This window comes from Pseudomonas sp. PB120 (genome assembly GCF_009761815.1).
Classification (GTDB): Bacteria; Pseudomonadota; Gammaproteobacteria; order Pseudomonadales; family Pseudomonadaceae; genus Aquipseudomonas.
In genome coordinates this window covers 1-45,210 of the sequence record NZ_RWIN01000021.1, presented here as the reverse complement: position 1 = coordinate 45,210, position 45,210 = coordinate 1, and the positions used below count along the sequence as shown (strand labels likewise).

Below are 45,210 nucleotides of genomic sequence, written 5' to 3'. Positions count from 1 at the left end.
CGGCCCCAAAAAGAGGGCCTGCTACGCAGTCCAGCGGGAGCAAGCTCCCTCGCCACAGGTAAGCCTCTCTTCTCTGTTTCATCTTTCTGAAATTTATTTGCCCGGTTTCTTTCCGGTTTTCCACCCCTGCCACGTCTAATAATCATTCTCATTAACAAAAACTCTGCACACCACTTTTCAGGAGCTCAGGTAAGTAATGCGACCTCAAACCCGCCGCACACCTCTCGCGCTGGCCGTACAGCGTCCGACTTTGCACCGTACCCTGTTCACCAGCGTCCTGCTGACCGCCACCTTGCTGGGGAGCTCGATGGCCAATGCGGCGCCGGTAAAAGTGAGTATTGCGGTCCAGCCGCTGTCCAGCGCGCTGACGGAACTGGGCATGCAGACCAACCTGCAAATCCTCTACAGCCCGGACCAGGTGGCCGGGATCAAGTCCCGTGCGGTGTCCGGTTCGCTGGAGCCCTCCCAGGCCCTGTCGGAATTGCTCAAGGGCACCGGGATTTCGTTCCAGATCAACGGCAACACCGTGACGCTGGTGTCCGGCGGCGGTTCCAGCCTGCAACTGGGCGCCACCACCATTTCCGGCCAGGCCCTGGGCCTGACCACTGAAGACACCGGTTCCTACACTACTGGCGCCACCACCACCGCGACCAAGCTGCCGCTGACCATTCGCGAAACCCCGCAATCGGTGACCGTGGTCACCCGTCAGCAAATGGACGATCGCGGCGTCACCAGCGTTGCCGACGCACTGCGCAACACCCCGGGCGTCACCACGCAAAAGTACGACAGTGACCGCACCGAGTTTTCCGCGCGAGGCTTCGCCATCACCAACTTTCAATACGATGGCGTCAACATTCCCTACGACGGTGTCTACGGTGAAAACCCCAACAACAGCGACGACGCCGCCAGCCTCGACCGCATCGAAGTCATCAAGGGCGCGACCGGCCTGATGACCGGCGCGGGTGACCCCTCCGCCACCGTCAACCTGGTGCGTAAAAAGCCGACCAAGGAATTCAAGGCCTCGATCAGTGCCACCGCCGGCTCCTGGGACAATTACCGCACCGTCGGCGACCTCTCCGGGTCGCTGAACGATACCGGCAGCGTGCGCGGCCGTTTCGTCGGTGCCTACCAGGACAAAGATTCCTACATCGACCATTACAGCCAGAAGAAAGACCTGTTCTACGGCATCCTCGAAGCCGATCTGACGGACGACACCCTGCTGACCCTGGGCGTCGACAAGTCCAGCGCCACCCCGCGCGGCAGTTCCTGGACCGGCAACGCCCCATACTTCAGCGATGGCGGCCGTACCGATTTCTCTCGCAGCTTCAACCCGGGTGCCGACTGGAGCCGCCGTGATTTCGACAGCGTCACCTACTTCTCATCGCTGGAGCAGGCCCTGGGCAATGACTGGAAGTTCAAGGCCAGCTTCGACCAGAAAACCACGGATCACGACACCCGCCTGGCCTCGGCCAGCGGCGGCAGCCCGGACCGCGCCACGGGCGAAGGCATGTTCCTTTACTGGGGTCGCTGGGAAGGTCATCGCGTGCAGAACACGGCTGACGTGAACGTCTCCGGGCCGTTCACCCTGGGCGGCCGCGAGCATGAAGTGGTGGCCGGCTTCATGACGTCCCACTCCCGTCAGACCGGTGCGACCTTCGACACCAGCGCCTTCGGCGAAGTACCGGGCAGCATCTATGACTGGAACGGCGATCTGCCGAAACAGGACTTCCCGAAAAACGGCAAGTACGAACGCACCCAGAGCCAGAACGGTATTTACCTGGCCACGCGCCTGCGTCCGACCGACGACCTGTCGTTCATTCTTGGCGGCCGCCTGAGCACCTACAAGTACAACGAGGATTACAGCTACTACCCGGGCGCCGGCCTGGCCGACACCCACGCCAGCTACAAGGAACATGGCGTTGTCACGCCTTACGCCGGCGTGGTCTATGACCTGAACGATACCTACTCGGTCTACGGCAGCTACACCAGCATCTACCAGCCACAGATCTACCAGGACGCCAGCGGCAAAACCCTGGACCCGGTTGAAGGCGACAGCTACGAGACCGGCCTGAAGGCGGCTTACTTCGAAGGCAAGCTGAACGCCAGCCTGGCCTTCTTCCGCATCGAGCAGGACAACGTCGCCGAATACGTCACCACCACCGTTGACACGGGTCGCGACGTTTACAAAGCCATCTCCGGCGCCACCACCAACGGTGTGGAACTGGAACTGGCCGGTGAACTGGCCGAAGGCTGGAACCTGTCGGCTGGCTACACCTACGCCCGGACCCGCGACAAGGACGAACAACGCATCTTCGGTTTCCCGCTGGCCTCCAGCAAACCGGAACACGTGGTGCGCACGTTCACCACCTATCGCCTGCCGGGTGCACTGGACCAGGTCACCGTCGGTGGCGGCGTCAGCTGGCAGAGCGCGTTTTACGGCCAAAGCTACAGCCCGAACCTGGGCGGCGGCGAAGGCGGCAACACCATGCTCAAGCAAGGTGGCTACACCCTCGTGGACTTGATGACCCGTTTTCAGTACGACGAACACCTGAGCTTCACCGCCAATGCCAACAACGTCTTCGACAAGAAGTACCTGACCGGCCTGGGCAACTTCGGCACCACGTTCTACGGCGAGCCGCGCAACCTGCAGCTCACGGCGAAGTATGATTTCTGAGCGGTAGGCTGAAATGAAAAAATGCCCGCTTCGTGAGAAGCGGGCTTTTTTTTGCCGGATGGTTTGTGTTGTCTGTGATACCGCTATCGCGAGCAGGCTCGCTCCCACAGGGGATCTTCAGTGGCCACAAAAATTGTGTTCCCACAGGTCTAATGTGGGAGTGAACCGGCTCCGGGCGGCGTTCCGACGATGAGGCCTGTGCAGTCAACATAAAACCATTTCCCGGGCACAAAAAAACCGCCACCCCTGCCCCAGGAATGGCGGTTGCCTTTACCTCACCTCCAAACCCGCAAACGAACCCACTCCGCCACGTGCGCATGAATCCCCTCCACCTCACTCAACAACCCGCCCATGCGCATAAAGTCATGGGTCATGCCCGGTTGCTCCAGCAGCGTCACGTCGTTGCCGGCGGCGCGCAACAGGTCGGCATACGCCAAACCTTCGTCGTGCAGCGGATCATGCCCGGCCAGGTACACCAGCGCCGGTGCCACGCCCGACAGGTCCTGCGCCAGCAACGGCGAGCAGCGCCAGTCCGCCAGGTCCTGGGGCGTGCGGGCGTAATGGGCATAGAACCAATCCAGCGTCGGTGTTTCCAGCAAGAACCCTTCGGCGAAATCCCGGTGCGAGGCGCGTTTGCTCGTAGCATCCGTCACCGGGTACACCAGCACTTGCACCTTGGGCTTCAGCGCCAGTTCTGCAGGTTCACGCACCGCCATGATCGACAACACCGTGGCCAGCGTCGCGCCCACGCTGTCCCCGGCCAGCGCCACCCGGGTCGCGTCCAGGCCATGTGCCGCGCCCTCTCGCGCCAGCCAGTTGCCCGCGTCACAGGCGTCTTGCACCGGCGTCGGGAAACGCCATTCAGGCGCCAGTCGATAATCCACGGTCAGCAACGCAAACCCGCCTTGTGAGGCCAGCCGCCGGCACAACGCGTCATGGGAATCCAGGCTGCCGACCACGTACCCGCCGCCATGGAAATACAGCATCACCGGCTGCAATCCGTCGACTGTCTGCCCATCACGGTACAGCCGCGCCGACAGGCTGTGGCCATCCCGTGCGGCAATCGTGAAGTCCTCGCAGGACACGCTGTCCAGCGGCACATCGAGAAACCCCGACGCCGCTTCAAAATCGATCCGCGCCTGTTGCGGCGACTGTTCATGCATCGCACGGCTTTTGCCGGTCAGGCGACCGAACTCGGCGAGTTCGAGAAAAGCTTCAAGTTCTGGCAACACGGCCATGGGGGGAATCCTTTACATAAAGTGGGAATGTCGAGTGATGAGCTTTTGTGGCGAGGGAATTTATCCCCGATGGGGCGCGCAGCGGCCCTAAAAAATGGGACTGGTGCGCAGTCCATCGGGGATAAATCCCCTCGCCACAAAAGCCCATCACCACGGGTCATGTGTTGTGCCTTCTAAAGTGTGGTTGTCATGCAATCGCCACGCGTTGCTCCAGCAAGTCCTCCAACTCATCAAGCAACTCATCCCCACGCAGCAACTCGTAATGCCCACCCGCCAACAAACGATCAACACCATGGCTACCAACCTGAGCCTCAAACACGCGACGCTCATCGTCGCGCCCGGCCACCCACCAGCGATGGGCCGTGGCCTGGATCGCGGGCAATTGCCGATGCGCCAGCGCCAGTTGCTTGAGGCGTGAGCCGGTGGCGAAGATCTGCGTGAGCTCCCCCGCCCCCAGCGCTGCATGCCCATTGGAGCCATGCATGGCCGCCTCGATCACCGCCACGGCGCCTTCGCGTTCGTTCAGGTCGGCGGCTTTCAAGGCAATCAGTGCCTGGGCTTCATCGTCCGGCAAACCGAGCACAAACGTCAGGAAGTCACCCAGATCCTCGCGCCAGTCCCCCGCCTCGGCGGTGCCCGCCACGTAGCTGTCGACCAGCCCGGCAAACGCGACCGTTTCACCTTGGGATTCCAGTTCGTGAGCCACCAGTTGCGTCAACGCGCCACCCAGCGACCAGCCCAGCACGTAATACGGCCCGTGGGCCTGCTGACAGCGAATGCGTTGCGCGTAGGCCTGGGCCATCGCCAGCAGCGACGCTTCCTGCCAGTGCGGATCGAGCAACATCCGGCATTGCACGCCGTAGACCGTGCGCCGGCCTTCGAGGCGTCGTGCCAGCGGCTCATAGTCGAACACCGTGCCGAAACCGGCGTGCAGGCAGAACAGCGCCGGCACGTCGGGAATTCGTGCGTTCAGCGCCAGCAACGGGTCCGGCGCCGTGGCAACCGTCTCGGCCGCCTGATAGCCGCTGAGCTCGGCGATGCACGGTTTCTGCATCAAATCCCGCAGCTTCAATTCGAAACCCAGTTGCGGCTGGCTGCGCACCCGCGAGATGACCTTCAGCACCTGCAACGAGTCGCCGCCCAGCTCGAAGAAGTTGTCGTCGATGCCCACTTGCGGCACGCCCAGCACCTCTTGCCAGATCGCAACCAGCGCCGACTCCAGCTCATTGCGCGGCGCACGATAACCGCCGAGCGCCCATTCAGGCGTCGGCAGTGCGCGACGATCAAGCTTGCCGTTCGCCGACAGCGGGAAGCGCTCCAGCACCAGGATTCGCGCCGGCACCATGTAATCCGGCAGTTGTGCTTGTAGCTCGGTTTTCAAACGACGGTCCAGCCCGACCACTCCAGCCGCCACTACATAACCGACCAATTGCTTGCCGGTCGGCGTGTCATGCACCACCACGGCGGCATCCTGCACGCCTGCGCACTCACGCAGACGCGCCTCGATTTCGCCCGGTTCGATGCGGAAACCGCGGATCTTCACTTGCTGATCCAGTCGCCCCAGGTAATCGATCAACCCGCATTCACGCTGGCGCACCAGATCACCCGTGCGATACATGCGGCCACCGGCCTCGAACGGATCAGGCATAAAGCGCTCGGCACTCATGCCGGGACGCTGGTGGTAACCGCGCGCCAGGCATTCGCCGCCCAGGTACAGCTCGCCACTGACACCGACCGGCAACGGATTGAGGTCGGCATCCAGCACGTACAAGCCACGCCCGGCCACCCCACGCCCAATCGGCGCATACGCCGCCTCACAGGTTTCGCGGGCCTCGGCACGCCATAACAACGGCGTGACCACCGTTTCAGTCGGCCCATAACCATTGACCAGACGCTGCGGACGCAAGGCGCGTTTGACCTGCTCGAAACTGGCCTCCGGCACCGCGTCACCGCCAAAGCAATACACCTCGACCGCCGGCGGATTGCCCACACGCTCGGCCACTTCGGCCATCTGTTGCAGGTAGGCCGGCGGGAAGCAGGCGACGGTCACGGCATGCCGATGCAACACGTCCAGGGTCTGTTCCGGTGTCCACAAGCTGTCATCGCGGATCACCAGGCTGCCCCCGGCCAACATCACACTCAGCCAGCGCTCTTGCGCACCGTCGAACGCGAACGACATGAAGTGCAGCTCGCGACTGCGCGGTGCCAGCTCATAGAGGTCGATGATGCCGCGGCAATGCCGGGCAATCGGCCCGCGTGCCACCGCCACGCCCTTGGGCTGACCAGTGGAACCGGAGGTGTAGATCAGGTACGCGAGGTGCCCCGGCAACGGTCGTTTCACCGGGCACCCCGCGCTGTCGGTGAAGATCAACTGATCGAGCAACACACGTGGCGGGCTGTCGGGCAACGTCAAGCGATCACCGAGATTGCTGTCGCAGAGCAGCAGGCTGGCCGCCGAATCGCTGAGCATGTAAGCCAGACGCTCGGCCGGGTACGCCAGGTCCAGAGGCAAATACGCCGCCCCGGCCTTGAGCACCGCGAGGAACGCGACAATCGTCCGTTCCGAACGGGGCAATGCCACGGCCACCAGGCTTTCCGGACCAATGCCGCGAGCGATCAACCGCTGCGCCAGCCCGTTGGCCTGTGCATCCAGCGCCGCATAAGTGACGTCCCGATCTTCACAGATCAAGGCGATTTTCTGCGGTTGCGTGCGCACATGCTGATCGAACGCGTGCAGCAAATCGCTGTTGTCGGCAGACGCCTGCGGCAGGCTCAACCGCGCCTCAGGCAAGCCAATGTTGCCGAGCAGGCACGTGGCGTCCTCCGGCAACGCCCGCAACAACCCTTCGAGTTGCGCACGAATCCGCTCGACTTCCAGGTCGCTGAAGCGATCCCGCAGGAACAGGTATTCGACTTCCAGGCCTTCTTCGTTGGCGCTGACCATCAAGTCCATCGGGAAGTTGGTGACACCGCCGCTGCCGACTTCGGCGAAGCGCAGCTCACCTTCCTCGCCGCCGCGCAACGCACGGTCCACCGGGTGGTTTTCGAAGACGATGATGCTGTCGAACAAGCCTTGCCCACCCTGCCCGGCCCAACGCTGAATGTCCGACAACGGCGTGTGCTCGTAGTCGCGGACCATCAGGTTGTAATCCTGCAAGTCGCGCAGCCACTCGCCCAACGGCTGTTGCGGGTCGAGGGTCTGGATCACCGGCAAGGTATTGATGAACAGGCCGAGCATGTCCTGCGCCCCGACCAGCCCGGTCGGACGCCCCGCCACCGTGGCGCCGAACGCGACGCTGCGCTGGCCGCTGTGGCGTTGCAGCAACAACAGCCACGCGCCTTGCACCAGCGTATTCAACGTCACGCGCTGACGCTTGGCGAAGCGGTGCAGTTTGCCCGTCGCCTCGGCGTCGAGGTTGCTGTACATCACGCCGTGACCGGAACCTGCGGCACCGGAAGCCTTGGCCAGAATGGTCGGTGCTTCGAGCAACGCCAGTCGCTCGCGCCAGAAGCTTTCGGCCTGCGCGCCGTCCTGGCGTTGCAGCCAGGCGATGTAGTCGGCGTAACGGCCGGTCAGGGTCGGCAGGCTGTCGTGGTGATACAGGCGCAGCATGTCGCCCAGCAGACGCGACGCACTCCAGCCGTCCAGTAGCAAGTGGTGATAAATCCAGATCATCTGGTAACGGTCTTCACCCAGGCGCACCAGCACAAAGCGCATCAGCGGCGGGCAACTCAGGTCGAAGCCCTTGGCCTGTTCGGCGGCGGCCAGTTCGCTCAACGCCTGCTCGGTGTCGTTGCGGTCGCGCCAGTCGAGCTCTTCAATCGGCAACTCGACGTCGGTGAACACCGCTTGCAGCGGATCGGCCAAGCCGTCACGCCAGCGGAACGCCGCGCGCAGCACCTCGTGACGCGCCACCAGTGCCTGCCAGGCCGCACGGAAACGCGGCACCTGCAAACCGTCCACCGCCACGCTCAACTGATTGACGTAGGGGTTGAGCTCCGGCGAATCGAGGCAATGGAACAACATGCCTTGCTGCATCGGCGACAGCGGATACAAGTCTTGCAGCCCTTCACGGGCAGCCACGTCGAGGTGCGACACCAGCGAGAACGCCTCGACGGTCGGCGATTCGACCGGCGTCGCTTCGCGGCTGACGGCCACGGCGGCCAGTGCACGGATGGTCTGCTGCTCGAAAAGCTGCTTCGGGCTGAATACCAGCCCACGCTGCCCGGCCCGACTCACCGCTTGCAGCGAGATGATCGAATCACCGCCCAGTTCAAAGAAGTTCTCGGTGACGCCCACCGACTCCAGCCCCAGCAATTCTTGCCAGATTTCCACCAGCAACGCTTCGGCCGGCGACGCGGCGGGCACTTGATCCTGGTGCTGCCGAATGGCCTCCGGCGCGGGCAGGCCCTGACGGTCGAGCTTGCCGTTCGGTGTCAGCGGCAACGCCGCCAGGCACATCAGATGCGCCGGCAGCATGTGCGCCGGCAAACGGCTGCGCAGGTGAGTCGTCAGCGCTTCACGCAAACCCTGCTCGTCGGCAAGCGGATCGCGAGGCACCACGTAGCCGACCAGTTGGCGGCTGACCGGGCCTTCGCGATCGATGACGAACGCTTCACGCACCCCCTCGTGTTCGAGCAGGCAGGCTTCAATTTCGCCGAGCTCGATTCGGAACCCGCGAATCTTCACTTGCTGGTCGATCCGGCCAAGGTATTCAACGACGCCATCGGCACGGAACCGCGCGAGGTCGCCGCTGCGGTACAAACGCGCGCCTGGCACGAAGGGGTCCGGCACGAAACGTTCAGCCGTGAGGTCCGGCCGTTGATGGTAACCCCGGGCCACGCCCTCGCCACCCAGGTACAACTCGCCCGCGACGCCTACCGGCAAAGGCTGCAAGCCACCGTCGAGGATATAGGCGCTGCGATTGCCGACCGGCCGGCCAATGGGCATGAACGCCGAATCAAATTCGGTCTCGGGATACGCCAGCCAGATCAGCGGCGTGATCACGGTTTCGGTCGGGCCGTAGCCGTTGATCAGGCGCTTGGGTTGCAGCACTTGCTGGACCTCATCGAACGCATGCTTGGCCATGCCTTCACCGCACGGCGTATAGGAACGGATCGGCAGATCACGCCCCGCTTCGCCCATGAAGTCGGCGATCTGCCCCAGATAGGTCGGGGTGAAACAGGCGATGGTGATGCCGTGCTTTTCAATCTCGGCGCAGGTGCGCTCCACGCTCCACAACTCGTCATCGCGAGGCATCACCGCCGAACCGAACACCAATGGTGTCAGCCAGCGCTCGTGGGCGCCGTCGAAGCTGATCGAGGCGAACTGCAACTCGCGGTCGTCCGGGGTCATGCCATACAACTCGCCAATGGCCAGGCAATGCATGGCCAGCGGACCGTGGGCCACGCTGACGCCTTTCGGCCGGCCGGTGGAGCCGGAGGTGTAAATCAGGTACGCGAGGTTTTCGCCGCACGTCAGGTTGACCGGATTGCTTTGCGGCATCAGGTCCAACGGTTCGCAGTCGATGTCCAGCACCGGCAAGCCATCCGGCAATGGCAGTTTTTCCCGCAACCACGACTGGCTGAGCAGCAGTGAAATGCCGCTGTCCTGCATCAGGTAGCGCAGGCGCTCGGCCGGGTACGCCGGGTCCAGCGGTACGTAGGCGCCGCCGGCCTTGAGGATCGCCAGCAGGCCAATGATCATTTCCGGCGAACGCTGCATCGCCAGGCCGACCCGCACTTCCGGGCCGATGCCCAGTGCACGAAGGCGATGGGCCAATGGGTTGGCACGACGGTTGAGCTGGTCGAAAGTCAATTCCAGGTCGTTGAAGATCAGCGCCGTGGCGCCCGGCCGAATGTCGGCCTGGGCTTCGATCAACTGGTGCACGCACAGCGGGTTTTCCGCCGCAGTGAACGCCGGGTTCCAGTCGAGCAATTGCTGCTCGCGTTCCGGCGCGGTCAGCAGGTCCAGTTCACTCAACGCCGCCTGTGGCGCGGCGACCATCGCCGTCAGCAACGCGGCCAGGTGCTCACTCATCCGCGCAATCGCCGCGCTGTTGAAATGCGCGCACTGGTAGCTCCAGTGCAGGCTGAACTGGTGTTCAGCGGTCGCCGCCAGGGTCAGCGGGAAATTGGTGCGTTCGTGGTTCTGCGGGATAGAGAAACTCAAACCGGCAGGCGCGCCCTGTTGCAGCGCCTCGGCGACCGGGAAGTTCTCGAACACCAGCAGGCTGTCGAACAGCGGTTCACCGGCACGCCCTGCCCAGCGCTGAATGTCGCCCAACGCGGTGAATTCGTGCTCGCGCAATTCCAGGTTCTGCGCCTGCAAACGGGTCAGCCACTGGCCGACGCTCTCAACCGCGTCCGGCGTGCTGATCACCGGCAAGGTGTTGATGAACAGGCCGAGCTGGCTTTCCGCCCCCGGCACATCCACCGGACGCCCGGCCACGGTCGCGCCAAACGCGACGCTGCGCTGGCCGCTGTAGCGTTGCAGCAACAGCGCCCACGCGCCCTGGACCAAGGTGTTGAGGGTGACTTTTTGCTGCCGCGCAAACTCGCTGAAGCGCTGGCTGGTGGCGACATCGAAGGTCTGGCGATGGTCGGCGAATGCTGTTGTCGAGTTGTCGCCATGGGCGAGGCTTTGCGCCAACAACGTCGGGTTGTCGAGGGTCGCCAATTGCTCGCGCCAGAACAGCTCGTCGGCGTGCGCATCCTGACGTTGCAGCCAGCCGATGTAATCGGCGAAACGTCCGGTCGGTGCCTCCACGGCTTGCCCGGCATAACGCTGCAGGACTTCGCTCAGCAGCAGCGAATTGCTCCAGCCATCGAGCAACAAATGATGGTGGGTGTAGATCAGCTGCTGACGCTCATCGTCGAGTCGCACCAGGGTCAGGCGCATCAGCGGCGCCCGGGCCGGATCGAGTTGCAAGCGTTCGCTGTCGAGCAGTTGCGCCAGCGCGTGGGCCTGATCGCTGCGGCCGCGCCAGTCGAGGCACGTCACCGGCAACTGCAGATGACGATGGACCAGTTGCACCGGCGCCTCGAAACCGTCAGGGAAATGGAAACTGCTGCGCAGGATCGGGTGGCTGTCGAGCACCGCTTGCCACGCACCGCCCAAGCGCTCGGCATCCAGGCCACCGGCCTCGACGCTGAGCTGGTTGACGTACGCGCCGCCCTCCGATTCGTAGCGGCTGTGGAACAGCAAACCGGCCTGCATCGGCGACAGCGGATACACGTCCTCGATCTGCGCCGGCGGCACCGGCAGCCCATCAAGTTGCGCCTGGGTCAAGCGCGCCAGCGGGAAGTCCGCCGGGGTCACGCCGCCCGCTCCGTCGCTCAGGCAATGGGCGATCAGCGCCAGCAATTCGCGCTGGTAATCGGCGGCCAGCGCTTCGATCTCGTGCAGGTCGAAGCATTCGCGGCTGAAGGTCCAGTCGAGTTTCAGTTCACCGCCGTAGACCTGGCCGTCCACCGACAGCCAGTTCGGCAACGGAGCGTCCGCCGATTGCGCAGCACCGCTGGATTCGCGCGCCGGGGCGAACAGCGCGTCTTCGGCGAAGCTCTGGTCGAACTGGCCGAGGTAGTTGAAGGTCACCCGCGCTGGCGGCAAGGCGGCCAACGCCGCTTGCGCCGAGGCATCGCCCAGATAGCGCAACAGGCCGTAGCCCATGCCTTTGCCGGGGATGTCGCGCAGTTGCTGCTTGATCGCCTTGATCGAGCCGGCGAGGTCGGCGGTCGGCGTCAGGCGCACCGGGAACAGGCTGGAGAACCAGCCGACCGTGCGGGTCAGGTCGATGTCATCGAACAGGTCTTCGCGGCCATGGCCTTCGAGCTGGATCAGCGCCGAGGCGTGCCCGGTCCAGCGGCTGAGGGTGCGGGCCAGCGCCGTCAGCAGCAGATCGTTGACCTGCGTGCGGTAGATCGCCGGCGCCTGTTGCAGCAATTGACGGGTCTGTTCGCGGTCCAGGCCGATGCTGACGCCCTGGCGCAAATGCCCGGCCTGGCTCGCTTCGGCATGGGCGGCGGGCAGCGATGCCTCGGCGCAACCCAACTGTGCTTGCCACCAGTCGAGTTCGCTGGTGGCGGCTTCGGAGCGTGCATACACCTCGAGTTTGTCGGCCCAGGCCTGGAACGCACTGGTCTTGGGCGGCAGCTCTTGCCCCTGGTACGCGGCCTGCAAATCTTCCAGCAATACTCGCCACGAAACGCCGTCCACCGCCAAATGGTGGATCACCAACAGCAAGCGCTGCGAGCCATCAGCCTGGGCGATCAATGCCACGCGCAGCAACGGACCGTCTTGCAGGCTGAGGCTGCGTTGCGCTTCGTCGCACACCGATTCCAGCGAGGCATCGCTGGCCACGCGGGCGGTCCAGAGCATGTCAATCACGTCGGCGCTGTCCGCCCCGACATAACGCGCCGACCATCGGCCATCGACCTGACTGAAGCGCAAACGCAAGGCATCGTGCTGCTTGAGCAGCCGTTGCAGCGCGGCTTGCAGGCGCGGCAGTTCGAGGGTTTCACGCGGCACCAGCAGCACCGCCTGGTTCCAGTGCGCGCGTTGCGCAATGGGTTCGTCGAAGAACCAGCGTTGAATCGGCGTAAGTGTTTGCACACCGTCCACCGGCCCTTGCGGCGCGAGCGGTGCGGCCTGTTCTTTGACCACGGCAGCCAGGGCCTGCAAGGTTGGCTGCTGGAACAGGTCGCGCGGTTGCAGGCTGAGGCCGGCACGACGGGCACGGCTGACCACCTGGATCGAAATGATCGAGTCACCGCCCAGTTCGAAGAAGTTGTCCAGACGCCCGACCTGCTCCACGCCCAGCACGTCCTGCCAGATCTGCGCCAGCACCTGTTCGTGTTCGCTGCGCGGCGCTTCGAACGCACGCTGACTGACCGGCGCGGTGGGCGCGGGCAAGCGCTTGCGGTCGAGTTTGCCGTTGGGGCTCAGGGGCATGTGTTCGATCAGCACGGTCTGCGCCGGCACCATGTAATCCGGCAGGCTGGCGAGCAAATGGCTTTTCAGGGCTTCACGCCAAGCGCCTTGTTGCTCGGCAGTGGCGCCAAGCAATGCCGGGGACTGCGGCACGACGTACGCCACCAGTTGCTTGCCGCTCGGGCCGTCGAGGGCCAGGACCACGGCATCCTGAACGTCGACATGTTCTTGCAGGCGCGCCTCGATTTCGCCCAGCTCAATACGCAAGCCGCGAATTTTCACCTGGTGGTCGATACGTCCGCAGTAATAGATGGCGCCGTCCGCGCGATAACGCGCCAGGTCCCCGGTGCGGTACAGACGCTCGCCGCTGCCGAACGGGTCGACCACAAACCGCTCGGCGGTCAGCGCACCGCGTCGGTGGTAACCGCGCGCCAGGCCGACGCCGCCCAGGTACAACTCGCCCACCGCGCCCAGCGGCAATGGTTGCAGTTCACTGTCGAGGATGCAGGTGCGCAGGTTGGCAATCGGACGGCCAATCGGCACGCTGTCGCGACCTTCCTCCACGCACGTCCAGTGGGTGACGTCGATGGCCGCTTCGGTCGGGCCGTAGAGGTTGTAGAGGCTGGCTTGCGGCAGGCTGCGCAAGGTCTGGCGTTGCAGCTCCATCGGCAGCGCTTCACCGCTGCAAATGATCCGTTGCAGCGAGGTGCAGGCCAATGATTCGTCGGCACTGATGAAGGCCGAGAGCATCGACGGCACGAAGTGCAGCGTGGTGATCGCCTGCTCGACGATCAATGCGGCGAGACGTTGCGGGTCGCGATGCTCACCCGGCGCGGCAATCACCAGGGTGGCGCCCTTCATCAGCGGCCAGAAAAACTCCCACACCGACACGTCGAAACTGAACGGGGTCTTTTGCAGTACGCGGTCGCTCGGCAGCAGTGTGTAGGCCTGCTGCATCCATTCCAGGCGGTTGTGCAACGCGACATGGCGGTTGCCCGCGCCTTTGGGTTTGCCGGTGGAGCCGGAGGTGTAAATCACGTAGGCGAGGTTTTCGGCGACGGCCAGGTTGGTCGGATTGGTGTCCGGCAGATCGCTCAGCCAATCGACCTCGGCTTGCAGGCACACGGTGCGCACGCTGTCCGGCGTCGGCAATTGCGCCAGTAAATGGGCCTGGGTCAGCAACAGCGAAATGCCGCTGTCCTCGATCATATAGCTCAGGCGATCCAGCGGGTATTCCGGGTCCAGCGGCACATAGGCGCCACCCGCCTTGAGGATCGCCAGCAGGCCGACGACCATTTCAAACGAGCGGTCGCAGGCAATCCCCACCAGCACTTCCGGGCCGACACCCTGGGCGCGCAAATGATGGGCGAGGCGGTTGGCGCGCCGGTTCAGTTCGCCGTAACTCAAGCGTTGGCCCTGGAACACCAGCGCCGTGGCGTCAGCGTTTTCAACGACCCGTTGCTCGAAATGGCGCTGCACGCAGACGTCGCCCGGGTACGCCTGAGCGGTGTCGTTGAGCCCGTCCAGAATGCGCAGGCGCTCGTCGGCGTCCGCCAGCGGCAGTTCCGCCAGCGGACAGTGCGGGTTCGCCAGCACGCCGGCCAACAGGTTGCGCCAATGCCGAGCAAGGTGTTCGATGCGCTCGGCGTCAAACAAATCGGTGGCGTAGGTCAGGCTGGCGAACAGTTTGTCGCCCTCTTCCTGGGTGTCCAGTTGCAGGTCGAACTGAGTGGTGTGGGCCGTGGCGTTCAGCGCTTCGACGCGCAGGCCCGCGAGCAGCCCGCTGACCGCTGCCGGTTTGGCTTGCTGGTGATTGAACATCACCTGGAACAACGGGCTGTGGCTGAGGCTGCGTTCACCTTGCAACGCTTGCACCAGCCGCTCGAACGGCAGGTCCTGATACGCCTGGGCATCCAGCGATGCGGTGCGGGTCTGGTCAAGCAACTGGCTGAAGGGCAGGCGCCCGTCCAGCTCGGCGCGCATCACCTGGGTGTTGACGAAGAAACCGATCAGGCCCCGGGTTTCGGCGCGATTGCGGTTGGCAATCGGCACGCCGACTCGCAGGTCGGACTGGCCGCTGTAGCGATAGAGCAACGCTTGAAAACTCGCCAGCAACAGCATGAACGGCGTGACGCCGCGCTGTTTGGCCAGGCTCATCAGACCGCTGGCCAATGCGCCATCGAGGGCGAAATCCAGACGGGCACCGCGCTGGCTCGGTTGCGCCGGGCGCGGGCGATCAGTCGGCAATTCGAGTAGCGGTTGTTCGCTGCCCAGCGTGGCACGCCACCAGTCGAGCTGACGCTCCAGCTCGCCCGCTTCCATCCAGCGCCGTTGCCACAGGGCGTAGTCGGAATACTGAATCGGCAACGCGTCCAGTACAGCGTTCTGCCCTTGGCAATGGGCGGCGTAGAGCCGGGAAAACTCTTCCACCAACACGCCCATCGACCAGCCATCGGTGACGATGTGGTGCAAGGTCAGCAATAGCACATGGTCTTCGGCATCGAGTTGCAGCAGGCTGACCCGCAACAGCGGGCCGTGCTGCAGATCGAACGAGCGGGCGATGTCCTGCTCGACGCTTTTCAGGGCGAGATCGAAGCGCGTTTCCTGAGGTTCGCCGCGCAGATCGATCTGTTCAATCGGCAACGAAGTGAACGCCGCCAGCGTCTGCGCCACCTGACCGTCGTCCTCGACAAACCGGCTGCGCAGGCTCTGATGCCGCTCCAGCAGCACGTCGAAACTCTGTTGCAACGCCTCGATATTCAGCGGCCCATGCAAGCGCAACGCGGCAGGAATGTTGTACGCCGGGCTCTGCGGGTCGAGCTGCCAGAGGAACCACTGGCGCTGCTGCGCATACGACAGTTCGAAGCTCGATTGCGGTTCGGCCGCCGGCGGAATCGGCAGTTGGCCGAAGCTCACGCCCTGCGCTTGCATGCGTGTCAGAAACTCGCGACGTTTGTCGGCAGGCAGGCCGGCGAAGCGGGTGGCGATACGCTGGGCAGTGCTGTGTTCCATCAGTTGATCTCCATCTCGTCGAGAAGCGACTCAAGCGCATCAAGACGTGCATCGTTGTCAGCCGGGGCATGTTGCCCGGCCAGGGCGGCATAAGCCTGAAGGTCGGCGGATTCGAACAGCGCACGCAGCGGCAGCTCGATGCCCAGTTCCAGTTCCACGCGGGCACTGGCCTGGGCGGCGAGCAGCGAATGCCCGCCCAATTCGAAGAAGTTGTCGTGCCGGCCGATCTGCGCCACGCCCAACACGTCGGCCCAGATCGCGGCCAGTTGCTGTTCAAGTTCGCCTTCGGGGGCGACGAACGCTCGTTGCCAGGCCTGCGCGTCGGGCAGCGGCAAGGCCTTGCGGTCGAGCTTTCCGTTGCCGGTCAGCGGCAAGCTGTCCAGCAGCAGCCAGTGGCTCGGCACCATGTAGTCAGGCAGATCGACCTTGAGCGCGGCGCGCAAAGTGTCGCGCCAGGCCATCGGGTCGTGCGGGGTTTGTTCGGCAACGACATAGGCGCAGAGCTGCGGCCCGCCCTCGCCGACGTGCACGCTCAACACCGCCTGACGCACGCCCGGTTGGGCCAGCAGCGCGGCTTCGATTTCGCCGAGCTCGATGCGGAAACCGCGAATCTTCACTTGCTGGTCGATCCGGCCGAGGTAATCGATGCTGCCGTCGGCACGCTGACGCGCCAGGTCGCCACTGCGATAGAGCCGTTGCGAGGCCTCGAACGGGCTCGGCACAAAGCGCTCGGCGGTCAGGCCGAAACGCCCGTGATACCCCCGCGCCAGGCCGGCGCCGGCGATGTACAACTCGCCCGCCACGCCCACCGGCACCGGCTGCAACTGGCTGTCGAGCAAGTACCAGCGCAGGTCGCGGACCGGCAGGCCAATCGGGCTCTGCGCCTTGCCGTCGAGGTCGGCCAGACGAATCGCGCGGTAGGTGACGTGCACCGTGGTTTCGGTGATGCCGTACATGTTGACCAGGGTGGGCTGCTGGTCGCCGAAGCGGTCGAACCAAGGGCGCAGGCTCGCGACTTCCAGTGCTTCGCCACCGAAAATCACCTGACGCAGCGCCAGGCTCCGTGGGCTGGCACAGGCGATCGGCAACAACTGGCGGAACGCGGTCGGCGTCTGGTTCAACACCGTCACGCCCTCGTCGCACAGCAACTGGTGAAACGCCTGCGGTTCGCGGCTGATGTAATACGGCACGATCACCAGGCGCCCGCCGGTGCACAGCGCGCCAAACAGCTCCCACACCGAGAAGTCGAAGGCGTAGGAATGAAACAGCGTCCAGACGTCGTCCGGCCCGAAGTTGAACTCGCCAGCGGTGGCCGAGAGCAGGCGCCCGACGTTGCCGTGGCTGAGCAACGCGCCTTTCGGCCGGCCCGTGGAACCGGAGGTGTAAATCACATAGGCCAGGTTGTCCGGGGACGACCGCGCTGTCAGGTTGTCGGCACTTAAGGCGTCCAGCGGCAACGACTCCAGGCTGAGCACCTGCACGCCGTCGCAGGCCGGCAACGCGTCGATCAAGTGCTGTTGCGTCAGCAACAGGGTGATGCCGCTGTCCTCGATCATGTAGCTCAAACGCTCAGCCGGGTATTGCGGATCGAGCGGCACGTAAGCGCCACCGGCCTTGAGAATCGCCAGCAAGCCGACCACCAGCGGCATCGCACGCTCGGTAGCAAGGCCGACCCGCACTTCGGGGCCGACGCCTTGCTCGCGCAGTTTTCGCGCCAGGCGGTTGGACTGGGCGTTGAGCGCGGCGTAGGTCAGGCGTTCGCCTTCGTAGACCAGTGCGACGGCGTTCGGTCGTTGCGCGGCTTGCGCTTCAAACAGCTGATGCAAGGTGGGCGACGGCGGTTGCGTTTCGAAGGACGGATTCCAGTGCTCGATCAGTGCAGCGCTCTGCGGCGCTTGCAACAGCGGCAATTCGGCAACCCGCTGCTGCGGATCGTCGACCACTGCACGCAACAGGTTCAGCCACTGCTCGGCGAAGCGCGTCATCGACGCTTCGTCGTACAGATCCGTGGCGTACGTCAGGCTGGCGTCCAGCGTGTCGCCCTGCTCCTGGGTGTCGAGCACCAGGTCGAATTGCGTGGTGTGTTGCTGCCAGTGCAGACGCTCGACCTGCAAACCGGCGACGCGGCGTTCGACACTCGCGCCCAGTTGCTGCTGGTGGTTGTAGAGCACCTGGAACAACGGGCTGTGATTGAGGCTGCGGTCCGGCTGAAGTGCCTCCACCAACTGCTCAAAGGGCACGTCCTGATTCGCTTGCGCGCCCAGTGCCGTGCGTTTCACCTGTTGCAACAAGGTGCTGAACGGCTGCTGCCCGTCGATCTCGGCGCGCAGCACCTGGGTGTTGATGAAGAAGCCGATCAGGCCTTCGGTTTCAATGCGTGAACGCCCGGCACTCGGTACGCCGACGCTGATGCCCGACTGGCCGCTCTGGCGATGCAGCAAGGTCTGGAAACTCGCCAGCAACAGCATGAACAACGTCACCTGTTGTTCCTGGGCCCGTTGACGCAAACCGGCGAGCAAGTCGCGATCGACGTTCAACACCAGACTCGCGCCACGCTCGGTACGCCGGGCCGGGCGGGTCAGTTCGCTGGGCAATTCGAGCGGCGTTTGGCTGCCGGCCAGTTGCTCGCGCCACCAGTTCAGTTGCCGCGCGCCCTCGCCGGCCTCCAGCCAGTCGCGCTGCCAACGGGCATAGTCGCTGTAGTTCACCGGCAGGCTGTTCAGGTTCGCGGCATGGCCTTCTACGGCTGCCTGATACAGCGTGCTGAACTCATCGACCATGACCTGCATCGACCAGCCATCGGCGGCGATGTGGTGCACGGTCAGCACCAGCACGTGTTCATCCGTGTTCACTTGCAGCAGCAACACCCGCCACAACGGGCCGTTGCGCAGGTCGAACGGGCGGGCGATTTCTGCGGCTACGGCCTGGTCGACCGACGCCTGATCGAGTGCGCGTTGTTCCAGTTGCAGCGCCAGATGCTCGTGCAAAATCGGACTGGCCTGCTGGCCATCCTGTTCAAACGTGGTGCGCAACGTCTGGTGGCGGGCCTGCAACTGAGCGAAGGCTTCGCGCAGTGCATCGCCATTCAGCGAGCCCTTGAGGCGCAGCGCGGCCGGGATGTTGTAGGCCGGGCTCTGGGGGTCCAGCTGCCAGAGAATCCATTGACGTTGCTGGGCGTAGGACAGCAGCGGCGGCTGATCGGCAGGGGCCGGCAGCAATTGCGGTTGGCCATTGCTGCTCGCCAGCGCCGCACGCTCGGCAAACGCCGCCAGGTTCGCCGCCGAGAACAGGCTGCTCACCGACAGTTCCAGCTGCAACTGCTGACGCACCCGCGAGATGACCTGCAGCACCAGCAACGAGTGCCCGCCCAGTTCGAAGAAGTTATCGGTGCGCCCCACCTGCTCGACCTGCAACACGTCTTGCCAGATCAGCGCCAGTTGCGTTTCCAGGCCTTGGCCCGGGGCCACGAACTCACGCTGTGCAGCGCTGGCCTCAACGCGCGGTAACGCTCGGCGATCCAGTTTGCCGTTGTTGTTGAGCGGCAATTTGGCCAGCAGGATCAGGTGACCCGGCACCATGTATTCAGGCAGCGACTGGCGCAAAACGGCCTTGAGGTGTTCAAGGTATTGCGACGGCAAATCGACCGCGTCGGCGGCCACCACATACGCCACCAGTTGCGTACCGTCCTGCGCGATGACCGCCGCTTCGTGCACGTCCTCGCGGGCTTGCAGGCAGGCTTCGATCTCGCCCATTTCGATGCGGAAACCACGGATTTTCACCTGATGGTCGATACGCCCGACGTATTCCAGATGTCCTTCAGCGTTGTAGCGTGCCAAGTCGCCGCTGCGGTACAGCCGCGCCCCCGGCTCACGGGCGAACGGGTCAGGCAGGAAACGTTCAGCGGTCAGCGCCGGGCGATCAAAGTAGCTTTGCGCGAGGCTGGCGGCTGCGCCGATGCACAGTTCGCCCACGCCGCCGGGCGGCAGCAATTGACCGGCCGGGTCCAGCACGTACAGCGAGCGGCCGGCGATGGCACGACCAATCGGAATGCCAAAGGCGTCGCTGGCGTCTTCAAGCCGGCATTCGTGAACACTGGAAACCACGGTCGCCTCGGTCGGGCCGTAGGTGTTGAGCAGTCGCACGTGGCTCAAGCCGGCCTGATGCCACAGGCGCAACCCTTCGACCGACATCGCTTCGCCGCCGACATGCACCTGACGCAAATCGCCAAGATCACGCACCACGTCGCTTGCGCATTCCCGGGCCAGCAAGTACCAATACGCGGCTGGCAGGTCGGCCACGGTCACGCGCTGTTCGACGATTTCGGCGGCGAGACGGCCGGCGTCCCACATGTCATCGCCGCGCATGATCAACGCCGCACCAACGCACAGCGCCGGGAAACATTGCTCGACGAAGCCGTCGAAGCTGAAAGTCGCAAACTGCAACACGCGGTCCGACGCCGACAGCCGCGAATAATCGGCAGCGGTCTGGCAGAACTCGCGCAGCGCGGCGTGGGCGATGGCTACGCCTTTGGGCTGACCGGTGGAGCCGGAGGTGTAGATGATGTAGGCCAGGTTTTCAGCGACCGCGTTGTTTTGCGGATTGCTGTCGGGGTAGCCGGCGCTGTCGTCGAGGGTAAGACGAAGGACGCCGGGGGCATCTTCCAGCAGACCAGCCTCAGACAGCAGCAGGTCGAGGCGGCTGTCGGCGATCATGTAGGCCAGGCGTTCAGCCGGGTATTTCGGGTCCAGCGGCACATAGGCCGCGCCGCTTTTCAGCACGGCCAGCTGGCTGACGATCAAGTGCGGGCCACGGTGCAGGGCCAGTCCGACGCGCTTGCCGGGGCCGGCACCGTTTTCAATCAGGCGATGGGCCAGGCGATTGGCCTGGGTGTTCAATTGCAAGTAGCTCAGGGACTGACCCTCGACCCGCAACGCCAGCGCGTCCGGGGTGTTGGCAGCCTGGGCGGCGATTTGTTCGTGTACCAGAAGGGTTGTGGATAACTCGACCGGCAGCGCCTGGCTGATACCGAGCAACTCGTCTTTGCCATCGACTTCGAGCAGTTCCAGCGCGCCGAGTGCCGCGTCCGGCAGCGCCACCAGTTGCGTCAGCAGGTGCTGCAGATTGGCCGACAATTGCGCGATTTGAGCCGCATTGAACCGCGCCCTGTCATAGCTGAAATCCAGGCTCAGGCTCGCGCCGAGTTCGATGCCCAGCGTCAACGGATAATGCGTGCGCTCGTGATTATGCAGGTTGCCGAACGACAGCCCGGCCGGCGCGCCTTGCTTCAGCGCTTCGGCCACCGGGAAGTTTTCGAACACCAGCAGGCTGTCGAACAACGCCGAGCCCTGCTGCCCGGCCCAGCCCTGAATGTCGTACAGCGGCACATGCTCGAACTCACGCATGGCCAGGTTCAAACCTTGCGGCTCGCTCAACCATTGGCTGACAGTGCAATCCGGTTTCATCACGCACACCAGCGGCAGCGTGTTGATGAACAAACCGAGCTGCTCTTCGATCCCCGGCAGCGGCGCCGAACGCCCGGCGACCGTGGCGCCGAACACCACGCAATCCTGGCCGGTGTAGCGATGCAGCAACAGGCTCCACGCCGCTTGCAGCACGGTATTGAGGGTGACTTTCTGCTGACGGGCGAACTCGGCCAGGCGCTGGGTGGCGCGACTGTCCAGCGCCACGCGGTATTCCGCGCTGCCCTCGTTACCTACCGGCGGACGCAGGGCTTCGGCCAACAGCGTAGGCGCTTCAAGCGGCACCAGCGCGTTTTTCCAGAACTGCTCGCCAGCGACAGCCGATTGCTGCTGCAACCAGCCCAGGTAGTCGCGGTATTGCCCGGTCGGTGCCGGCAGCGATTGCCCGACGGCATAGTGTTGAATCACTTCGGCCAGCAACTGCGCGTTGCTCCAGCCGTCCATCAGGATGTGGTGGCTGGTGTAAATCAGGTGCCAGTCCGTGGCACCCGTGCGTACCAGTTTCAAGCGAAACAGCGGCGCATTGTCCAGTTCGAAACCCAGGGCGCGCTCGGCGTCGGCCAGGGTATCGGTGTCGGCGCTTTCAAGCATTTCGAGGGGCAACGTGACCTGACGGGCAATCGCCTGGTGCGCCACGTCGAGGCCTTGCCAGTGGAAGCGGCTGCGCAGAATGTCGTGACGTGTCAGCGCGGCCTGCCACGCCTGGGCGAAGCGCTGCGGATCGAGGCCCTGGATGTCCAGGCGCAGTTGACTGATGTAGGCGCCGACCTCCGGTTCATGGAGGGTGTGGAACAACATGCCCTGTTGCATCGGCGACAGCGGGTACAGGTCTTCAAAGGTGGCGACCGACAAATCATCGAGCTGCGCCTGACTGATGCGTGCCAGTGGGAAGTCCGACGGTGTGGCGTGTGCGGTCTCCAGCACGCAGCAATGATCGATCAGCGCGTTGAGTTCCTGCGCGTAATCATCCACCAGGCGCTGGAGGGTCGCGGTGTCGAACATCTCGCGGCTGAAACCCCAGCTCAGGGACAGCTCACCGCCGTAGACCTGGCCTTCGACCGTCAGCCAGTTGCCCAGCGGTGCCGAAGGGTCCTGCGCCACGCCGTTGCCCTCGGTGGACGGCACGAACAGCGCGGCTTCGTTGAACTGACGGTCGAACTGCCCCAGGTAGTTGAAGGTGATGCGCGGTTGCGGCAAGGCCGCCAGTTCAGCGCGCATCGCCGGGGTACCGAGGTAACGCAGCGCGCCGTAGCTCAGGCCCTTGTCCGGCACGGCGCGCAGTTGTTCCTTGATGGTTTTGATCGAAGCGCCGAGATCGCTGCACGGTTGCAGATTGACCGGGAACAGGCTGGTGAACCAACCCACCGTGCGGGTCAGGTCGATGTCGTCGAACAGGTCTTCGCGGCCATGGCCTTCGAGTTGAATCAGCGCACTGCCCTGCCCGCTCCAGCGGCACACCGCTCGTGCCAGAGCGGTCAGCAGCAGATCGTTGACCTGCGTGCGATAGGCCGCCGGAGCCTGTTGCAGCAACTTGCGCGTTTGCTCGGCGTCGAGTTTAAGTTCGAGTTTTTGCTCGTAGCGATTTTCCAGCGCGCCGTTCGGGCGGTCGCACGGCAGTTCGTTGCGTGCGTCGCGCAGCTGGGTTTGCCAATGACCGAGGCTGTTTTCAAACACCGGCAGATGATCCTGCAGGTGTGCAACCCAACGCTGGTAGGTGCTGGTTTTCGCCATCGTCAGGTTGCCGCCGCGGTAGAACTGCTGGAAGTCTTCCAGCAGTACGCGCCAGGAAACACCGTCCACCGCGAGGTGATGAATCACCAGCAGCAAGCGTTGAGTGCCATCCGCCATCGCCACCAGCATCGCACGCAGCAGAGGACCGTTTTGCAGATCGAGACTGCGTTGGGCCTCGTCGCAGAGGTCGTTCATTTCTGCAACCGACTGCGCCTGACGTTGCCACAACACCGACGCCGTGGTCGGCGCGGCGTAGGCTTGCTGCCAGCCGTTTTCCGTCTGTTGGTAACGCAGGCGCAGGCTGTCGTGATGGGTCAGCAGTTTTTCCAGGGCTTGATCCAGTGCCTCGACGTTCAACGCCTCGCGCGGCACCAGCAACAGCGACTGGTTCCAATGCTGACGCTCTGGAATGGCTTGCTCGAAGAACCACTGCTGCACCGGCGCCAGGGCCACCGCGCCACTGGCCGGACCTTGGTCGATCAGGGGCTGCTCGCCGCTGCGGGCCGCCTGGGCCAGGCTGCGAATGGTCTGGTGCTGGAAAAGGTCCTTGGGGCTCAACACGATCCCGGCCTGACGCGCACGGCTGACCACTTGCATGGACACGATGGAGTCGCCGCCCAGTTCGAAGAAATTGTCTTCAAGGCCGACGTTGTCGATGGTAAGTACGTCTTGCCAGATCGCGGCCAGTGCTTTTTCAAGCGTGCTGCGCGGCGCGATGTGTTCCCGCTGTGCCTGCGAACCGTCGACGGCCGGCAGGGCCTTGCGGTCGAGTTTGCCATTGGGTGTCAGTGGCAAGTGCTCGAGGAACAACAGGAACGCCGGGACCATGTAATCCGGCAAGTGCTGCCGCAGGGCTGCTTTCAGAGTTTCCCGCAGGGTCACTTGAGCATCGGCATCGGCCAATAACGCCGGCTCGGTCGGCACGATGTAGGCGACCAGTTGCTGGCCGCTGACGCCTTCCTGCGCCAGCACCGCCAATTCGCGCACGGCTTCTTGCTGCAACAGCCGCGCTTCGATTTCACCCAGCTCGATGCGAAAGCCACGGACCTTGACCTGATGATCGATGCGTCCGACGTATTGCAGCGTGCCGTCGGCCCCGTAACGGGTCAGGTCGCCGGTGCGGTACAGGCGCTCGCCGTTGCGGGCGAACGGGTTGGGCACGTACTTTTCGGCGGTCATGCCCGGACGCGCCAGGTAGCCACGGGTGATGCCCGCGCCGCTCAGATACAGTTCGGCCGACACGCCTTGCGGCACCGGTTGCAGCTCGGCGTCCAACAAATAGCTGGCGGTGTGTTTGAGCGGTCGACCAATGTTCGCGCTACCGCCAGCGTCGCGTCGGGTCCAGGTCGAATACGTGGTGTCTTCCGACGGACCGTACAGGTCATAGACGTGCTGGATGGTCGACTGCTCGTACAGCGCGTCCACCAGGCTTTGCTTCAGCGGCTCGCCGGCCAGGTTGATGATGCGCACGCTCGGCGGGATCTGCCCGTCGCGCTGCAACGCATTGATCGCCGACGGCACGGTGTTGATCAGGCGCACCTGATCACGGGCCGGCAATTGCGGCAACTCCAGGGCATTGCGGGCGATGATCACCGACCCGCCGTTGGCCAGGGTGACGAACAGCTCCCACACCGACAGGTCGAAGCACACCGACGTCGAGGCCAATACCCCCTGGATGTCCTCGCGGCTGTAGACCGTTTTCGACCAGTCGATCAGCGCCAGCACGTTGCGATGGGCGATGGCCACGCCTTTGGGTTTGCCGGTGGAGCCGGAGGTGTAGATCACGTAGGCCAGATTATCGGGCGTGACACGGGTGACCGGAGCGCTGGCCGGGTACGCGGTCAGCAGCGGTTCGATCTCGTCCAGCAACAGCACTTGTGTGCCGGCAGATACGGTCAAGGTCGCGGCCACCGCGTGTTCGGTCAACAGCACCAGGGCGCGGCTGTCTTCGAGCATGTACGCGACGCGTTCGGCCGGGTAATCCGGATCCAGCGGCACATAGGCGCCGCCGGCCTTGAGCACTGCGAGCAACGCGACCAGCAAGTTTTCCGAACGCTGCATCGCCACGCCGACGCGGACTTCCGGGCCGACGCCCAGCTCGATCAGTTTGTGGGCCAGGCAATTGGCCTGAACGTCTAGTTCGGCGTAGGTCAGGTGCCGGGTGGCGAAGGTCACTGCCCGTGCCGTTGGGCTGGCGGCGGCTTGCTGGCTGATCAGTTCATGGATGCACAGGTCTTGCGGGAACGGGTCATCGGCGCGATTCCAGTCATGCACGATGCGCTGGTATTCCGCGTGTTCAAGCAGCGGCAAATCGCTGATGCGCTGTTGCGAATCCGCGACCATGCCTTGCAGCAGGTGCGTCCAGTGCTGGGCCATACGCGTGATGGTGTCGGCGTCGAACAGGTCATTGGCGTAGGTCAGCGCCGCGTGGAGCTTGCCGCCTTTTTCATAGGTGTCGAGAGTCAGGTCGAACTGCGTGGTGCGCCCTTCCCACTCGATCGCACCCAACGTCAGGCCGGACGCGGTGCTGATGCTGGACATGTCCGCGACCTGCGGCTGGTGGTTGTACATCACCTGGAACAGCGGCGTGTGGCTGAGGCTGCGTTCCAGCTTCAGCGCCTCGACCAGGCGCTCGAACGGCAGGTCCTGATGGGCCTGGGCGCCGAGGGCAGTTTCCTTGATTGTACGCAGCAGGTCGGCGACGCGGGTCTGGCCGTCGAGCGTGGTACGCAGCACCTGGGTGTTGACGAAGAAGCCGATCAGCCCTTCGATTTCCGCGCGGTTACGGTTGGCAATCGGCACGCCGACGCGGAGGTCGGTCTGCCCGGTGTAACGGTGCAGCAGCACATTGAACGCACCGAGCAACAGCATGAACAGGGTGATGTTGTGCTGCTGAGCGGTGGTGCGCAGTTGCTCGGCCAGTTGCCCGTCGACGGCGAATTCGTAACGGGTACCGCGATGGCTCGGCATCGCCGGGCGTGGGTGGTCGGTGGGCAACTCCAGCACCGGATGCTCGTCGCCCAGTTGTGCTTGCCAATAGTCGAGTTGACGCGCTTGCTCACCGGCCTCCAGCCAGCGCCGCTGCCACAACGCGTAGTCGCTGTACTGGATCGGCAAGGGCGCGAGGTGCGGTTGTGTGCCCGCCGCAAACGCGTCGTAGCAGCGGATGAATTCGTCGATCAGCACGTTCATCGACCAGCCATCGGAAACGATGTGGTGCAAGGTCAGCAGGAGCACGTGTTCCTGCTCGGCGAGCTTGAGCAAGGTGACGCGCAGCAATGGGCCGGTGGCTAGATCGAACGGCAACACAGATTGCTGCGCGGCGGCCTGGGCGACGGCCTGTTCGCGCTCCGCGACCGGCAATGCGCTGAAATCCACCTGCTCGATGACCAGCGGTGCGTTGGCCGGTACTTGCAGCAACGTCTCGTCGGTCTGACGCTGGAACACCGTACGCAGGGTTTCGTGACGGTCTACGAGGGTGACGAACGCTTGTTCAAGCGCCGGCAGGTTCAAGCGCCCGGTCAGGCGCACCGCGCCCGGCAAGTTGTAGGCACCGCTTTGCGGGTCCAGTTGCCAGAGAAACCACATGCGCTGCTGAGCGTACGACAGCGCCTGGCGATCCTCGGCCTCGACGCCGGCAGGAATCGGAAACCGGGCGAAATCAACGCCTTCCTTGTGCAAGGCCGCAAGGAACATCTGGCGCTTTTCCAGGGGCAACCCGATAAACCGGCGAGCAAGTTTCAAGGCGTCATCAGCATTCATTTCTAAGCATCCGGATCAGTGGCGGGAAGCACAAAGGCACGTCGTCCCTATAAAACGAATGCAGACCGGAAAAATTAGCGAATGAGAATAAGTATCAGGAAGAAGGTTGAGTGGGGAGCGGCTGGGTGATGCAAATTTGTAGGAGCGAACCCTGTGGTGAGGGGATTTATCCCCGATGGACTGCGCAGCAGTCCCATTTTTTGGGGCCGCTGCGCGACCCAACGGGGATAAATCCCCTCGCCACAAAAGCTCCTCAGGGGGTGTAAGTGATCTTGAGATTGAATCAGGCCACAACATGCCGTCGACGATGCACATCCAGCTGATCCTTGATCACTCGCAGCACCTTGGCCTCGTGCTCATGGATGAAGAAGTGCCCGCCACCCAGCATGTCCACGGAAAAGCTGCCGTGGGTTTCCTTGCTCCAGCCGATCAGCTGTTCAGTCGTGGCGCGATCAGCCTTGCCGCCGAGCACATGCACCGGGCATTTGAGCAAGGGTCGCTGGACAGGCTCGAAGCGGCCGCACAGCAGGAAGTCCGCACGCAGGACCGGCAACGTCAGGCTCATCAGCTCTTCGTTGGCCAGCACTTCCTCGCTGGTGCCGTTGAGGGTGCGCAATTGCTCGATCAGTTCGGCATCGGTCTTCGGTTCGGCGAAATCCCGGTCGTAGTCGGCGCGAAGGGTTGGCGCGGCGGTGCCCGAGGCGAACAGCGCGACCGGCTCCGGGCAGCCCAGCGACCGCAGCGCATGGGCCAGTTCACAGGCCAGCAAGGCACCAAGGCTGTGGCCGAACAGCGCGTACGGCGTCTTGAGCGTGGCTTTTATTTCCTGGGCGAGTTGCAGCGCCAGGCGCCGCATGTCGGTGTGCAATGGCTCGCCAAATCGCGCACCGCGCCCCGGCAGTTCCACCGGCCGCAACGTGAGCCACTCCGGCAGTTTGCGCCGCCAGCGGCTGTAGACCATCGCGCTCGCGCCTGAATAGGGCAGGCACAGCATTGTCAGCTGAGTCACCGGGCGTACCTCGAGAAGTTGTCTGTAAAGAGAACGAATGAGCGACGCCGGGAATTAGATCGACGATGAATTGTGGCGAGGGAGCTTGCTCCCGCTGGGCTGCGAAGCGGCCTCAAAACCAACCAACGCTGTGTGTCAGGTGGAACATGGTCGCAGGGTTTACGACGGCTGCGCCGCCGAGCGGGAGCAAGCTCCCTCGCCACAGGTTGGTGGGGTTGAAAATTACTTGAGGTGGCGGAAGCTTTGCACGGCAGACCCCAGCACCACGGCCCCCGCCGCGATCGCCACCCAAAACCCGCTGCGCGCACCGAACGCATCCACCAGCCAACCCGAACTGGCCGCGCCAATCGCCACGCCGATGCTCAGGCCGGTGACCAGCCAGGTCAGGCCTTCTGTCAACTTGGCCGGCGGTACGATGCGTTCCACCAGCGCCATCGCCACAATCAAGCTCGGGGCAAAGAACAGCCCGGCGACGAACACCGCAAGCGACAAGCCCAGAATGTCGGTCGCCCACAGCAACGGCAGCGTCGTCACCGCCGTCGCCACGCCGCCGTACAGAAACAGGCGCGGCAGCGGGGGCATACGCGGTTTGCAGTTGCGGCTGGCCGCGATAGAGCTCGGTCCAGCGCGCGCGCACCATCGCCGACATGCTCGGCATGCAGCCGGCCAGCGCAGCAAACACAAACAACGTCCAGTGCGGCGCCTGCAAGCGGGTGCAAAGCAACACCATCAACCGGCCAGCCCGTAGCCACCTTGCAGCTGCGAGAGCATGGTGATCAGGCCGATACCGGTCATGGAAATCGGCATGCGCGCGATCATGCCGGCCAGCACAAAAGCTCGGGCGCTGGGGGCGTTGAACAGTTCGCGGTAGGGGTTGGCCATGGTTCGGGGTCTCGACAAGGGTCTGCAAGTTGCCATAGGGCTGGTTACGGGGGAAAGGGGCGAATTGTTGGTCGTATGTGAAGGCCTCATCGCGAGCAGGCTCGCTCCCACAGTAGATCTACTGTGAATACATTATTCGTGTGCACTGGAGATCAAATGTGGGAGCGAGCCTGCTCGCGATGAGGCCGGCACAGTCACCACAACTCTTCCACCAAATGAACTCTCCATCACTCAAACCAGTCAGCTATTCAGGGCCTCACTTCAAGACACTATCCTTCATGCAGATGGCCACCTCGTCGGCGGCATGAGCCTCTATCCGGAGTTCCGTGGCAATGGCTGATCATCATCCCGAACGACAAAGCGCCATCGACGCCCACGGCATCATCGGCGACATGCGCAGCGCGGCGCTGGTCAACGACAAGGGCAGCGTGGATTTTTTCTGTTGGCCGGAATTCGACAGCCCGTCAATCTTCTGCTCGTTGCTGGACACTCCCGAGGCCGGTATTTTCCAATTATCACCGGACTTGCCCGACGCCCGGCGCGAACAGATTTACCTGCCCGACACCAACGTGCTGCAAACCCGCTGGTTGAGTGATCGCGCGGTGGTCGAGGTGACCGACCTCCTGCCCATCGGCGACAGCGAGGATGACTTGCCCGTGCTGATGCGCAGGGTTCGGGTGGTCAGCGGCGAGGCGACGTTTCACATGCGTTGCGCGGTGCGCCATGACTACGCTCGCGCCAACACTCGCGCGCGGATGGAGGCCAGAGACGTGGCCTTCGACGCCGATGATCAGCCGTCGCTGCGGCTCTCTTCGGATCAGGCTATGCACGTCGACGGCGCTGCAGCGGTGGCCGAATTTACGTTGAAGCAGGACCAGAGTGCGCAGTTTCTGCTTGGTGGTTTCGATGACCCGCGCTTCAAGGAAGGTGCCGCGCAATTGTGCCTGGAGCGCACGCTGAAATTCTGGCGAGACTGGAGCGCCCAGTCCACCTACCGCGGTCGCTGGCGGGAGATGGTCAACCGCTCGGCCCTCGCGTTGAAACTGCTGACTTCGCGCAAGCACGGCGCCATTCTCGCCGCCGCCACCTTCGGCCTGCCGGAAACGCCGGGGGGTGAACGCAACTGGGACTACCGCTACACCTGGATCCGCGACGCCTCGTTTACCGTTTATGCCTTCATGCGCCTGGGCTTTGTCCAGGAGGCCAACGATTACATGCGCTGGCTACGCGGGCGCGTCAGCGATTCCCATGGCCAATCGATGAAACTCAACATCCTCTATGCCATAGATGGTCGCCAGGAACTGCCGGAAACCGAACTCTCGCACCTGGCCGGGCATGGCGGCGCCACGCCGGTTCGCATCGGCAACGCTGCGTACGATCAGGTCCAGCTCGACATCTTCGGCGAGCTGATGGACGCGGTGTACCTGGTCAATAAATATGGCGACGCCATCTCACATGAAGGCTGGAAGCACGTGGTGGAAGTGGTCGATCAGGTCTGCGAAACGTGGCAGCAAGAGGATGTGGGCATTTGGGAGATGCGTGGCGAGCAGCATCATTTCCTGCACTCGCGGCTGATGTGCTGGGTGGCGCTGGACCGGGCGATCCGACTCGCCTCAAAACGCTCGCTGCCCGCCCCGTTTGCCCGTTGGGATCAGACGCGCCAGGCGATCTACGTCGACATCTGGGAAAACTTCTGGAACCAGGAACGCGGGCATTTCGTGCAGTACCGTGGCGGAACGGCGCTGGATGGCTCAATGCTGTTGATGCCGCTGGTGCGCTTTGTCAGCGCCAAGGACCCGCGCTGGCTCGCGACCCTCGAAGCCATCCAGAAAACCCTTGTGCGCGACGGCATGGTCTATCGATATCGCAACGAAGACGAAGGAATCGATGGGCTCGACGGCACCGAAGGCGCGTTTGCCGCGTGTTCGTTCTGGTACGTCGAATGCCTGGCCCGTGCCGGCCAGCTGGAAAAGGCGCATCTGGAATTTGAACAGTTGCTGCGGTACGCCAACCCGCTGGGGTTGTACGCCGAGGAGCTCGACAGCCATGCGCGGCATCTGGGCAACACGCCCCAGGCACTGACGCATCTGGCGTTGATCAGTGCGGCGTGTTTTCTGGACCGGAAGTTGAGTGGCGAGAAGAGTGTGTGGCAGCCTTGAGACCGAGTTGTCCTTTTCGCCAGCGAGCTGGCTCCCACAGTGGATCTTCAGTGTGGTCACTTTGTGTGAACACCCTGGAACCTGTGGGAGCGAGCCTGCTCGCGATGAGGGCATCAGCCAAATACAAGGCTGAATGGTTCAACTCAGAACTATCGGGCAGCCTGGGCCCGAGCCCTACAAACTCTAAACAAAACCCGATAGCCGAAGCGCAAAAAGTCATGCCAGCCCTTGAAAAATCCTTTGTTGCCAGCCGTTACATCGCCACCTACCATCCAGCGTCAACGGGTACAGCGGAGCTGTCCAACACAACCCGAATTCAAGGAACCAGAATGACCCAACGCATCCACCGCAGCATTGACACCCCACCCCGGTCAGGCCTGAACCGCGATGAACTGTGGGAAGGCCCGGACAAAGGACTGATCAAATGCTGGGAAGTCGGCCGCCAACGCGCCGCCCGTTTCCCCGACCTCGCCCGACAATGCCTTGCCGGCGAACTGCCGGTGCTGGGCTGGAAAGGTGGCATCAGCCGTAGCCTGAAGAAACTCGAAAAATATGGATCCCTCAAATACCTCGCGCAATGGCAAGGGTTACGAGGGGAAGATCTGGATGTCGATCTGGGGCACGAGCGGGCGTTGACCTGCTCCAGGACCCGGATGGTCGTGACGTTTACGCCGGATCGGGCCAAGTACTTTAATCAGATGGCGGAATTGGACGGTTAGGAAAAAGGACTGTGCGCAGTTTGAATCAGTGGTTGAGCAATCAACTCGCAGGAGAGTCGTATGAGCCATAAAGCGCTGATCCAATATGCTCGCAGCCCAATCATGAAGCTTGCCTACGAAGAACATGGCCCCGCCACCGGCGACCCCGTCATCCTGCTTCATGGCTTCCCCTACTCGCCCCGCGCATTCGATGAAGTCGCCCCGGTTCTCGCCGCCAAGGGCTACCGCGTCATCGTTCCCTACCTGCGCGGCTACGGCCCGACCCGTTTCAACAGCCCGGACACTTTACGCTCCGGCCAGCAAGCCGCCCTCGCCCAGGATTTGCTGGACCTGATGGATGCGCTGGGCATCCGTCAACCCGCGCTTTGCGGTTATGACTGGGGCGGTCGCGCCGCGTGCATCGTCGCGGCGCTGTGGCCGGAGCGCGTGCGCTGCCTCGTCACCGGCGATGGCTACAACCTGCAGAACATCCCCCGTTCTATCGAGCCGCTGGACCCGGAAACCGAGCACCGCTACTGGTATCAGTATTATTTCCACACCCCGCGCGGGGTCGAAGGCCTGACTAAAAATCGTCGCGCGTTCTGCGAATTGCTCTGGAAATTGTGGTCGCCGACCTGGTCCAAAGGCGCTGAGCTCTACCCCTTGAGCGCTCCGGTTTTCGATAATCCGGACTTTGTCGACGTGGTGATTCACTCCTACAGGCACCGGTTCATGTACACGCCGGGCGATCCAGCGCTGGAGTGGATGGAAGCGGCGCTGACCCGGCAACCGCCGATCAACGTGCCGACGATTTCCCTGTGCGGTGCTGACGATGGCGTCGGACCCGCACCTGAAGTCGACGAGGATATCGCGCATTTCACCGGCCATTACGAGCGGCGCGTGCTGGCGGGCGTGGGTCATAACATCCCCGAGGAAGCGCCCGAGGCAACCCTCAGAGCATTGCTGGATCTGCTTGAGCGCTGACCGAAAACCGCTCGCGATAAGCTTGCGGGGTCACGCCCATGGCCCGGATAAAACTGCGTCGCAACGTCTCCTCGCTGCCGAATCCGCATTGCACGGCGACCCGTTTGATCGGCACGCCGGTATCGCTGAGCAGTCGTCGCGCCGTTTCGACCCGGATCAGTTCGATCGCCCGCGCCGGGGTTTGTCCGGTGTCGGAGCGGTAGTGGCGGACAAAGCTGCGTTCGCTCATGCCGGCCTGCAAGGCGAGTGTCGGGACGCCGAGGTCCTTGGTCAGGTTTTCACTGATCCAGGCATGAAGGTCGTCGAAACGGTTGCCTACTTTCTGCAAGGACAAGGTCACGCTGAATTGTGACTGGCCGCCGGGGCGCTTGAGGAATACCACCAGCTGTTGCGCGACTTCGAGGGCCATGGTGCGGCCCAGGTCTTCTTCGACCATCGCCAGCGCCAGGTCGATACCGGCGGTGACCCCGGCAGATGTCCACACTGGCCCGTCGTTGATGAAAATCGGATTGGGCTCGACCTGCAACAAAGGGTGCTGCTGCGCCAATTGCTCGCATCGCGTCCAGTGCGTGACCACGCGCCGGCCATCAAGCCAACCGCTGGCCGCCAGCAAAAACGCGCCGGTGCACACCGATGAAACCCGTCGACAGGTCTTGGCGTGTTCCCGCACCCACGCCACCAGCGGCGCGTCTTGCGCCGCCGCGTAAACGCCCCATCCACCTGCGATCACTAAAGTGTCGCTGCCCTGCCCGGGCAATGGTTGCGCCAGCAACGCCAACCCCGCCGACGACATGACCGCCCCGCCGCTGCTGGCGATCACCGTGGGTGCATAGGGCGCCGGCAAACCCTTCTGGCGGGCGATGTCGTTGGCGGACGCGAACACCTGCAACGGCCCGGTGACGTCGAGCAATTGCACGTTGGCAAACGCGAGCACATGAATGGTTTTCGGCATCATTGGCGTAATTCGTGGGTTGATTGGCGTATACGCCAAATCCTACGAGTCTACAGTGAAGTCGTCCACCCACTTGCGGAGAAAAATGCCATGACGTTACAGATCGGTTTTCTGCTGTTCCCCCAAGTCCAGCAACTGGACCTGACCGGCCCTTACGACGTGCTGGCCTCGCTGCCGGACGTGAAAGTGCATTTGATCTGGAAGGACCTGATGCCTGTCACCGCGAGCACGGGACTGGTGCTGAAACCGACCGTCACTTTCGACGACTGTCCGGCGCTGGATGTGATCTGCATTCCTGGCGGCAGCGGCGTCGGGCCGTTGATGGAGGACGAGGAAACGCTGGCCTTCATCAAGGCGCAGGCGGCGAATGCGCGTTACGTCACCTCGGTGTGCACCGGCGCGCTGGTGCTGGGCGCTGCGGGCCTGCTGAAAGGTAAACGCGCCACCACGCACTGGGCTTATCACGAGCTGCTCGCACCGCTGGGCGCGATTCCGGTCAAGGACCGGGTGGTGCGCGACGGCAATTTGTTGACCGGTGGCGGGATCACCGCGGGGATCGATTTTGCCTTGACCCTGGCGGCGGAGCTGTTCGACAAGGACACGGCGCAGCTGGTGCAATTGCAGCTGGAATACGCCCCCGCGCCGCCGTTTGAATCCGGCAGCCCGCAGAGCGCGCCCGCTTCGGTGTTGCAGGAAGCCCATCGGCGCACTGCACCGTCGTTGCAGCAACGGACACTGATTACCGAGCGGGTGGCAGCCACACTGAACCTGTAGGAGCACAGCTTGCTCGCGAAGAACGATGACGCCGCTCCACTGACTTACCGCGGCGTCCCCTTCGCGGGCAAGCCTCGCGCCTACAAAAGGCCAGGCGAAAAAAAACCCGCCAGAGGCGGGTTTTCCCAAGACCATTGTCGACTCCCTGTCGATAGCGAATCCTTGCTGATGGTCGATCATCCGTGATCCTGAAGCACTCCCTGTGCTTCAGTTGATGGGGCTAGATTACCCATGGGATCCAATCCACAACAGACGACATAGCTACCATCGCGTGTAAGACATTCGCCATACCACCCCTTCCGAAAACCCTTAGGTGCGCCAGACAAATCGTTCGAAAGCCGCGCGTTCTTTGGCGTGCAGCCCTACTCCTCGCGTACGCGGTTTTTGGCGCTGATTTTCAGAAACTCTTCGATATTGTTCATCTGCTCATCCCAGCCGCGACTGTCCATTCGGAACGCCTTGAGCCTGCGCGATTGGGGAATGTGATCGAAACCGGATTCGGTGACCTTCAACAAGGTGCCGTTATCCATGTCTTCGAGCTCGAACTTGACCAGGGTGGTGGGTTCCTGGGAGTAGTCGACGGTGGGCTCCACCGCGTACGGGTGCCAGCGGAAGGAAAAGACCCGTTCCGGTTCGACCCGCTCCACCAGCACGTTCCACAGCAAGTGTTCATAACCGGGGTAAGTAATCTGCCCCTGGGTCCACTCGCCGGCGACAAAACGCTTGCCTTCCAGCGCCACGCCAAACCACTGCCCGAACGCCTCGGCGTTGGCCACCACACGCCAGACCAGCGAGCGCGGCGCTTTAAGCAGGATCTTCCTTTCAATGCGATCTGATGCCGGGTTCATAAGTCACCTCCTGTAATGAACAGTAGGCCTGTAAGACCACAAGACCAACCCTAAAGTTGTATCAAACGGACTTGGCAATCAACCCTGCGTGAAATATTCGGCTGCATTTTCGTCTCTATGCACCGGCCTGAAAGCAGGCTGAAGCTGCTACCGTTTGCCAATACGTCGATGATTCAGACAAGGAAGATTCATGCAGCCCTCACTGACAGAGCGTTTCCGCGGAGCCCTGCTGGGCCTGGCCTGCGGCGATGCCGTGGGTACCACCGTCGAGTTCCAGCCACGCGGCTCGTTCAAGCCGTTGAACAACATGGTGGGCGGCGGTCCCTTCGCCCTGAATCCCGGGCAATGGACCGATGACACCTCGATGGCGCTGTGCCTGGCGGAAAGTCTGCTGACCCAAAACGGCTTCGATGCGGCCGACCAGATGGGCCGCTATCTCAAATGGTGGCAACAGGGCTATCTGAGCTCAACCGGTGAATGCTTCGACATTGGCATGACGGTGAGTGACGCACTGATCCGCTATCAGGAAACGGGGGCTCCCTTCGCTGGCTCCACTGATCCGTACACGGCCGGTAATGGTTCATTGATGAGGCTGGCGCCAGTGGTGTTGTACTGTTTTCCGGATAGCGACCGGATCAGGACATTTTCCGCACAAAGTTCCCGCACGACCCACGCGGCACCAGAAGCCATCGAATGTTGCCAGTTGTTTGCCGAGCTGATCGGCAAGGCACTCAAAGGCGACCTCAAGGCGGATATGCGCAGGCTGTCAGACACAGCATTTGTGCAGCCTAAGGTTGCTGAAATTGCCCGAGGCGATTACCTCGGCAAGTCCAAAAATACTATCCGCGGTAGCGGGTACTGCGTCGAATCATTGGAAGCAGCCTTGTGGTGCTTTCATCACACTCACAGCTTCGAAGCCGCCATTCTGGAAGCCGCGAACCTGGGTGATGACGCTGACACCACCGCTGCAATTGTCGGTCAATTGGCCGGGGCTCATTACGGTGCGCAGGGCATTCCCGACGGCTGGCTGGCCAAGCTGCATTGGCGCGAATATATCGAAACCATGGCTGACGGTTTGCTGAGGGCGGCCCCCTTTGGCTCCCTTCATATCGGGCCCTCCCATTACGCGCCTTGGCTTGAATACGAAGCGATGGAAAAGCACATTGAACGGCGGGCTTAGATGACGGATAACTGCACCTCTTCTTTTCCGGTCACAACGAGAATCCCCATGAACTCACGCATTCTCCTGGCGCTGACGCCAATGTTGTTCATGACCCCAGCCCATGCCGCGGACTGCGACAACGCCACCGACCAGGCCACGATGAATCAATGCGCGGCGCAGCAGAACAAGGCGGCGGACAAGGAGTTGAATGCGCTTTATCAGCAGATCACCGCACGTTTGAAGAGCAATCCCGACAGCAAGAAGTTGCTGGTCGGTGCCCAGCGTTCGTGGGTGGCGTTTCGCGATGCCGAGTGCAAGTTCTCGAGCGCGGGAGTGGCTGGCGGGAGCGTTTATCCGCTGATCTATAGCAATTGCGTGACTGAATTGACCAAGGCGCGGGTGGAGATGTTCAAGAATTACTTGAAGTGCCAGGAGGGGGATTTGAGTTGTCCGGTGCCGGGGGTTTAAATTTTTAGTGCCTGTCAGGGCCTCATCGCGAGCAGGCTCGCTCCCACAGGGTTCAGGGGTGTTTACACGATAGTGATCACACCGAAGATCCACTGTGGGAGCGAGACCGACTTGCCCGCGAACGCGTCAGATCAGTCGCCGCTATTTACCGAACAAACACCTGCGCCGTGGTTATCGCCATATCCCCACCCGGCATCTTGATGCTGCCGATCTGCTTCAGGCTGTCAGCATCGAAAATCGCCACATCGTTGAACGTCCCGGCCAGGTAGATCTTGCTGCCGTCCTTGTTGAACGAAATGCAGTAGTACGAATGATCCAGCGTCGCAGCCTGCAGCATTTTCTTCTGCTTGATGTCGTACTTCGCCAATCGGTTGAGCACCCCGAACATCAGGTTCGGGTCTTTTGGCGAGCGCATGCCACTGAAGTAGATTTCCGTCAGGGGACCGAAGTCGGTGGTTTCGGTCTTGCCGGTTTTCAGGTCGATGCTAAACAGCCCGTAGAGGTAATCGGCGGTCAGCGGGTCCTGCTTCTTGTCCTTGAATTTCGCGGCGGTGTAGAGCAGCGAGAAGTCATGGCGATAGGTCTGCTGGTTCCACACATACAGCACATCCGGCGCGCTGTAGCCCGCCCGTTTCCAGTGACGGCTAGGAATCAGCACGTCGAATTTGCCGGTCTTCACGTCAACCTTGTAGACGTCCGCCCCCGCCACATACAGCGTGCCGTCATCGCCACTCTGCATGATGGTCAGTTGCCGTGGCGCCGGGAAACTGCGCACGGGTTTGGCGTCCATTCCGGCATCGGTCTTGTACACATCGAGCCGGGGTTGTTGCACCTCGTAGTGATCGTTGAGCATCAACGTCGGGTTGGCGATGGTGAACAGTTCCTTGCCGTCATGGCTGAGGGTGAAGGCGAACATCGACTTCGCTTTCTCTCCCGGCTTCTGAGTGATGCTGGCGTGGAACACCTGTTTGCAGCTGTCCAGCTCAACCCCGTAAACGTCCGCGTAGTGGTTATTCAGCACATACGCAGTCTTGCGATCCGGCGACAACTGCACGGTGCCGGGACCGAACGCGTCCGGCATCTTGCAGGTCTTGAACACGGTGTCCGTGGCCAGGTCGATCACGTTCAGGTTGTTCGGGTAATTGGTGGTCAACATGTACTCGTGACCGTCTTGCAGTGCGCTGTTTTCTTCGGCCAGAACAGTGAGCGAACAGGTGCTCAGGACGGCGAACGCGGCCAGGCCGCAGGCTTTGATGCTAGGCATGCTGGAATCCTTCTTCTCTGTCCGATCACTTGTCTTTCGGGAAGACAGTGCCAAGGTTGCGCCAGTTTTCGTTGGACGCCTGGGCATCCTTGTTCCAGTCCGGGTAGGTGCTCATCATGTCGGGCACCTGGGCCGGCCACCAGCAAGGGTCGGAGCAGCCGTAAAGGTCGGCCTCCATCGGTTGGCACAGCGACGACACACCGCCAAACGCGTCGATCTCCCAACCCGGGTCAGTGGTCGAGGCGCAGCCCGCGACAGAGCTCATTGCCACCACTTCTTCGATACGGTTTTCGGCCGCGGCCTCATCGAGTTTCAACGCTTTATTATTGATTGCCTTGAGATGTTTCATATCAGTGAGCCTTGCGCGGAGTGATGTAGCTGCTGATAAACGCAGGGTTGTTGGCCATGATCCGGGTGTATACCTCGATGCCGAAGTCGACCCAGTCACGCATCAGTTCGCAATAGTGATAGGTCGGGTGGGTCGGGTCGCCGTACCGGGCGTAGCTCTCGTGGTAGCAGCCGCCGGAGCACAGGTTGCGGATCTGGCAGTCCTCGCAACCGGTGTTGGTGCGGTCCAGGCGTTGCGACAGGAAGTCGTTCAGCTCGACCTGTTTGACGCCGCTGTGCACGTTGCCGAAGGTCGGCAGGCTCGAACCGGTAAAGCGGTGGCACAGGTTCAGTTCGCCCTTGTGATCCACCGCCAGCATCTTCAGGCCCGCGCCGCACGGCAGGGCTTTTTTGTGGCCTTCGTGGATGTCGGTGATCAGCTGGTGCAGGTTGGAGAAACCGATGTTGCGGTGCTCCAGCGCTGCCTCCAGATACCGCCGGCCGAGCTTCTTCATGTTGGCGAAGACTTCGATCAGCTCGTCGCTGCTCAGGTTGAAGGTGCTGATATCGCCGGACGTCACCGGAGCAAAGCCTACTTCAGCAAACCCTAGTTCATTGAACAGGTGATCCCAGATGGTTTCGACGTCGGTAACGCCGGTGGTCAGGGTCACCCGCGCGCCCACAGGACGGCTGTTGTAGCGCGACAGCAGCATTTCGGCCTTGCGGCGCACCACATCGTACGTGCCCTGCCCGCCCACGGTGATGCGGTTGCGGTCGTGCACGGTCTTCGGTCCGTCGATGCTGACGGACAGGCCGAAGCGGTGGGCGTTGAGGTAGTCCACGGTCTCTTCGGTGAGCAGCGTGGCGTTGGTGGTCATGACGAACTCGACGAACTTGCCCGCCTCACGGAAACGCTTCTCGCAATAGTCGACCATGTACTCGATGAGCTTGCGATTGCTCAGCGGTTCGCCACCAAAGAACACCACGGTGAAACGCTCTTCGTCCGGTGACTCGCGCAGCAGCATTTCCACGGAGGCGATGGCGGTTTCGACGTCCATTTTCTTGCCGGCCGATGGCTTGTCGAGGTCTTCCTTGTAGCAGTAGGTGCAGCTCAGGTTACAGCCGGTGTTGACGTTGAGCACCACGGTATTGATCGACGTGCGCTCGACCCGTTTGGTACCAATGTCCGGGGTCAGCGGCGAGCCGTCGCTGACCAGTTCCAGAGACATCAACTCACGCAGGGTCTCAGTGATTTCTTCGCCGTTGAAGCGCTCGGCCAGGCGCTGGATCAGGTCGTCCGAAGAACACCCGGGCCCGCGCAAGGTATCGATGATGGAGCCGGTCAACTCATCGCTGGCAAACAGCGAACTGCTCGGGATATGGAACAGCATGCGGTCGGCATCGACGTGCACTTCGTGCAGGTTCCGCTCAACCAGATTCAAAATAGCGCCCATTGCAACCTCCTGTGCACACCCCGTTTGACGGGGCCTGCGGTCATTCCAAAAAGTGTCTGATGCGGTGAACGGTCAGCCAACTCAAGGAATGGGTGGATTGTTCCAGCGTTGCACGGTGACGATCATGTGGCCCTCGCCGGTCAGGGATTTCCCTGCGTCGTCGACGGCGGCAATGACCTTCAGGTTGCCGGCATTGTTGGTGGACATTTTGCGTTGCGGGTTCGGCCCGGCATCGCCAGGAGTGAACACGCCTCTGTCAGCCTGCATGGTGCCGGCGAACTTGACGTCTTCGTCTTCCTTGGCGCGGTCGTCGAAGGCCTCGACCTTCCATTGCGCCGGGAACACGCCGATGCGATATGGCTTGCCGTCCGCGCCCTTGCCCCAGGCTTCAGCATCGAAACGGCCCTGGACCTTGGGCGTCGAACCGCCACCCTCGCCGATTCGTGCCACCGAGAATTCGGGCACGACTTTGACCTGGGCGATGCTGTTGTAGACGGACAGGGTCGGGCCTTTCAGCGCGCCGACGGTCACCGCGCGCAGACCTGGCTGGGCATTGGCAGCGGCCTTGAGCTTGACCTTGATCCGCTCCGGGCTCTGCTCGATCACTTCCACCACGTCGACGCCTTTGCCGAAGTTCGGCTTGCCCGTGAGACCGCTGCCGACCAGGGTGACTTCGGTTTCGCTACCGGCTTTGAGATAACCCGGCTGCACCGCCAGCAAACGGCTTGAGCCCTGCTTGGCGGCTACGAAGTCCAGCCCGCGCTCATCGTGTTCGGCCTCAAACATCCGGCCTTGCATCGCACTGCCTTGGGCGGCGAACACCTGACGCAGGGTGACGCCGTCGATGGTCACGTTGCCGCGCCATTCGTAGCCGGTGTACAGGATTGCGCTGCCATCGCCGTTGAATGGCGTGCCATCGGCATATTGGCCCTTGATGCTGACCTTGAACGTGTCGCTGCCATCGGCCGTCACGCTCATCACCCCGGCCAGTTCACCTTTGCCCGGCAGATGGCCACTGAAGCTCCAGTCACCGACGAACGCCTCGGCTTTCGGCGCTGCGCTCAGCCATTTTTTCCAGGCCGGGTTGTCCAGCGGATAGCGCTTGGCCAACAGCGGCACCATCTCCTTACGGGCAATGTCGAACCAGTCGCGGTCACGAGCCAGGGCCTGGTATTCCAGCGACGGCCACTGGCCGAGGTGGAAGTTCACCAGGCGTTCCCACTCCTGGGCCGGACGCCGTTGCAGGGCGATCCGCGCGCCGGAGTGGCAGCGGCCGCACATCTGGCTGGTCTGGTCGTCGAACTTCTCGACCGTGTTGAGCCGTCGCTCCAGCGCATACCGCACGCCATCGGTTTCGCTCGGTGCCAGCCCCTGCGTGTCGGCGAGGTATTTGACCAGGGTGCGGCGGTCATCATCGCTGATCTGCAAGCCATGCATGGTCTGCATGCGCGCAATGCTCATCAACCAGCCTTCCGGCGTTTTGCGCTGGTGGCTGATGCGGCTCAGGGCGTTATCGGCTTCAGGGGTGTGACAGCCCTGACAGGTTTCCTTGAGGATGGTCTGGGCGTCGCGGGCTGCCAGGCTGTCAGGCGAATGCAGCGCCACACACGCGGCCACGGCCAGCAGACTGACACTCAGGCCTGATCGGAGTTTTCTCTTCATCAACGTCGAACCTCGCACGGTGCTTTCTTATTTTTGTGGCTTATCGTTTTTATGGTTTCTGCCGTCGGCGGCGAACCGCTGACAGAGGCAAGAGAAACGTCTGCGATGAGCAATACACGGAGCGTGCCAGCTTGCCGATTAGCTTTTTAATCAAGCGGTTGCGTGAAGTTGCCTGCGTTTTTCCCTGCTTGCGCGATAACGTCTGCGTCTAATATCGCGACAGGTGTTGCAGTCTGAGACAAGCATAGATGGCGTTGCCGGAACAGCTCATCGCCCGACGATTGACGGCTGTCCCGTGCGGGGGCGAAATAGTTGTTCACCAATTGCCAGGGGGATATCGCAATGGCAAGCATCACTGTCCTGGCGGGGGACTTTCTGCAGGGTGACGGGGAATACAGAGACGGCGTTTTCACGTTGAGAACGTCGCTTCACCCGTGGCCCGGCATCACCCTGCCACTCTCCACGTTCAAAAGCGTGGAAGTCGCCAACCAAGACTCCATCAGCAACATCAAGGACGCCATCGGTTTCGGCGTCGCCGGCGCCATGCTCCTCGGTCCCATCGGCGCGATTGCCGGTTTCATGCTGGCCGGCAAAGAAACCGAAGTGACCTTTCTCGCCACGCTAAAGGACGACAGGAAATTGCTGGCTGCCGTGGATGGCAACACGTTCGACGAGATTTGCCGGAAAATCGCGGCCTGATTACTTAACGCGAGCCGCACCGGTTCAACGGTGCGGCTTGAGGCCGGTTCAAATGGAAAAGGTCGGATGAATGCTTTTGTGCGCCGCGATTTCCTGGCGCATGTCCGCCACCAGCGTGGCGATGGCATGAGGGCTGTCCAGCGTCCACACGGGGACGTGAGTGGCAATCAGGTCCACCTTGCCCGTCATGCAGTCACAGACCCGGATCGTCAGGGACTGGTCCGCTTCCATGTTGCAGGTGCAGACGGCGGGTAGAAAACTGTGTTCGATGATGCTTTGAATTTCCAGGGTTGAAAGGAACATCGCAACCTCCCTTACGCCAGATGTGTAAAGGGGAAATGCTCCGTCATTTCACCCACCGAGCCAGAAAATTCTAGCCCTCTATAGTGGGTGCCTCAAGGTCGCGACCCGGTTGCTCGTCGTCTCGCCGGCACTCCCCACGCTCAAGCTTCACAGCTGCCAGCCGATAACGTGCCGATACCAAACGTTAAGGGAATGACGACATGGCAATTTCATTGAATAGCGCTTTTATCCAGCCTTCAGCCGCTCAGCTCAGCCAAAGCAGCCAGCCATTGGCCGCGAAAACGCTCACTGAAGACCAGCAGAAAACCGCGACGGATCTCAATCCTGCGGCGATCTACCATCCCGGCGATGACACACAAACCGTGAGCCCGACGACGCAAACGATCGAAACCTGGGTCGGACGCCCGCAGTCGCCTGACTTCCTGCAAGTCGCGGAGCGCCACAAGAACGCCCATGAATCACTGAAGGGCGCGTTCGAAGCCTTCCAGTCAGCGTTGACCCACACCTATCCCGATCTCGCCGACAAAAAGTTCGGCTTCACCGTTGAAGCCGATGGAAGCCTCAAGGCCCTCGACAGTTCAGGCCAGCTCAGCGCGTCCGATATGGATCAACTGAACACGTTGCTGAACGCCTCCAGCTCGTTGAAAACAGCCGCGAGCAGCTACCGCGATGCTTCTGTGGATCTGGTGGCCGCCGACTCCGTGTGGGGAGGCAGCTACCTGGGCGGGTACAACCTGAACAAGGACAATTTTGCCAGCACCATTGATCTCGCCGCCCTGTTCGTCAAGAAAGGCCCGGTGCCGACCGCTGAGTCCCTGAACGGCCTGTTTTCCCATCAATTGTGGAGCAAAGGCGAGGTCATGACGCGAGAGTCGGAAGCGCAGATGCTGGCCGGACGTGCCAACAAGGTCGACGTAAAGATTTGATTCCGACAGGAGGTGGTTTTTGCCCGGGGCTTAGACATCGCTCCGGGTAAAAACCCGTCTCTTGAATCTCAGCAGTCGTCGCGATTTGCGACAGAGAAACAGAACCCACCGGCCCCGAATTCGATCCGGCGCCCGCCGTTAAAGGGCTGTACGGCCCTTGCGGCCAGTTGGCACAGCCATTGCGAAAGCCTCGTTCTCACGAACAACAAGAGGTCTCGCCATGCCCCTCCCTTATCTGCTTCCCGCCACCTCGGCATTCATCCAGCGCGCCCCGCGCATGCTGATCGGCGCCGAATGGGTCGAGGCCGCTGACGGCCAGACCATGCCGCTGCACAACCCGGCCACCGGCGAAGTGCTGTGCGTGGTGCCACGGGCCACTCCTGACGATGTCGACCGCGCGGTACTCGCCGCCCGTCAGGCATTCGATGATTCCGCCTGGACCCGCACCCGCCCACGGGAGCGCCAGAATCTGTTGTGGAAACTCGCCGACCTGATGGAGCGCGACGCTGAACTGCTGGCGCAGCTGGAATGCCTGAACAATGGTAAAAGCGCGGCGGTGGCCCAGGTCATGGACGTGCAACTGTCCATCGATTTCCTGCGCTACATGGCGGGCTGGGCGACCAAGATCGAAGGTTCCAGCGTGGAAGTCTCGTTGCCGCTGATGCCCAACGATCAATTCCACAGTTTCATCCGCCGCGAAGCGGTGGGCGTGGTAGGCGCCATCGTCGCCTGGAACTTCCCGTTGCTGCTGGCCTGCTGGAAGCTTGGGCCCGCACTGGCCACCGGTTGCACCGTGGTGCTCAAACCTGCCGACGAAACCCCGCTGACTGCGCTCAAACTAGCCGAGCTGGTGCTTGAGGCGGGCTACCCCGAAGGTGTGTTCAACGTGGTCACCGGCACCGGCATCACTGCCGGTTCGGCCCTGACCCACAACCCGCTGGTGGACAAGCTGACCTTCACCGGCTCCACCGCCGTCGGCAAGCAGATCGGCAAGATCGCCATGGACTCCATGACCCGCGTCACCCTGGAACTGGGGGGCAAGTCGCCGACCATCGTCATGGCCGATGCCGACCTGAAGACGGCCGCCGCCGGTGCCGCCAGCGCGATTTTCTTCAACCAGGGCCAGGTGTGCTGCGCCGGCTCGCGGCTGTATGTGCAGCGCAAACATTTCGACAATGTGGTGGCGGACATCGCCGACATCGCGAACGCCATGAAGCTCGGTAACGGCCTGGACCCGAGTGTCGAGATGGGGCCGCTGATCTCCGCGCGCCAGCAGGAACGGGTGTACGGGTACATCGAAAAAGGCCGGGAAAGTGGTGCGACCATCGCCTGCGGCGGCGAGCAGTTCGGGCCGGGGTTCTTCGTCAAGCCGACGGTGATCGTCGATGTCGATCAGAAGCACTCGCTGGTGCAGGAGGAAATCTTCGGCCCGGTGCTGGTGGCGATCCCGTTCGATGACGAGGCCGATGCGCTGCGCATGGCGAATGACAGCCCGTACGGGCTCGGGGCGAGCATCTGGTCGAATGACCTGGCGGCGGTGCACCGGATGATTCCGCGGATCAAATCCGGTTCGGTGTGGGTCAACTGCCACAGCGCACTGGACCCGGCGCTGCCGTTTGGCGGATACAAAATGTCGGGGGTCGGGAGGGAGATGGGGTATGCGGCGATCGAGCATTACACCGAGTTGAAGTCGGTGTTGATCAAGCTTTGATTGGTAGGTTTTTTTAGATCGCCATCGCGAGCAGACTCGCTCCCACTTTGGAATGCATTCCCCTGTGGGAGCGAGCCTGCTCGCGATGAGGCCAGTTCG

The 45,210-nt window shown here is 62.6% G+C and carries 21 protein-coding genes and 1 pseudogene; 10 read left to right on the top strand and 12 right to left on the bottom strand.

Features of this window, described 5'->3' with window-relative positions; all coding sequences use genetic code 11:
• Positions 1-196 precede the first annotated feature (196 nt).
• Entirely contained in the window at positions 197-2,674 is a 2,478-nt protein-coding gene (locus EJA72_RS03345; protein WP_157710119.1) for a TonB-dependent siderophore receptor, read from the top strand.
• A gap of 275 nt (positions 2,675-2,949) precedes the next feature.
• On the opposite strand, the gene EJA72_RS03340 is transcribed toward EJA72_RS03345, so the two are convergent.
• The 5 genes and pseudogenes from EJA72_RS03340 to EJA72_RS03320 all read right to left on the bottom strand — a co-directional run bounded on the left by EJA72_RS03340 (position 2,950) and on the right by EJA72_RS03320 (position 28,720).
• A complete protein-coding gene (locus EJA72_RS03340; protein WP_157710118.1) occupies positions 2,950-3,912 on the bottom strand; it encodes an alpha/beta hydrolase in 963 nt (320 codons plus the stop codon).
• Positions 3,913-4,099: 187 nt separating this feature from the next.
• The gene (locus EJA72_RS03335; protein WP_157710117.1) at positions 4,100-15,856 is read right to left on the bottom strand and encodes a non-ribosomal peptide synthetase; all 11,757 of its coding nucleotides are present in this window, start codon (positions 15,854-15,856) and stop codon (positions 4,100-4,102) included.
• Positions 15,856-26,829, bottom strand: a complete 10,974-nt coding sequence (locus EJA72_RS03330) for a non-ribosomal peptide synthetase (RefSeq protein WP_157710116.1) — start codon at positions 26,827-26,829, stop codon at positions 15,856-15,858. Before EJA72_RS03330 ends, EJA72_RS03335 begins: the two co-directional genes overlap by 1 nt.
• Positions 26,830-27,112: 283 nt before the next feature.
• Positions 27,113-27,838: an alpha/beta fold hydrolase gene (locus tag EJA72_RS03325; protein WP_178129012.1), complete on the bottom strand. Its 726-nt coding sequence runs from the start codon at positions 27,836-27,838 to the stop codon at positions 27,113-27,115.
• Between the two features lie 222 nt (positions 27,839-28,060).
• A pseudogene (locus EJA72_RS03320) lies at positions 28,061-28,720 on the bottom strand (MFS transporter).
• Positions 28,721-29,052: 332 nt separating this feature from the next.
• Between EJA72_RS03320 and EJA72_RS03315 the strand changes: the two are divergent.
• The 3 genes from EJA72_RS03315 (at position 29,053) to EJA72_RS03305 (ending at position 32,561) form a co-directional block, all read left to right on the top strand.
• Positions 29,053-30,879 carry a glycoside hydrolase family 15 protein gene (locus EJA72_RS03315; RefSeq protein ID WP_157710115.1) on the top strand — a complete coding sequence of 609 codons (1,827 nt, stop codon included), beginning with the start codon at positions 29,053-29,055 and terminating at the stop codon, positions 30,877-30,879.
• 329 nt (positions 30,880-31,208) lie between these two features.
• Positions 31,209-31,598, top strand: a complete 390-nt coding sequence (locus EJA72_RS03310; RefSeq protein ID WP_157710121.1) for a hypothetical protein — start codon at positions 31,209-31,211, stop codon at positions 31,596-31,598.
• Between the two features lie 60 nt (positions 31,599-31,658).
• Positions 31,659-32,561, top strand: coding sequence for an alpha/beta fold hydrolase (locus EJA72_RS03305; protein WP_157710114.1), 903 nt, complete (start codon positions 31,659-31,661; stop codon positions 32,559-32,561).
• Here EJA72_RS03305 and EJA72_RS03300 read toward each other — a convergent pair.
• Complete coding sequence (locus EJA72_RS03300; RefSeq protein WP_157710120.1) at positions 32,530-33,513, bottom strand: GlxA family transcriptional regulator; 984 nt, start codon at positions 33,511-33,513, stop codon at positions 32,530-32,532. The two genes, EJA72_RS03305 and EJA72_RS03300, sit on opposite strands and share 32 nt — an antisense overlap.
• Before the next feature lie 90 nt (positions 33,514-33,603).
• On the opposite strand from EJA72_RS03300, the gene inhA reads away from it, so the two are divergent.
• The gene (gene inhA / locus EJA72_RS03295) at positions 33,604-34,287 is read left to right on the top strand and encodes an isonitrile hydratase (protein WP_157710113.1); all 684 of its coding nucleotides are present in this window, start codon (positions 33,604-33,606) and stop codon (positions 34,285-34,287) included.
• A gap of 362 nt (positions 34,288-34,649) precedes the next feature.
• On the opposite strand, the gene EJA72_RS03290 is transcribed toward inhA, so the two are convergent.
• The gene (locus EJA72_RS03290; protein ID WP_157710112.1) at positions 34,650-35,135 is read right to left on the bottom strand and encodes an SRPBCC family protein; all 486 of its coding nucleotides are present in this window, start codon (positions 35,133-35,135) and stop codon (positions 34,650-34,652) included.
• 190 nt (positions 35,136-35,325) lie between these two features.
• Here EJA72_RS03290 and EJA72_RS03285 point away from each other — a divergent pair, with 190 nt between their 5' ends.
• Positions 35,326-36,315 (top strand): ADP-ribosylglycohydrolase family protein, encoded by a 990-nt coding sequence (locus EJA72_RS03285; protein WP_157710111.1) that lies wholly within the window; start codon positions 35,326-35,328, stop codon positions 36,313-36,315.
• A gap of 48 nt (positions 36,316-36,363) precedes the next feature.
• On the top strand, positions 36,364-36,765 hold the full coding sequence (locus tag EJA72_RS03280) for a lysozyme inhibitor LprI family protein (RefSeq protein ID WP_157710110.1): 402 nt from the start codon (positions 36,364-36,366) through the stop codon (positions 36,763-36,765).
• A 145-nt stretch (positions 36,766-36,910) separates the two neighbouring features.
• Here the strand turns inward: EJA72_RS03280 and peaD are convergent, their stop codons facing one another.
• From peaD to peaA, 4 genes are all read right to left on the bottom strand, one after another.
• Complete coding sequence (gene peaD / locus EJA72_RS03275) at positions 36,911-38,029, bottom strand: quinohemoprotein amine dehydrogenase subunit beta (RefSeq protein WP_157710109.1); 1,119 nt, start codon at positions 38,027-38,029, stop codon at positions 36,911-36,913.
• 25 nt (positions 38,030-38,054) lie between these two features.
• A complete protein-coding gene (gene qhpC / locus EJA72_RS03270; protein ID WP_008145336.1) occupies positions 38,055-38,378 on the bottom strand; it encodes a quinohemoprotein amine dehydrogenase subunit gamma in 324 nt (107 codons plus the stop codon).
• 1 nt (position 38,379) lies between these two features.
• Positions 38,380-39,810, bottom strand: coding sequence for a quinohemoprotein amine dehydrogenase maturation protein (gene peaB, locus EJA72_RS03265; protein WP_157710108.1), 1,431 nt, complete (start codon positions 39,808-39,810; stop codon positions 38,380-38,382).
• Positions 39,811-39,891: 81 nt separating this feature from the next.
• On the bottom strand, positions 39,892-41,472 hold the full coding sequence (gene peaA, locus EJA72_RS03260) for a quinohemoprotein amine dehydrogenase subunit alpha (RefSeq protein WP_157710107.1): 1,581 nt from the start codon (positions 41,470-41,472) through the stop codon (positions 39,892-39,894).
• Positions 41,473-41,814: 342 nt separating this feature from the next.
• Between peaA and EJA72_RS03255 the strand changes: the two genes are divergently transcribed.
• Positions 41,815-42,171 carry a hypothetical protein gene (locus EJA72_RS03255; protein WP_157710106.1) on the top strand — a complete coding sequence of 119 codons (357 nt, stop codon included), beginning with the start codon at positions 41,815-41,817 and terminating at the stop codon, positions 42,169-42,171.
• Between the two features lie 48 nt (positions 42,172-42,219).
• On the opposite strand, the gene EJA72_RS03250 is transcribed toward EJA72_RS03255, so the two are convergent.
• Complete coding sequence (locus EJA72_RS03250) at positions 42,220-42,474, bottom strand: DUF1652 domain-containing protein (RefSeq protein ID WP_157710105.1); 255 nt, start codon at positions 42,472-42,474, stop codon at positions 42,220-42,222.
• Between the two features lie 200 nt (positions 42,475-42,674).
• Between EJA72_RS03250 and EJA72_RS03245 the strand changes: the two genes are divergently transcribed.
• Together EJA72_RS03245 and EJA72_RS03240 are read left to right on the top strand one after the other, a co-directional pair.
• Positions 42,675-43,400, top strand: coding sequence for a hypothetical protein (locus EJA72_RS03245; protein WP_157710104.1), 726 nt, complete (start codon positions 42,675-42,677; stop codon positions 43,398-43,400).
• Positions 43,401-43,620: 220 nt separating this feature from the next.
• Complete coding sequence (locus EJA72_RS03240; RefSeq protein ID WP_157710103.1) at positions 43,621-45,111, top strand: aldehyde dehydrogenase; 1,491 nt, start codon at positions 43,621-43,623, stop codon at positions 45,109-45,111.
• Positions 45,112-45,210: the final 99 nt, after the last annotated feature.

Coding starts and splice junctions, on each gene's coding strand:
- EJA72_RS03315 (WP_157710115.1), top strand. CDS start 29,053: ATGGCTGATCATCATCCCGAACGACAAAGCGCCATCGACGCCCACGGC.
- EJA72_RS03285 (WP_157710111.1), top strand. CDS start 35,326: ATGCAGCCCTCACTGACAGAGCGTTTCCGCGGAGCCCTGCTGGGCCTG.
- EJA72_RS03330 (WP_157710116.1), bottom strand. CDS start 26,829: ATGAATGCTGATGACGCCTTGAAACTTGCTCGCCGGTTTATCGGGTTG.
- EJA72_RS03245 (WP_157710104.1), top strand. CDS start 42,675: ATGGCAATTTCATTGAATAGCGCTTTTATCCAGCCTTCAGCCGCTCAG.
- EJA72_RS03290 (WP_157710112.1), bottom strand. CDS start 35,135: ATGAACCCGGCATCAGATCGCATTGAAAGGAAGATCCTGCTTAAAGCG.
- inhA (WP_157710113.1), top strand. CDS start 33,604: ATGACGTTACAGATCGGTTTTCTGCTGTTCCCCCAAGTCCAGCAACTG.
- peaD (WP_157710109.1), bottom strand. CDS start 38,029: ATGCCTAGCATCAAAGCCTGCGGCCTGGCCGCGTTCGCCGTCCTGAGC.
- EJA72_RS03240 (WP_157710103.1), top strand. CDS start 43,621: ATGCCCCTCCCTTATCTGCTTCCCGCCACCTCGGCATTCATCCAGCGC.
- EJA72_RS03335 (WP_157710117.1), bottom strand. CDS start 15,856: ATGGAACACAGCACTGCCCAGCGTATCGCCACCCGCTTCGCCGGCCTG.
- peaB (WP_157710108.1), bottom strand. CDS start 39,810: ATGGGCGCTATTTTGAATCTGGTTGAGCGGAACCTGCACGAAGTGCAC.
- peaA (WP_157710107.1), bottom strand. CDS start 41,472: ATGAAGAGAAAACTCCGATCAGGCCTGAGTGTCAGTCTGCTGGCCGTG.
- qhpC (WP_008145336.1), bottom strand. CDS start 38,378: ATGAAACATCTCAAGGCAATCAATAATAAAGCGTTGAAACTCGATGAG.
- EJA72_RS03300 (WP_157710120.1), bottom strand. CDS start 33,513: ATGCCGAAAACCATTCATGTGCTCGCGTTTGCCAACGTGCAATTGCTC.
- EJA72_RS03345 (WP_157710119.1), top strand. CDS start 197: ATGCGACCTCAAACCCGCCGCACACCTCTCGCGCTGGCCGTACAGCGT.
- EJA72_RS03305 (WP_157710114.1), top strand. CDS start 31,659: ATGAGCCATAAAGCGCTGATCCAATATGCTCGCAGCCCAATCATGAAG.
- EJA72_RS03310 (WP_157710121.1), top strand. CDS start 31,209: ATGACCCAACGCATCCACCGCAGCATTGACACCCCACCCCGGTCAGGC.
- EJA72_RS03250 (WP_157710105.1), bottom strand. CDS start 42,474: ATGTTCCTTTCAACCCTGGAAATTCAAAGCATCATCGAACACAGTTTT.
- EJA72_RS03340 (WP_157710118.1), bottom strand. CDS start 3,912: ATGGCCGTGTTGCCAGAACTTGAAGCTTTTCTCGAACTCGCCGAGTTC.
- EJA72_RS03255 (WP_157710106.1), top strand. CDS start 41,815: ATGGCAAGCATCACTGTCCTGGCGGGGGACTTTCTGCAGGGTGACGGG.
- EJA72_RS03280 (WP_157710110.1), top strand. CDS start 36,364: ATGAACTCACGCATTCTCCTGGCGCTGACGCCAATGTTGTTCATGACC.